Source organism: Streptomyces sp. NPDC002577, assembly GCF_053594815.1.
The window spans coordinates 1-57671 of record NZ_JBSFWK010000006.1 but is presented as its reverse complement, the minus strand read 5'-3'; the positions used below and the strand labels follow the sequence as shown (position 1 = coordinate 57671).

Sequence of the window (57671 nt, the reverse complement as noted above, 5' to 3'; positions counted from 1 at the left end):
CCTCCGCCCGGATCGGCGTTTCTCTCGACGTCCGCCGCACCGCGCAGGAGCTGGCCGACGTCCTCGTTCCCGCCTTCGGGGACCTGGCGGCAGTCGCGCTCGCCGACGCGGTGCTTGACGGCGACGAGCCCCCGAAGGTGCTGGGCGGCGGGGAACTGCACCAGCGTCGGGTCGCCGTGGCCTCGGCCACCGGGCCCTTTCCCGCCGCCCTCGTCCAGCCGGGCGAGCCGGTTCCGCGGTTCCCGGACGTCCCCGCCCTGCGCGGCATGCAGCACGGCGAGACCGTGGTGCTGTCCATCGAGCAGGGGATCGCCATGCTCGGCGACCCGCGACTGATTGAGCGGTACGCCCCGAGGGGTGCCCATTCGATCGCCGTGTCCCCCCTGTCCGCGCGCGGCCTCATGCTGGGCGGCGTCATGGTCTGGCGCACCGAACGGCCCGAGCCCTTCGACGAGGACGATGCGAATCTGCTGCAAGAGATCACGTCCCGGGCCGCTCTCGGCGTGGACAACGCACGTCGGTACACCAGGGAACACCGTGCGGCTGTCGCGCTGCAGCAACGCCTCCTGCCCCCGGCCCTCGCCGACACCCCGGCGGCTGAGACCGCGGGCGTGTACCTCCCAGCGGGCGGCGGCGCGGGGGTGGGCGGCGACTGGTTCGACGTCATCCCCCTGCCGTCCCTGCGGCTCGCCCTCGTTGCGGGTGACGTCGTCGGCCATGGCCTGCACGCCACCGCCACCATGGGCCGCCTGCGCACCGCCGTCCAGACCCTGGCCGACCTGGAGCTCGGACCCGACGAACTCCTCGCCCACCTGGACGACCTCGTCCAGCGCCTGGCGGCCGAGACGCCCGGCGACCACTGGGACACGGTCGGCGCCACCTGTCTGTACGCCGTCTACGACCCCCTCACCCGCAGCTGCACCCTGGCCTCCGCCGGACACCCGCCCCCCTTGCTGGTTCTGCCCGACGGCACCACCCAGGTCATCGAGATCTCCCCCGGTCCGCCCCTCGGGGTCGGCGGCATGCCGTTCGAGACGACCACCATCGACCTGGCCCCCGGCAGCCTCCTCACGCTCTACACCAAGGGCCTCATCCACCGGGACGACCACGACATCGAAGCCGGCCTGCGCCGGCTGACAGCCGACCTCCTCACCCGCTGCCGCCCTGGCGACGCCCTGGAGGACTCCGGCCGCGCTCTCCTCGCCGATGTCGCTGATCACCCGCCTCGCGACGACATCGCGCTGCTGCTGGCCCGCACCCGCGCCATACCGGCAGAGAACACCGCCAGTTGGGAGTTCGAGGCCGACCCTGCCGTCGTGGCCGACGCCCGGAAGGCGACCGCGCGTCAGCTCGCCGCCTGGGGGCTGGAGGACCTGGGCTTCACCACCGAACTCGTGGTCAGCGAGCTGGTGACCAACGCCGTTCGCTATGCCGGCGGACCGGTCGGGCTCCGACTCATCCGCGAGAACGTCATGGTCTGCGAGGTCACCGACCCGAGCAACACCCAGCCACGCCTGCGTCGGGCCCGCACCACCGACGAGGGAGGCCGCGGCCTGTTCCTCGTCGCCCAGCTCACCACCCGGTGGGGCTGCCGTTACGGTCAGCGCGGCAAGACCATCTGGGCCGAGCAGCCCCTTACCGCAGCGGCCAGTACACCCGTGTTGCCGCTATGAGTGACGCGCTTGGGCAAGATCCGTTTAAAGACGGCCCTGGGCCCGCCCTGTGCAGCTCCGCTGTCGTCCAATGGCCGTCGTCCTCCACCGGTTCGCCGTCGGTCGGCTTCAGCCCGTAACGGTCCGCCTCATGCTTTACCGCCCGGGCACAGCCGTGGCCCGCCCCGGCGGAAACGGGGACCGGGCTTGGGACGAACAGGTTGACGCCGAGCGAACCGCCTGCGGTCGGTTCAGCCGGCGTCGCCCCCGGGCGTGCGGTCGGCTGTCGCTCCTGGCACCGCTTCGGGTTCCGGCGCGGCAGGAAACAGGGTGGCGGCCCCAGCCCGCAGGAATGCCATGGCCCCGTCGATGTCGGCGTGCTCGGGGTGGTGGCACAGCTCGCTGATGATCGCCGCCGCGGTGGTGGCCACCATGCGCGGGCCGAAGGCGCCTGGCGCGCTGCCGCTCTCTACGGCGAACAGGCGTGCGCCTTCCTGGACGACTTCCGCCAGGCGTCCGTTACTGACGGCCCTGAGCTGCGGATTCAGGTCAAACATCCGCTCGGACAAGTCGTCGAGGTCGCTCCGGTTGGCGATCTCCTCGCGCAGCCAGTGCTCGAGCGCGTCCAGTGTCAGCCAGCCCTCCCGCCGCTCGCGCAGGGCAGTTCCGAGGCGCTCTGCGAGTGCCTCGGAACGGGCCAGCGCCAGTTCCAGCTTGGACGGGAAGTACAGCGTGACCGTGCGCGGCGAGACCTCCGCCGCCTCGGCGATGTCGGACGATGTCCGCGGACAAGCGGATCGGCTATGCCGACGTCCGCTTCCGGCAGGCCGCCGCCGACGTCACTCAGCAGGCCAAGGACTCCCTGAGCAGCGCCATGACCCAGGCGCGGAACGCGGGCCTGGAGGTCGAGTACGGCGGAACGGCCATGAAGCCCCAGACCAAGGTCGGCGGGCCGGCCGAACTCGTCGGCGTCGTCATCGCCTTCGCCATCCTGGCCCTCACCCTCGGCTCACTGGTGGCGGCCGGACTGCCCCTGGTGACCGCCGTGGTGGGCGTGGCCATCGGTGTACTGGGCGTGAAGTTCATCTCGACGTGGGTGGAGATCACCGGCACGTCCACCGTGCTCGCCCTCATGATCGGCCTCGCGGTGGGCATCGACTACGCCCTGTTCATCATCTCCCGCCACCGCGAACAGCTCGCCGACCCCGACATGGACGCCGAGGAGTCGATCGCGCGGGCCGTGGCGACCGCCGGCAGCGCGGTCGTCTTCGCCGGCGCGACCGTCATCATCGCCCTGGCCGCCCTGTCCGCCACCGGCATTCCCCCCCCTGGCCGTCATGGGCCTGTCCGCCGCCGCCACGGTGCTGATCGCCGTCCTCATCGCCGTCAGCCTCATGCCGGCCGTTCTCGGCCTGTTCGGCGAGCGGCTGCGGCCCCGCGCCAGGCGCCCCCGCACCGGCCGCCGCGAGCGCGTCCCCGGCGCCCGGGGTCTGGCCTGGGCCCGCACGGTCACCCGCAGGCCCCTGATCGTCCTGCTGGTGGGCGTGATCGCCCTGCTCACGCTCGCCCTGCCCGCCCGCGGCCTGCGCCTCGGACTGCCCAGTTACGCCTCGGAGCCCACCGCCAGCACCCAGCACAAGAGCTACGACCTGCTGTCGAAGGGCTTCGGACCGGGCTTCAACGCCACCCTCGTCGCCGTCGTCGAGACGAAGGACATACCTGCCGGGGACATCACGGCCACTGTCACGGACCTGCGCACGTCACTGGCCAAGGACTCCGACGTGGCGACCGTCTCCAAGCCGGTCCCCAACGCCGACAAAAGCCTCGTCGTCATGGCCGTAGTACCGAAGACCGGACCCGATGCCCAGGCCACCACCGACATGGTCAGCCGCCTGCGCGGCAACGCCCCGGCCATCGCCAAGGCAGGCGGCACCCTCTACATCGCCGGCCAGACCGCAGCGGCCATCGACGTCGCACACAAGCTCTCCGGCGCCCTGCCCGGCTTCGTCGCGATCATCGTGATCCTGGCCCTGATCCTGCTCACCCTCGCGTTCCGTTCGCTGCTGGTCCCGCTCAAGGCGGCCGTCGGATTCCTGCTCTCTGTGGCCGCGGCCCTCGGCACCACGGTCTGGGTGTTCCAGTACGGCCACCTCAACGGCCCGCTCGCCATCCCCTCGGCCGCTCCGATCACCAGCTTCCTGCCCGTCCTGCTGATCGGCGTCCTGTTCGGACTCGCCATGGACTACGAGGTCTTCCTCGTCAGCCGCATGCGCGAGCACCACGAGAACACCCTGGACCCACCGCAGGCCGTCGTCCACGGCGTCGCCCGCAGCGGGCGCGTCGTCAGCGCCGCCGCGCTCATCATGGCCGCGGTCTTCGCCGGGTTCATCTTCAACGAGGACCCCGTCATCAAGTCCATCGGCTTCGCGCTCGCCGTCGGCGTCCTCATCGACGCCTTCGTCGTCCGCATGACCCTCGTCCCCGCCGCCATGGCCCTCCTCGGCCGCCGCGCCTGGAGCCTGCCCCGCTGGCTCGACCGCGCCCTGCCCGACGTCGACATCGAGGGCGCCAACCTCCCCGATCACACTGCGGAGAAGCACACCGAGCGGAGTGAGGTGCCGGTGGGGTGAGGTGCCGGTGAGGTGAGGCCCCTGCCGCCGGCATCCCGGAAGAAGCCGCCGGCCCGTTCAACCCAGCCCGTACACCGTCGGGAGCCGAAGCCGTACGGCGCGACTCCCGACGGGTCGGGCAACGGGCCAGGCGCGCCGGGGAAGTCCGTGCCGCGGGTGAGGATGTCCATGGCGCCATGGCCCCGGCAGGGTGACCAAGGAGCAGAGGAGGGCGCACGTGTCACTTTCGATCGCGGCGACTATGGCCCGGCCGCTGGAGTGGCCCGGCTCTTGTTCATCCGCCCGAGTCCGGTCCCGGGCCCATCAGGGTCACGAACGCGCTTCGGCGCGGCGGCGGACCGCGTCGAGGAGAAGCTCCAGGCCGAACTCCATCTCCGCTTCGTGGTCGCAGACGGCCAGTTCGGTGGCCGCGGCGGCCACGGCGGGCAGCCCGCTGTCGACGAGTTCCTGCTCGCGCATGGCGATCAGGCCCGGGATGGCGCCGGCGTACGTCGGGGCGAACCCCACCTCTCGCGAGAGGGTCCCGATCAGGAAGGCGATGACGGCCCGCAGGACGTGCACCGCAGCGGCGCCTTCCAGGCCGGCGCGATTCAGGAAACGCAGCGCGGCCTCCACCACCGGCATGGCCGCGGGCGCGTTCAGGCGCCGGGTCAGCACCAGGGGCGCGGAACGGGGATACTCCAGGGCTGCGGAGCGGAACGCCCTGGCCAGACTGCGCAGTCCGTCCTCCCACGACATCTCGTCCACGTCGGGGATCACGATGCCCTGCAGAATCACGTCCGCCATGGCGTCGAGCACGTCGGCCTTGTCGTCAACGTGGTTGTACAGCGACATGGTCCGCACCCCCACCGCCGCCGCGATCTTGTGGAGCGACAGCTTCTCCATGCCCTCCGTCTCGGCCACCACCAAGGCCTGACGCACGATCTCCTCCCTGGTCAACGGCCCACGGCGGGTCATCCTCTGCGCCATCACCCATCCCTCCGGTCAGCGGTCCATCCTTGCGCCTCTATCAACTTATCTCATAAGTTTCAAGCGCTGTGAGCCGGCGGCTTCCATCCCGGCGGCCGCGATGAGCTCCTCCGGCGCATCCCGGATCTGCTCGGCACGGCGCAGACCACGCTGCCGCCGCCTTCTGCTCTCTGATGCCCGTGCGTCCCCGACGGGCGGGCTCACGAGCATGCTCCTCTCGGCCCTCCGTCGTACGGCACCCCCACCCGGACCGCCAGACCGGCAATCAGCAGTTCGATGCCGTGCTCGAACTCGGCCTGGTGGTCGCTCACCGCAAGATAGGGGGCAGCAGCGGACAGGAGAGGATCACCCACGGCGGCCATCTCGTCGACCCGTCGCGCGACCTGGTCCGGTTCGACCGTGCCGACGGTGATGGCCGAGCCCAGTTCCCTCATGATCATGCCGACGGTGAAACCGGCGAAACTCCGCACCACGTGAACGAGTTCCTGGGGCGAGAGGCCGAGTTCGGGAAAACCGGCCAGGGCGCACCGGACGTTCTCCAGGGCCGCCGGTGACTGCGTCGGCCGGGTGAGAACCAGAGTGAACGCCTTGGGGTGCCGCAGAGCCGCGGCCCGGAAGGCGGCAGCGTATGACCGTGCGCGCTTCTGCCAGGTTCCCGCATCAGCCCCCGACAGGTCGATCCCACCCAGCAGCGTCTCCGCAACACCGTCCAGCAGGGCGTCCTTGTTCGGTACGTGGTTGTAGAGCGACATCACTTCGACGCCCAGCTCACCCGCGAGTTTCCGCAAGGAGAAGGAGTCCGGGCCGTCCCGGTCGATCGCCGCAAGGGCGGCGTCGATGACCTTGTCCCGCGTCAGGCCGAGCCGCCTGCCCCGGCCGCTTCCTCGGACTTCCATCCAGCCGCCTCCCCTGCCCTTGACATGACTTATTCCGTAAGTCTAGCTTGAGGAAACGGCGTACATACACCGTAAGTATTGAGAGCTTGTTACCTGCGCATCACCAGGCGAGCACGCTCCTTTCCACGCCTCTTCCATGTCTCAACGGAGAACCACTGATGACCAGCACCATGCGGGCGCTCATGGGCGGCGCCGGACCCGAGTGGGACGTCCGGGACGTCGACGTACCGACACCGGGGCCGGGACAGATCCGCGTCCGCGTCCGGGCCGCCGCCGTCAACCGGGCTGACCTGTACATGCTGCAGGGCACCTACAACCCCCGGGCGAAGACAAGCGACCTGTTCACCGCCGGCCTCGAATTCGCCGGTGAGGTCGACGCGATCGGCGCCGACGTGCGGCCCTGGGCCGTCGGCGACCGGGTCATGGGGGTCACCCTGGGCGCCTTCGCCCCCTACGCCCTGGTCGACCACCGGCATGTGATCACGGTGCCGGAGTCCCTGTCATGGACCGACGCCGCGGCCCTGCCCGTGGCGCTGGCGACCGAGCACGACGCCCTCGCCCAGGGCGGATTCCGCCTGAAGCAGAGCGTCCTCGTCGTCGGCGCCACCTCGTCGGTCGGCCTGATCGGCGTGCAGCTGGCCAAGGCGCTCGGCGCGTCCCAGGTCATCGCGACCACCACCTCCGACAGCAAGGCCGACGCCCTGAAGTCCGTCGGCGCGGACGTCGTCGTCAACACGGCGTCCGAGAACCTCGCCGAGACCGTGGCCGGCGTCACCGGCGGCGCCGGGGCGGACCTCACCCTCGATCACGTGGGCGGGCAGCTCTTCGCCGACACCTTCCTGGCCACACGCATCGGCGGCACCGTCGTCAACGTCGGACGGCTGGCCGGCGCCGAGTCCACCATCGACCTCAACCAGCTGTCGTTCCGCCGACTTCGCGTCATCGGCACGACCTTCAGCGTGCGCACGCCCGACGAACTCGCCGACGCCTGCGCCGCCCTCACCGCCGATGTCGTACCCGCCATGCAGGAAGGGCGGCTACGAGCCGTCGTCGACCGCGTCTTCGCCTTCGACGACGCCAAGGCGGCGGCGGACCACATGCGTTCCAACACGGCCACGGGAAAGATCGTGCTGGAGATGCCGGCGTCATGACGGGCACCGCCACCCCCTCTGGGGAGCGCGGACACCGACGTGACCGTACTGGCTCCGCCGCCCGCCGCATCGCCGTCGGCGGAATGACACCACTCGCACACGCCAATGCCCCGCAGAGGGAAAAGAGAGTCGCATCATGAGTCGCATTTTCGGGCAGATCGCCCAGATCGGATACGTCGTCCGCGACCTGCACGCCGCCATGGACTTCTGGGTCGCCCAGGGCGTCGGCCCCTGGTTCTACCAGGAGCCGGTGTCGCTGGACTGGTTCCAGTACCGGGGCGCCGAATCCGGCATGCAAATGGCCGCCGCGGTCGCCAACTCCGGTGACGTACAGATCGAGTTGATCCAACCGCTCAACGACGAGCCATCGATCTACAAGGATTTCCTGGACGCGGGGCACGAGGGCGCGCAGCACGTCGCCTACTGGACGAAGGACTACCAGGAGCTCTACGACCGCGCGCTGTCCCTCGGCTACACCGTCGCCCAGGAGGGTGCGATCCAGGGCGGTCGGTTCGCCTACCTCGACACCGAGACGCACCCCGGCACGGTCATCGAGATCTCCGACATCGGGGGCGCCAAGGGCGAACTCTTCGCGGCGCTGCGGGAGATGGCGGCCCAGTGGGACGGCACCAACCCCATCAACAAGGTCGGCTGACACCGCCGCACGAAGGAGAAGACCATGGAATACCCCGACCTGACCGTACTCCCCGCCGACCTGCAGAAGGTCGCCGCCGAGCGGTCCGCCGTCAACATCTACCGCATGGTGTTCCACTCGCCCGCCCTGGCTCCCGCCTTCCTGCAGATGGCCGACGCAATCTTCCAGGGAGCTCTGCCCCACCCCTTGCGCGAACTCGCCATCCTCCGGGTCGGACACGCCTACCAGGCGCCGTACGAGATCCACCACCACGAGAACATCGGCCGGCTCCTCGGCCTCGACGAGGGCGGCATCGCCGCCGCTGCGACCGGTTCGGCCGAGGGGCTGTCGGCGGAACAGGCAGCGATCCTCGCCCTGACCGACCGGTTGCTGGAGCAGCACACCCTGACCGAGGCCGACCGCGCCGAGGCGCTCTCCTTCCTCACCGCCGGGCAGCTCTCCGACCTGGTCCTCACGGTCGGCTTCTACCAGCTGGTGTGCAACTTCCTCAACACCTTCGACGTGACGACCGAGGGCGAGAAGGCCCCCTACTGAACCCGGCTGACGCCTCTCAAAGCCCCTGCTCACATCGTCCAGGAGGATCGATGAAGCTCGCCTGGCAGGACTCCGACGTCCTCGACATGCCCACTCTGGGCACCCGCGTGACCGCGTTCGACGGCCTGACCGAGGTACCCGGCGGATACGGCGCCAAACTCGCCTGGGCCCGCGCTCAGGCCAAGGCCTTCCGCGCCGAGTTCGCCGCGACCGGCACCCCGGACAACGTCACGACCTGCGACCTGATCACGCTGCCGTACCCGACCAAGTTCGGCCTGTTCCGGGCCAGTCGGGCGATCGCCCCGTTCCTGTCGATCACCAACCGCATGCTGGTGGTGCGGTGGACGGAGAGCGACGGACGGAAACGGGTGCTGCTGTTCGAGCCCAGCGATCACGAACTGGGCCAGAACACGCCGTACTTCGCCGCCCTCGTCCGCCGCACCCCCGGCCCGTTGCGCAACCTGCTGACCACGGAACACGGAACGGTTCTGAGTCACTTGGCCCGGCTCGGCATCAAGCCGGAGGACGTCGACTACCTGCTCTTCGACCACCTGCACACCCAGGACCTGCGCCGCTGGGTCGGCACCACCAGCGCCCAGTCCGACCTCGGCGGCGTCGTGCAGCCCGCCTTCCCCAACGCCAAGGTCATCGTGCAGCGGCACGAGCTGCTGGCGATGTCCCAGTTGCACCCGCTGCAACAGCCCTGGTACCAGCCGCAGACCTACCAGGACGTGCGGCCGGACGCGTTCCTTGCCGTCGACGGTTCCCTGATCCTCGGCCCGGGCGTCGCCGTGATCGAGACCCCGGGGCACGTGCTCGGCAACCAGACCCTCGTCCTCAACACCTCCACCGGCATCTGGGCGAGCAGTGAGAACGTCATCGCCGCCGAGTGCCTGACCCCCGAGTACTCCCGTATGCCGGGCATCGCCCGCTGGGCCCGCACCTGGGGCCAGGAGGTGGTACTCAACGCCAACACCATCGAGACGACCGCCGACCAGTACAACTCGCTGATCGTCGAGAAGACGCTGGTCGACCGCTCCCAGGCCGACCCCCGCTTCCTGCAGTTCTTCCCCTCCAGCGAGCTGACCGCCTCCTGGGCCAACCCCGGAACGTCGCCCACCTTCACCCACAAGGCGATCGCACACTCGTGAGAGGGTGAGCCACCCGAAAGCAGTGCGGTCGCCAAGGACGTTCAGGACTCGGTCGTTCGTCGCCGGGTCCGCAAGCGAGACGCGGATGCCGTGGCGGGGACAGGGGAGTCGCCTGCGGTGAGGCGGGCATCGATGCGCCGGGCCGGCACGGAACGGGTGTGCGCGACACGAGCGGAGTCGGGATCCAGATCCTGGCCGATCCGGACGAGACCACGCTCGGGCCGCACCGCGTAAAGGAGCGAGCCGATACCGATACCGATACGGCCGCGACCCGCACCTGCAGGTCTTCTGCCACCAGCACTCCCTGTCCTACGTGTTCGCCGTCCCCGTCGACCTGCCCCTTCAGGGTGTGCCGGGCGCAGCCCGCCAGCCGGCCGTCGAGCGGGCCGGGGACCTGGAGCACTACGCCAAGAGCCGATACCAGTGGGAGCGCCGCTCGTTGGGCGGGGGCGCCAAGGGCGAACGCCTGCATGACAAGTACAACGTCCGCATGACCCGCCTTGGTCTGCGCGTGGTCTACGCGCAGACCGTACTGCACGAATGGGATGGCTGAGCCCTGACGTTCGACGCCGTCCGACGCGGCGAACCTAGGGCGGCCGCCACCACCAGTGCCCCCAGGCGCCCTCTGCTCCCGCGGACCCCGCCATAGACGTGGCTTGTCTGTACGCTGACAAAGAGAATGGTTTCCTCTAGCCTCAGGAGCTCCGCCTTGGTCACCCGGGCCATCGCGCGAGTTGATCGCCCCCCACATGATCCGCCGTCATGCTGCCCGAAATCACATGGATGAAATGGTTGAAGGGGAGGGGTTATGCGGAAGAGGCTCATCCGTTCTCGCTTAAGAGTGAAAGCGATACTTCTGTCGATCGCGGTTCCCGTGGCGCTGGTGAACCTGCCGGCCACTGAGGCGCAGGCCGCCGATCAGGTGCGGCTCCCGCCGGCTGCGTGCGCGGGAATGACCGCGCCAGGGGACGACGGGAACTCGATCGACGACGAGAACCATGCCGCCATCCGGCTCGACCTGCCGGCTCCCGATGAGGAGGTGGCGGTCGACGAAGAGGGCAAGATCGACCTCTCCGGCTTCCTGCACAAGCAGGCGAGCATGGTCGACGTCTCGATGGGCCGGGTGGTGACGACCGACTTCACCATCGGTCCGCCGCCGGAGGGCGAGTCGGGGTGGGCCTCGTCGTGGGAGACGCGCCTTCGTCCGCCGCAGCTCGGCGAGAACCTGGTGTGCACCCGCGCCGAACGTGAGCCGAAGCGGTTCGCGCGGATCCTGCGGTCCTTCACCATCGTTGACAGGATCGCGCCGAGCAACGTCACTGGCCTGACCGTCGGCGACATCACGCACAACGCGGCCACGGCCAGCTGGGCCGCGGCCACCGACAACTACGGCCTGGCCGGCTACGACGTCAGCGTCGACGGCGGGCCCGCGGTGCGGACCAACAGCGCGACCCGCTCGTACACCATGACCGGTCTGCCCCCTGAGACCGAACACACCGTGTCCGTCGTCGCCGTCGACCTGGCCGGCAACAGGTCGGCCGCACCCGCCACGGCGACGTTCCGGACCGCCGCAACGCCGCCCGACCCCGATCCCGAGCTGACGCTCGATGTGGAGGACGGCGGTGCCACGGCCACGTGGCAGCCCGATCCCAACGGGGACGTCACCTATCGCACCTTCCTGGACGGCGAGCTCCTGGCCGAGTTCCCGATGAAGCAGTACTGCCTGGACGACGAGGGCAATCCGGCGGACCCGTGCACGGCGGAGAGCGTCATCACCTACCCCATCGAGTCGCTGGAGTCGGCCACCGCGTACTCGTTCCGCGTCGAAGCGATACAGGAGGACGGCACGAAGTGGCGGGACTTCTCCGGCGACTTCACCACCAAGACGGTCGAACCCGCGGTTCCCGACGCGGTGACGCAACAGATCACCAGCGAAAGTTCGCAATGCGTCGCGCAGGGCGGTGACTTCTACATCGCGCAGAGCGTACGTGCCGACGTCACGGTGCCGGAAGGCAGCACCGAGGTGTTCCCCGGCTGCTACACCGCCGCGAACGCCAGTTGTGTCGACGAGCACATGCCGCCGGACGAGGACGAGAAGTTCGACTGCACGGACGACGTCACCAAACTGCTCCGCGATGTGTCGTCGCCCGGCGGTGGACCGGCGCTCTCTTCGCTCTCTTCGTCGAGCGGCTCCACCGACGAAGTGACCCCGATGTTCAATCCGGGCAACCCGGTCCAACCGGTCGTCTGGTGCCTGGAGAGCCGCGCCTGCACGCTGCTGCTTGCGCCGCCGGTGGAGGCGGCGGCGGGCGCTGCGGCGTCGACCGTTGTCGCCGCGGTCATCTACTGGGTTGTCGTGCTCGCCGCAGCGATCGTCGTGGGGGTGCTGCTGGGAGCGCTCTGGTCGATCATCGATGCCTCCCCGATAGCCATCGGCGGACTCCTCGAGTACCCGATCGACTACACCACCGACTTCGACACCTACGACGACTGGGGCCTCGAAGAGGGCCAGTGGTACCAGAGTTTGGCGGCCTACGCCCAATTGATCACGACGACGAAGGAGGCAACCGACGAGTACGACCTTCCCTTCGCCTGGACCACCGCGGAGGACTCGTACATCAGGCGCACCATCGACGAGGCTTGTGCTGCCCAGAAGAACGCGGAGAGCAGCATCGCCCCGTGCGACGATGACGTCGCCTTCTATGTCCCGGGCGGAAAGAACTACCGGTTCAGGGATATGCAGGAGACCGGGGATCACATCGTGGAGGCCATGGACTACCAGCAGCCGGAGGCCGGGCAGCGCGTCCAGTGGCTCGCTCCGGGACGCAGCCAGGGCGGCCAGGCGGCGCGGAACGCCGGCTATTCACGTGGCTGGTTCGACACGGCGCAGTTCCAGCCGAACGCCTGCACGGGGCGGGTGGCGAAGGTCTGTGACGAGTTCCCGTTCTGGACGACGGACCAGGCGGTCAACCTGTCGGGCCCGACCGCATCGATGAAGCCGGTGCCGCTGGCGGAGGCGGGGCCGCAAGGCTCCGACATCTCCGGGTTCTACCGGAAGTGCAAGGTGAAGGACACGGAGAAGTTCATCGTGCTGCCGCTCAAGTCGTGGGTCCAGGCGGGCGCGCCGAGCTTCGGCTTCCGGGTCAACGGAAGCGGTGCCAACCTGTGCATGAAGCCGGAGCGACCGTAGTACGTCGGTACGTAGGTACGTAGGCAGCCTGCCCGCCCGCTGAGCGCCGGCTCAGCGGGCGGGCGCTGCCCAAGAACAGGTGCGAGATCAGGAGGTTGACCGTGCTGGATGACATGTCCGTGCTGCGTGAAGCGGTGGCGGGTTACCGGGTGGCAGCGACAGCCGCAGGCCTCACCTGGCCCAAGGCCGTCGCCGCGTCCGAGGGGCAGCCACCCGAGCTGGTTCACCGGCTCTTCGACGTGGACCGCATCCCGGAGCAGGTGACGTGGCTCATGTCCCAAGGATGGGAGGGGCGACTCCTGCCTGGCGGCGGACTGGTCATGCCGTGGCCGACCGACGGCGGGGCGCTCGACGACCTGTCGCTGTCGATCGGCGTTCCGTTCCCCTGGCGGCACCAGCTGCCGCTGTTCCACTTCGAGCACGTCTACTTCACGATCGTGCTCACCGGTGACCACGAGGGCGAGATCTGGCGGTACACGATCCCGCCCGACACCTGGGACGCGGCCCGCGCAGCCACCAGCCTGGCCTCGCTGTTCACGACGTGGACGAGGGCGATAGAGGTCGGTTTTGTGCACCACGACAGCGAGCACAACCGCTGGCTCACGGTCGGAGACGGCTCCGGCAACGACGACGACACCATCCGCGAACTCCAGCAACTGGCCCCCGGCCTGGACCCGTTGGCTTTCCCGATCTACATGCCCGACCACCCGCTGACACGAGCCCGACAGGTCGAGTGCGGCGTCGACATGAGCAGCGTCGACGAGGACCGGGCCCCCGAGATCATGGAAGAGCTGCTGGACGAGATTGACGCCATCCGCGCCTCCATCGGCCTCTGACGACCCGGGCTCGGCCTCCGACGACCCGGGAAGCCATGGATCCACCCCGGGATCTCACGGTCGGTCTGCATAGTCGAACAGCGCCGCGCACCGCCCTACCCGCACCATCCGCCGCCCGCACGCACCCCTGCCGAACGCTACGCGCTCCAGCACGCAGCTGCGCCACCAAGAGAATGAACCGCTCCGGGTTCGCTGGAGATGATGTGCCCCGGCTTACGTGGAGTCGGGTTACTGGATCCTAGGCGATTGAGGGGGCTGCCCTCAGTTCGAACTCGATGGGTGTGAGCATGCCGAGCGCGGAGTGGCGACGTTGCCGATTGTGGAAGATCTCGAGATATTCGAAGATCGCGTTGGCCAGTTCCAGGCGGGTGCGCCATCTGCGCCGGTTGAGCAGCTCGGTCTGCATCCGGCCCCAGAATGATTCGATCATGGCGTTGTCGTAGCAGTCGCCGATCGTCCCCATCGAGGGGACCATGCCGGAGGCCCGGGCCCGTTCGCTGATGCCGAGGTCGTGGGCGATCTGCCGGATCGGCCTCCCGGCTTCGACGAGATCGAGGACCTTGCGCCGGAACTCGGCCGGATAACTACGGGGCAATGAAGCCTCCTTGAGGGTCTGGAGCATCATCTGTCCAGCAAGGTGACTCCACCAGACCCGGGGCACATCAGAGTCCCTACCGAACCCGGAACGGTTCAGTCATGCCGGGCCAGGAGGCCGGCGGCCCTCTTGCAGGACCGCGAAGAAGGTAACGGGGGTAGCCCCGTGGGGCCGGCGGCGGCCGTTCGGGGCCGCCCGGGTTGTCCGCGCCGCGCGGGTGGGGTTCCTGAGTCTGCATAGGTGACCCGCGACGGCCGGGAAGGGCTGCACGCCGACGACCGGAAGTTCTCCACGACGTGGATCACGTGAGCCCTGTCGCCTGCAAATGTGGCACGCATCACGCCGCACCCGTACAACCTTGTCGGCGTATTCAAACCGTGATCACGACCGAGAGCCATGCCGGGGTGGTGGATCGAGACATCTCCTGTGCGCCGGATCGGAGAACGCTGTGCGTCGCCGCGTGTATGGCACATTTACTTGTCGGCATATCCCACCCGACGTACGGTTCGGGCTCGCGGTCCGCGGCGGCTTTCGCGGTGGAGAGTCCCCTGCGAGGCATTGGTCCAACTCCCCTTCCGTGGCTGGAATTTGACGTTCCGGATCGCTGGTACCTTCACGGACTTGTCAGGTGGCCGTCAGGGCCGCAGGTTCGGACACCGTGGGGTGGCACCGGAACATGCACGTGAAACAATGGAGTAGACGAGGGTTCCTGAGAACGGTCGTCGGCGGCTCGACCGCCCTCGCGGCCGTGACCGCACTCGGCCTGGACGTCCTCGTCCCGGCCACCGCCGCGATGGCCGACGACGCCGACACGGCGGCGACACTGCCGGACACGGACCGGGCAAAGGCCGTTCTCGCCTACCGGCAGGGCGGCACCGCCACCCGTGCGGCCGCGGCCGCCGCACTGACCGGCACCGACGACGACATCACGGCGTTCCTGACCACCACGCTCGCGCAAGTCCGCGCCGAGGACAGCCGACTCGCCGTGCTCAACGTCCTCCACGAGGCGGGCGCGGGGGTGCGCACCGCCGCCAACACCGCCCTGTCCGGCACCGACGACGACATCGCCGCGTTCCTGGAGTCCGGATACGAGGCCCCGCTCCTGGAGGACCAGCGCGTCGCCGTCCTCACCGTCCTGAACACCGGCGGCAAGGCCGTCACCAAGGCCGCGCAGGCCGCCCTGGACACGGCGACCGCCGCCGCGTACAGCACGTTCCTCACCTCCGGCCAGTACACGGCCCGGCAGGAGGACGAGCGCACCGAAGTCCTGAAAATCCTCGCGGCGGGCGGCCCCGAGGTGCAGACGACCGCCGAGCGCGCCCTAAACGGCACCGCCGACGACATCCGCCAGTATCTGACGACCGGTCAGCACATCGCCCGTGCCCGCGACCAGGAGTCCCTCACCATCGGCCAGCTCGTCACGGTCGCCCAGGAGGCCGGGACCCGCGCCCAACTGGAGACCGACGCCGCCGTCGAGGCGTCCACCCGCGCCCAGGAGGCCGCGCAGGCCGCGAAGGAGGCCGCCGAACAGGCCGCCGACGAGGCCGAGGCCGCCGAGGACGACGCCGCGAAGGCCGGGGCCGCCGCGGGCCGCGCCGCCGAGGCCGCCCAGGGCGCCGCGAAGGCCGCCCGCACCGCGATCAGCGCCTCGAACACCGCCGTCACCGCGGCCGCCACCGCCGCGTCCGCCGCGCGGGCCGCGTCCGCCGCGGCCGCCACCGCGGGGCACGCCGCCGCCACCGCCTACTCGGCGGCGATCGCCGCGTCGAAGGACGCCGCGCAGGCCGCGGCCGCCAAGAACGCGGCCACCGCCGCCCGCGCCGCCGCCGAAGGGGCCCGCACCGCCGCCCTGGCCGCCGACGCAGCCGCCAACGCCGGGGACGCCGCCGCCGCGGCCGGCACCGCCGCCGCCAACGCCGCCCAGCACTCGGCCGCCGCGGCCGCCGCGTCCGCGACCGCGGCCGCCGCCGCCGGGGTCTCCGTCGCCCAGGCGCAGCGCGCTAAGGCCGCCGCCGCTGAGGCGGACGCCGCCGCCGACCAGGCCACCGAGGCCGCGGGCCGCGCCAAGTCCCTCGCGCAGACCGCCGCGTCCGCCGCCCGCAAGGCCCGCGACTGGGCCAACAGCGCCGCCGACCACGCGGACGCCGCCGCCGACGCCTGCGACGAGGCGTACGCGAATGCCGGCAAGGCCCTCGACTACGCCACGAAGTCCACCGCCCACGCCGCCGCCGCGATCGAGGCGGCGAACGTCGCCAGTGATGCCGTCGCCGACGCCACCGACGTGTTCGAGACGGCGCGGGCCGCCGAGGCCGCCCGGATCGCCGCCGACCTGAAGATCGGCCTCGTCGAGTCGGCGGCGATGGCCGACGACGAGCAGACCGCGTTCGACGCCATCGAGGACCTGGTCACCGAGCAGGGCCGCACCGACACGGACACCAAGGACCTGCTCGCCCGGGCCGCCGACGCGATCGCCGCCGGAAACGACACCGACGCTGCCACCCTCGGCCGCCAGGCTGCCGTCAACCTCCTGGAATCCAAGGGCAGTTGGACGTGCTCGGCTGCCGAGTACGCGCTGTCCGGCACCGACGGCGACATCCTCGCCTGGCTCGACGCCGACCGCTCCCTCGCAGTCGACCAGGACAACCGCGAAAGCATCCTGTTCGCCGCCCAGCTGGGCTCTGCCGACCTCGCCGACGCCGCACAGGCCGTCCTCGCGCAGGACGACGCGGACGCCGTCACCACGTTCCTCACCACGGGCATCCACGACGTACAGGCCGAGTCCTACCGCGTCGCGATCCTGAAGCTCATGGACGGGGCGGGCAGCGCCGTCACCGCCGCCGCCAACGACGCCCTCGACGACGGCGGTGTCGACGCGCTCAGTGCCTTCATCTTCTCCGGCTACCGCACCGCGCAGCTGGAGGACGACCGCGTCGCCACCCTCGCGATCATGAACGCGGGCGGCGCCAACGTGCAGGCCGCCGCGCAGACCGCGATGGCCGGCACGGCCTGGATGCGCCGCGACTTCGTCACGACCGTCCAGCACAAGGCGGCCCAGCTCGACGAGGACTCCGCCGCGCACATCGCCGCGATGCTCGCCGCGATCGCCAACGCCGCCCGCGTCGCCGCCTTCGCCCAGCAGGACGCCGCCGTCGCCTCCCAGGCGGCGGCCCTGGCCCGGAACGCCTCCGACGAGGCCGCCGACTGGGCGACGAAGGCCAAGGCCTCCTCCGACGCGGCCAAGGTCTCCGCTCAGGAGGCACTCGACCAGGCCGACGCCGCCGACGCCTCGGCCGCCTCGGCCGCCGCCTCCGCGAACAAGGCGTCCGCCGCGGCGGCCACCGCCCGCGGCGCCGCCCGCCGCGCCAACTACTCGGCCAATCAGGCCGTTTCGTCCGCCTCCGCAGCTCTGGCCTCCGCCGCGAGCGCCCGCACGTCGGCCGCCAGTGCCCGCGCGTCGGCCATCGAGGCGGGCAAGGACAAGGTGGCCGCGGCCGCCGAGGCGTCCGCCGCCAACGCGGCCGTCGCGGCCAAGCGCCGCGAGGAGCAGGCCGCCGCCGCGGCCGCCGCCGCCGCGCAGGCCCGCAAGAACGAGGCGGACGGCACCGACCCGGCCGACAGCTCCGGCAACGACGGCGTCGACGCGCCCGGCGACCCCGACGAGGTCGGCGAGGAGTACTCCGAGGAGGAGTACTACGAGGGCATGGCCAACGACTGGGACAAGGTGGCCGTCGCCACCGGCCTCATCGGCGCCGGCTCGCTGGCCATCCCGGTCGTCGGCGAGGTCGTCGCCCCGATCCTCGGCGGCGTCTCCCTGGTCGCCGCCGGCATCGCCGCCTACTACACGTACCGAGCGTACGGGGTGACCAGCCCCGAGTTCGGGGAGGCGCTGGGGCACGTGGCACTCGACCTGATCGGCGGCGGTGTCGCCGGGGCCGTCGAGGCATCGGGCGTGGAGTCGGCGGCCGCGACCGCGGTACGTGTCGGCAGCGAGGCAGCGTCCAAGGTCGTCGGCATCTTCACCACCGACTGGTCCGACGTCGACTGGACCCCCTGGTAGGCCGGCCGCCTTCCCCGCCCCCGCCCGTCCAGCTTCCTGAGGAACCCCGTGCACCACGACCCGTATCTGCCGACCGCGTTCTGGATCGCCGCCGCCGCGGTCTCCACCGTCGTCCACTGGACGGTGTTCACCCGCTGGATGCCGACCCGCACCACCCGCCTGCGGGCCGCGAGCGCACCCGTGCTGCTCGCGGTCCCGGGCTACGCGGTGGTGTCCGTCGGGGTGCTGCGGCCGGTGGAGCTGCTGTCGCTGTACACGTTCGGCCTGCTGGGGTTCGTGGTCGGACTGCTCGGCCGGCACAAGGAACTCGCCCGCCTCGCCCTCGACCAGGAGCGAAGCGGCCGCACCGGCGACAACGGGCCCCCACCCGCGATGGTGTGCCAACTGCTCGCCACGCTCCTGGTCCTGTGCGGCATCTCGCTCTTCGTCTACTGACCTTTTTCTTCACTGACCGGATCCAGATCCAGAACGACCCGCAACGACAAGGAATCCGACACCGATGCGATTCAGACGTCTCATAGCCACCGCCGCCGCGGCGCTCACCGCCGCCACCGGCATGTGGGCGGCCGGCACTTCCGCCACCCCGGCGACGCATGCCTCGTCCACCATCTCGGTGGCCGACGAGTCCCCCGGCTACGCCGTCGAGGACTTCAACTACCCCGGTGCCGACGCGATCCTCGCCGACCTGGGCATCACCCTCAAGCGCGGCGACGGCCACATCACCCTCGCCGACTGCGTCACCGACACCGGCCAGCTGGAGGTGTGGGCCCGCAGCCAGGACAAGATCTGCTTCAACGTCACCGGCAACTCCGGCTGGCTGACCCTGGAGATCCCCTCCGTCTACGGCATCAAGGGCAACGACTACACCACCGAGGCCACGATGACCGTCGACGACGAGACCACCACGTACGACATCACGCAGAACGCCTGGACCGCGGTGGGCGAGAGCGCCGACGCGGAAGGCCGCGAGTTCATGCTCGTCGAACTGCGCACCTCCAAGTAACGCTCATAACCGGTCAGTTCGCTCTCGCCGCCCTTCCGTCTCCGGATCACCAGGAAGCACCTTCATGCACACCATCAGCCCCAGCCCTTGTCCCAGACCCTCCCGCGCCCGCCTGCGCGCGGGCGCGCTCGCCGTGGCGCTCGTCGCGGCGCCGCTGACCGCGCTCGCCGTCCCGGCCGCCGCCGTCACCGGCAGCGCCGCCACCACCGGCAGCCTCGCCTACACCGCCCGCCTCGACATCGGCGACGGCACCCGCGCCTGCTCCGGCGCGCTCGTCGACCCCGAGTGGCTGCTCACCGCGGCCAGCTGCTTCGTCGACGACCCGGCCGCGGGCCTCGACGTCACCGAGGGCGCCCCGCCGCTGGCGACCACGGCCACCATCGGCCGCACCGACCTGACCACGTCCACCGGCGAGGTCCGCACGGTCACCAAGCTGGTCCCGCGCACCGACCGTGACCTGGTCCTCGCCAAGCTGTCCCGCCCGGTCACCTCGGTCACCCCCGTCGCGCTCTCCTCCACGGCGGCGACCGCGGGCGAGTCCCTCACCGTCGCGGGCTACGGCCGTACGACGGACGAGTGGTCGCCGCTCACCCTGCACACCGGCACCTTCACCGTCGACTCGACGGCCACCACCACGACGAGCGTCACAGGCCAGGACGGCGCCGCCGTCTGTGCCGGCGACACCGGCGGCCCCGAGGTGCGCGGCTCCGGCACCAGTGCCGCGCTCGTCGCCATCAGCAGCCAGTCCTGGCAGGGCGGCTGCTTCGGCCAGGTCTCCACCGAGACCCGTACGGGAGCTGTCTCCACCCGCGTCGACGACCTGGCGAGCTGGGTCACCGACACCGCGGCGAAGACGGACATCACCGACTTCAACGGCGACGGCGTCGAGGACATCGCGGTCTCCGACCCGGAGGCCACCGTCAACAGCAAGGCGAAGGCGGGCGTCGTCCGCGTCGTCTACGGCGGCGGCGCGGGCGTACTCGAACTCAACCAGGACCTCGACGAGGTCGCGGGCGGCGCCGAGGCCGGCGACCAGTTCGGCACCGCGCTCGCCACCGTCGACTACAACGAGGACGGCTACACCGACCTCGTCGTCGGCACCCCGAACGAGGCCATCGGCACCGACACCGCCGCCGGTTTCGTCGACGTCATCTACGGCAGCGCCGACGGCCTCGGCCAGGGCACGCACTACCTCCACCTGGAGGAAGGGGGCGCCTCCACCACCGGCTCGCTGCTCGCCTCCAGCCCCGAGGCAGGCGACGAGTTCGGCGCCGCCCTCGCGGCGGGCACCACGGCCGCGGGCGAGCCGTACATCGTCATCGGCACCCCCGGCGAGGGCCTGGACGGCGCGGCCGAGGCGGGCGAGGCGTTCTACCTGCGCGGCTCGACCAGCACGTCCATCTACCAGGGCAAGTCGACGGTCTCCGGCACGGCCGAGGCGGGCGACCACTTCGGCGCCTCGGTGGCCGCCGACAAGAACCACATCGCCATCGGCAACCCGGGCGAGGCCATCGGCACCGCGGCGGACTCCGGCGGCGTCCAGATCCTGTCGCACACCCTCAACGCGGACGGCATCCCGACGCCGATCGCGGGCGTGGCCCAGGACGACGGCATCGTCTCCGGCGCCGCCGAGGCGGGCGACGAGTTCGGCGCCTCCCTCTCGGTGACCGACTACCGCACCTCCTCCTCGACCTCCGATTCGCTGATCGCGATCGGCTCCCCCGGCGAGGACCTCGACAACGAGTCCGGCGTCTCACAGGCCGACGGCGGCCGCGTGGTGATCCTCCGGGTGACCGCAGCGGGCGCGGTCAGCTACACGGAGGACATCCACGCCGACGACACCGACGTACAGGGCGCGATCGAGGCGGGCGACCGGTTCGGCGCCCAGGTCACGGCGGTCAACACGGCGCCGCGCACGGTGAGTTCGGCCGCCACGATGCACCTCGCGGTCGGCATCCCCGGTGAGGCCATCGGTACGGTGGCGGGCGCGGGCGCCGTCCAGACGTTCTCGCTGCTCGGCGAGCCCGGCGACAGCGACTTCTGGATCCAGGCGGGCAATGCTTCCGGCCTGCCCGGCACCCCCGGCACGGACCAGCAGGTCGGCGCGAGCATCCACGCCACCGGCACGTCCCTGTACATCGGCATGCCGTACGGCCCGTCGACGTACGGCGCGCTGCACGTCCTGCCCTGGTCGAACGCGACCGGCGGCACGGTGGCCACGGTCACGACGTACGCGCCGGGCTCGAACGGCCTCCCGGCGACGGGCGTCCGCTTCGGCTACGCGGCCCGCTGACCCGCTACGGCCGATCGAGACAGAGCACGCCGAAGCCGAAGGGCCCCGCGGTCACGTACCGCGGGGCCCTTCGGGTGCGGGCCTGACGGAGTGGCTCGTCTCCGCCTGGGCCAGGCAGAGCGTCGAACGGCCGCTCGGATTCCTAGGTCGGCGACAACTCGACGGACTGACTCAGGAGGTGCCGACGCGTACATCGAAGCCGGGTACGCGCTCGCTCTCGGCGAGGCACTCCACGAAGGACGCCATGGTGTCGAACCGCGAGCCGTCCGGGTACTTCTCGCCGCGCCGGTAAGTACTTGCCGGTGAGCACCCCCGAGGCCGGCGGGAAGTACGGCACCAGACCCACCTTGTGCTCCCGGGCGGCAGGGACGAGGCCTGTCTCCGCCGCCCTGGAGAGCACGTTCCACTCGAACTACGTGCCGCAGAAGCGGGCCGCCGACGCCGGGGCCCGCCACACCCGCGGCCCCGGTGAGCTGCGCGGCGTCCACGTTCGACGAGGCGATGTGGAGGACCTTCCCCGCCCGCACCAGCTCGTCGAGTGCGAGGAGCGCCTCGTCGGCCGGCGCCTCGGGGTCCGGGTTGTGCTGGTGGTACAGGTCGATCCGGTCGGTGCGCAGCCGCCGCATACTGCCCTCGCACGCCTCGACGATCCGGCGGCGCAGCACCCCAGGGGTGCAGGGCTCGCCCTTGGGGCGCGACAGGAACATGGTGGCGATGACCACCTCGTCACGGCGCTGGCCGAGTGTGGCGCCGATGAACTCCTCCCGCCACCGCCGTGCCCGGCCTCCTCCAGACGGAGGCCCATGCACGCGTCGTGTTCCGCACGCGCCAGCCCCTCCTGGACGAGAAGACAGTCGCGCAGCGGGTGGAACCGGTGGCGCGAGGCTCGACCTCTCCGAGCAGTTCGCATTCCAGGGCATTAGCGACATCTACGACATCACCACCCTTGACCTGTTTGACGACGCGCCCGCTGCCCTGGGCGCCGCGGGGCAAGGCGCCACGGTGCGCGGAGTCATCGCGTTCGACACGACCGAGCACGGCAGTGGCTGCTGCACTCGGACACGTACTCCGACGACACCACTCTCGCCTCGTGGACCGATCCCAAGCCCTGGAAGTACGACGCTCCCTCGCCGAGCAGCTCCCCGACGACCAAGTCCAAGGCACCCTCGACGCCCTCGACGCCCTCGACCAGCAACGACTGCAGCTCTGGGGGGAGCGGGAGCGACGCTGGCACGAGCGTGGGCACGATCGCTCCGGGCGCTTGCTGCGGTACGCCGGGGAGCATCGGGGTCTCCGCGAAGGGCGTTAACTACACCTGCATCGACAAGCACTGGAGGCGCTGAGCCCCTCTGTTTTCCGGCGGAACGGCAGTAGCTCGACCCCTGCCCCTTCATGGCTCAGCGTCGGCGTCCTGCCGACGGGTCAGGCCGTCCAGGTTGAGCCAGGCCACCTCCGTCTTCGCCGACGTGCGCGCTGGCCCCGACCCGAGTTCGACAACGTAGATCCGCTCATGTCTTCGCAGAATGCGACACACCCAAGGACCGATGGGCGAGGGGTGTGCTTCGGGGAACGGCAAGCCGGCCGAGGCGAGGGGCGCGGTATCGTCAGTCGTCCCCGTGGTGCCCGCTGATGGTGGTAGGGCACGTGGTTGTGCTCGGAGGCGCTGCGGTCGAATCTCTGACGATGAGCTTTGTGGCGAGCTCGGTCCGTTTGGCATCGAAGGGTTCGCCTTCGATCTGCCGGAGCAGGGAGTCGAGCGCGGTTCGGGCTATCGCGTTCAGGGGCTGGTTGACGGTCGTCAGCCGGGGGACGGACTCCTCGGCCGGGTAGGACCCGTCGAACCCGACGACGCTGAGGTCCCGGGGGATGGTGAGGCCGCGGCGGCGTGCCTCGGCGAGGATGCCGGAGGCGATGAGGTCGTTGGCCGCGAAGACCGCTGTGGGGGGAGCACTGAGGGAGAGCAGGGCGGTGAGGCCACGGACTCCGTGTTCGGCCAGGAATTGGCCGTGGATGATGTATGGCTCGTCGACGGGGATGCCGGCGGCCATGAGGGCCGCCATATAGCCGTGCAGGCGGGCGAGGTTGCAGTCGAGGGTCACGGCGCCGCCGACGAACGCGATGCGGCGGTGGCCGAGTTCGATGAGGTGTTCGGTCGCCGACTTGCCGCCGGCCCAGTCGGTCGCCCCGACGCTCACAACGTTCGACGGTGTGTTGTGCGGGTCGATGACCACCACGGGGATCTTCCGACGGAGGAATGCGTTGAGTTGTGAGTCCCGTGCGGTGGCGGCGACCACGAGGAGACCCCGGCGTCCCTCCTCGACCATGCGCCGAGCCCTGCCTTCCGCTGTCGGATGCCGGGCGGACAGCCCACTCGTCTTGCTCACGACCGTCTCGATGCCGAGCTCGGCTGCGTAGTCGAGCAGTCCGCCAAGGACGTCGGTCATGTAGCCGGGGCCGAGCGAGCCGATCAAAATCTCGATCACCGGGGGGCCGATGCCGACGGCTCCCGCTGCTCGGCGTTGCCGGGGGGACTCGTATCCCGCCTCTTCGAGCGCCCTGACCACGCGGGCTCTGGTCTCCGCAGACACGTCGGTCCGGCCGTTGAGCACCTTCGACACCGTCGGCGCTGACACGCCTGCTCGCCTCGCCACGACCGCGAGGGTCGGCTTGGGTGCCTTCTGCACCGCATCACGCATGAGTTGCCGCCCCCGCGGAACGAAATAATTTCGGATCCGCTTAGCCTGGCGGCCATCGGGCGTCGAGTCAAGCAGCGTCTCTGACCAGGGAAAGGAATGACTCCACCGCCGGATATCGCCCTCATGCCCAGCAACTCGTCGGGTGATTACCAGGATCAGGCTTCCTTGACGCCGCCTGAGCTGCTTCTTATGGTCACTCCGGTTTCGGGTTCTTCCGAAATTATTTCGAAGCCCGGCGGGGGCAACCACGTCCGGGATCGCTCGCCCAACCATCGCCTGGAGCGGAGAAAGGCATGGAGACACTCGCTTCGCGCCGCTCCTCCTCGCAGGCAGAGGTTCCGCTTCCGCGCCCTCGCCGACTCTTGAGCGGCGCCGCACGATTCCACCGAAGGAGAACGTTCGCCAATGCACCGCAGACAAGCCCTTGTCGTGCGCGGCGGCTGGGACGGCCATCAACCGGTCGAGGCGACCGAGTTGTTCATACCCCATCTGCAGAACCACGGCTACGAGGTACGCGTCGAGGAGTCTCCTCGGGTCTACGCGGACGCCTCCTTCATGGCCCGCGTAGACCTGGTCGTGCAGTGCATGACCATGTCCACCATCGAGGAAGGGGAAGTGCAGGGCCTGCGCGCCGCGGTCGAGGCAGGCACCGGCCTTGCCGGATGGCACGGCGGCATAGCCGACTCCTACCGCAACAGCTCCGACTACCTCCACCTGATTGGCGGACAGTTCGCCTGCCATCCCGGGGTGCGTCCCGCGGAACGCACAGGCGAGCAGTCCGACAACTACGTCCCCTACACCGTCAACATGCTGCCGGCGGCCGCTGACCATCCCATCACCCGCGGCATCGGCGATTTCGAACTCGTCACCGAGCAGTACTGGGTGCTCTGTGACGACTACATCGATGTGCTGGCCACGACCACGCAGAAAGTACGGGACTGGGACCCGTGGAACCGGCCCGTCGTGTCCCCGGCCATCTGGACCAGGCAGTGGGGCCAGGGCCGGGTGTTCGTCACCACCCCCGGTCACCACATGCCGGTGCTGAAGGACCCCAATGTGAGAACCATCATCGAAAGAGGACTGCTGTGGGCAAGCCGCTGAACATCGGCGTGATCGGCTGCGGTGTCATCAGCGGCCAGTACCTTGCGAGTTTCGACAGGCTGGAGGCGGTCAATTTGGTCGCCGTCGCCGACCTCGACCCCGACCGCGCCGCGGCAGTCGCCGAGGTCCGCGCCGGCGTGAGAGCGTGCACGGTCACAGAGCTGCTGTCCGCCGCCGATGTGGAACTGGTGGTCAATCTGACCGTCCCCGACGCGCACGCGGAGATAGCCCTTCAGGCGATCGCGGCCGGGAAGAGCGTCTACGGGGAGAAGCCGCTCGCAGCGACCACCGCCCAGGCGCGAGCCGTTCTCCAAGCAGCGACGAAGGCGGGGGTCATCGTCGGCTGCGCTCCGGACACGGTCTTGGGGACCGGCGTCCAGACCGCTCGTGCAGCGATCGACGCAGGACTGATCGGCGCACCCATCGCAGCGACAGCCACCATGGTCGTCCCCGGCCACGAACTGTGGCACCCGAACCCGGACTTCTACTACAGGCCCGGTGGAGGCCCCCTGCTGGACATGGGCCCGTACTACGTGTCCGCCCTGGTCACGCTGCTCGGCCCGGTCACCTCGGTGCTCGGCACCGCCAGCCGCACCCGGCCCACCAGGGTCATCGCGTCCGGCCCGCGCAGCGGGGAAGCGATACCGGTCAGCACCGACACCCACGTCACCGGCATCCTCACGCATGCGTCCGGGGTGCTGTCCACCCTTGTCATGAGCTTCGACGCCGTCGCCACGAAGTCGGCGAACATCGAGATCCACGGCGAAGCCGGAAGCCTCGCGGTTCCGGACCCGAACCACTTCGACGGAGAGGTGCAGCTGCGCCGCCTCCACAGCGACGCATGGGAAACCCTTCCCGTGTCCGCGGGGTACCGCGACGCCGGCCGAGGGTACGGAGTCGCGGATCTGGCGTCGACACCGCCCGGTGAGGAACCGAGAGCCGGGGGCGCCCTCGCGTATCACGTGCTGGACATCCTGGAATCCGTCCTCACCTCCGCCGTCGACGACCGAAGAGTCCGCGTGACGAGCACAGCGGAGCGATCCATCCCCGTTCACCTCCAGTCGCTCGACCACGAGCCGCCTCCATGAGGCTCCTCGGAGTTGAGGTTCTCAGCCGAGAGTCCAGTCGACCGTGTCGGTGTACGTGGAGCCGTTGATGGTCGCGGTCACCGTGACGGCGTTCCGCCCCGGCTTCAGTGTGACGTTGGCCCACCTGAAGACATGGTCGCTGCTGTTCACGGCGCCCAGGGCGGTGCCGTTGAGGGTGGCGGTGACCTTGTCCGCGTTGGAGTAGACCTTCAGTTCGGTGGTGGCGTCGGTTCGCTGGGGCCAGCGGCGGCTGGTGATGGAAGCCGGTGTCGGCGTCGACGGCGACGGCGCGCAGGCCCAGGCGCGCAGCTGACCGCTGTCCTTGGGGCGTGGCATCGGCCCCCTCCCCCTCGCCTCACAGGCGTACGTGGTGTACGACCGCCCGCTCCGCCGTGAACTCGGCCCGGGCGAGGCCTCCTTCCAGTGTGGTCCACCGGGTCTCGACGCCCATGCCCTGGTCGTCGGTCACCACCGGGAGAGGACCGGACGCGGGCAGGCGAATCCGATACCGGCCGGGGCGCGGGAGGTGGAGGCGGGCGTGCGCCGGCCGGCCCCCCTGCCAGTCGATGTCGACGGTGACGCCACCGCGCGCCCGCAGGCCGCGGACGGTGCCGCTGGGCCACGCGCCCGGCAGCGCAGGGAGCAGCCGCAGTTCGCCGGTGTGGCTCTGCAGCAGCATCTCGGCGACGGCGGCCGTGGCGCCGAAGTTGCCGTCGATCTGGAAGAGCTCCGGTGGGTGCAGGTCGAAGAGGTTGTCGGAGGTGGAGTCGGACAGAAGCCTGTGCAGGCTGCGGTGTGCGAGGTCCCCGTCGCCCAAGCGGGCGGCGAGTGCGACCACCCAGGCCAGGCTCCATCCGGTGCCGCCTCCCCCGTGGGCCAGCCTGAGGTCGAGGGCGGCCTGGGCGGCGTCGAACAGCTCCGGGGTGCGCTCCGCGTCGATCCGGTCGCCGGGATACAGGCCGTAGAGGTGGGAGAGGTGCCGGTGGCCCGGGTCCTCGGGCTCGGCGTCGTGCCGCCACTCAGCGAGGGGTCGCCCGGGGGCGTACGGCAGTGGGCTGAGCCGCTGCCGGGCGCTGTGCAGGGCGTCGGCGAGCGGATCGGCCAGGCCCAGCTCCCTCATCGCGTCGAGGCAGTTGCCGAAGAGCTCGTCGACGAGCCAGAGATCCATCGTCACGGAGGCCGTGGTGGCGACGAGCGTCGTCTCCTCGGGGCCCGTTCCGGCGGACCCGGGGGACGCTGCCACATGGAAGCGGTGCTCGGGCGAGGTGGAGGGACAGGTGACCAGGTGACCGTCCGCGTCCTCGACGAGGAAGTCGAGCAGGAAGACGGCGGCCTCGCGCATCACCGGCCAGGCCCGGTCGGCAAGGAAGGAACGGTCGCCGGTGAAGCGGTAGTGCTCCCACAGGTGGGCGCACAGCCAGGCGCCCGCCATGGGCCAGTTGGCCCACTGGGGGCCGCCTTGGACGGGGTTGGTGCTGCGCCAGATGTCCACGTTGTGGTGCGCGGTCCAACCGCCGCAGCGGTAGTAGGCGTGGGCGGTGCGGCGCCCTGCCGAGGCGAGGTCGGTGATCAGGTCGAAGAGCGGCTCGTGGCATTCCGGCAGGCCGGTGGTCTCGGCGTGCCAGTAGTTCATCTGGACGTTGATGTTGGTGGTCCAGTCGGACTGCCAGGGCGGCTGGATCTCGGTGTTCCAGATGCCCTGGAGGTTCGCCGGCTGGGTGCCTGGGCGGGAGGAGGCGATGAGCAGGTAGCGGCCGTACGCGAAGAACAGGGCGGTCAGGCCTGGGTCGTGGGCGCCGGAGCGGACAGCGGCGAGGCGTTCGTCGGTGGGCAGGGCCTCGAGCGCCCGGTCGTGGCCGAGGCTGAGGACGACCCGGTCGTGGAGGGCGCGGTGGTCAGCGATGTGCTCGCTCCGCAGGCGGTGGTACGCAACCTCGGTGGCGGTGTCCAGCAGCTCGGCGACCTCGGCCTCGGGGCCGGATTCCGGTCCCTCGGGCAGGCGGTCCCACCCCCGGAAGCCGGTGGCGGCGGCAACCAGGACGGTGGCGCTGGTGGCACCGGTCAGTCGGAGGCCACCGGTGCGCGGGTCGGGGGTGACGGTGCCGTGGTCGGGGACGATCCGCAGGGCCGCCGCGAATCCGGTTCCGGTGTCGGGCGCGTAGCGAACCGCGTCCGGGCCGGTGGCCTGGAACTGGACGTGCGCGGGGGCCCGGCCCGAGACGGCCACACCTGGTGCCGAGCCGGGATGGGCCGATTCCAGACGGGCGGTGAAGGCCAGCGCGCCGGGTGTGTCGCAGCTGAGCCGGACGACGAGGACGCCGGCCGCGGCGGAGACGAACAGTTCGCGGGTGTGGCGTACCCCGTCGGCGGTGTAGGTCACCGTGCACAGGGCGTCGTCGAGGTCCAGCTCCCGTCGGTAGTCGGTGACTTCGCCGCCGTGCCCGAGGTCGAGGAGCAGGGCGCCCAGGGGCTGGTACGCCTGAGTGTCGGGGCCCTGCATGCGCTGGGCCAGTTCCTCGGCGCGCAGGTGGTCGTGGTCGTCGAGCACCGCCCGGCGCAGCGCATGCAGGTGCTGCGCCGCGTGGTAGTCGTTGTGGTCGCCCGGGCCACCCGACCACAGCGTGTCGACGTTGAGGTCGACGCGCTCATGGGCGGTGCCGCCGAGGACCATGGCGCCGAGGGAGCCGTTGCCGAGGGCCAGCGCCTGCGGGAAACCGTCGGCGGGGCGGCGGTACCAGAGTTTCAGCATGTGTGGAATCCGAGGGTGAGGCTGACGGGGCGGGCGTGGAGCTCGTAGCGGGACTGGACGCGGGGGCCGCAGGATCCGCTGCCGATGCCGTGCTGGGCGACGTCGAGGTTGACGTACACCCGGTCACGGGGGCTGAGGTCGCAGGAGTGCCGGGCGGCGTCGATGTCCTCGCTGGTCCAGCGGCGCACGGTCAGGTCGACATGCGGGTGGCCGGTGATGACCAGTCCGCTGCCCTGCCGGTCGGTGAGCCGGGCGTGTCGCACCTCGCGCCGGTTTCCGTTCTCCTGCGGCATGACATACGGGGTCTGCAGGTCGTCGACGCTCGCGGTGTACCGGCCGACGCGGACGGCGGCGGTGGTGTCGGCGTACGCTTCGCCGGGCCCGAGCCCGAACCACTCCACCGTCTCGATGGCCTCGGGCAGGGCGAGACGGATGCCGATGCGGGGCAGCGGGCAGGGCCAGGTGCCGACGGGTTCGGTGGCCAGGCGGAGCCAGAGCTGCCCGGACTCCTCGGCGTCGGCCTCCCAGCGGAAGGACGACTGCATGGCGAAGTCGAGGCCCGCGGGTGCGGTGCGGGTGATGACCTCGAGTCCCGTGTCGGTGGCCTCGACGGCGACCACCCGGTGCTGCAGGCGGTGCAGTCCTGCCTTGCGCCAGTCGTCGACGAGCGGGCCGCCGAAGGTGAGCAGGTCGTTGTCGGTGGGGGCACGCCACAGGTCGAGACGGGGGCCGTCGATGTCCATGCCGCCGAGCCTGAGCAGGCTGCCGGAGACCGCGTCGAAGACCGCGTCGCCGAGCTGGTGGGTCCGCGGCGCGGGGACGGCGGGGAGGGGCGTTGGGACGGGGGCCGGCTGGGGTTGCGGGGCGCCGGCGACCAGTGCCTGGGTCCACGCGACCTCGTGGCCTGCCGGCGCCCACAGCTCGTCGTCGGCGAGTTCCGCGGTGACGGTGAGCCAGCGCTCGCCCTCACGTCCGGGAGCGGCGCAGGCCTCGGCGAGGTCTGCGGGCCACGGCAGTTCGACGTGCTCGCCGGGCGCGACCGGGGGCACGGTGAGGGCGGCGGCAGAGCGGGGGTGTCCGTTGTCCTCGACCTGCCAGCGGAAGGCGAGGTGGGCGGTGTCCCGGGTGTGGAAGAGGTTGTTCACCCGCAGGGTGCGCGCGTTGGTGTCGATGCTGACGCGGACGGGTTCGATCGTCTTCTTGTACTCGAGCAGGCCGGGCGAGGGCGTGCGGTCGGCGAAGACGAGCCCGTCGATGACGAAGTTGCCGTCGTGGAGCGGCTCACCGAAGTCGCCGCCGTAGGCGAAGTGCTCACCTCCGTCCGGGGTCCGGCGCCGGATGCCGTGGTCGATCCACTGCCAGACGAACCCTCCGTGCATACGCGGGAAGCTCTCGTAGACCTCCTGGTACTCGCGCAGCCCGCCGGGGCCGTTGCCCATGGAGTGGGCGTACTCGCACTGGATGAACGGCATCTGCCGGCGTCGGGCGTCCAGGGCGGGGTCGCGGGTGACGGCGTCCTGGTGACGTGCGATCAGGGGCAGTTCGTCGTATTCGACGTACATGCGGCTGTAGAGGTCCGTGTAGCCGCAGTTGTCGTCGCCCTCGTAGTGGATGAGCCGCTCGGGGTCACGCCCGCGGGCCCAGTCGGCCATGGCCTCCAGGTTGGCGCCGTGGCCGCACTCGTTGCCGAGCGACCAGATGACGACGCTGGGGTGGTTCTTGTCCCGTTCGACCATGCGCTGCATCCGGTCGAGGCAGGCCTCGAGCCAGCGGGGGTCGTCGGTGGGGTTGTTGCGCCAGTCGACGTGGCAGAAGCCATGGGTCTCCAGGTCGCACTCGTCGATCACCCACAGGCCGTACTCGTCGCACAGGTCGAGGAAGGCGGGGTTCGGCGGGTAGTGGCTGGTGCGCACCGCGTTGATGTTGTGGCGCTTCATCAGCAGCACGTCGGTGAGCATGTCGTCGTGGCTGAGGGTGCGGCCGGTGTCCGGGGTCCACTCGTGGCGGTTGACGCCGCGGAAGAACAGCTTGCGCCCGTTCGCGAGGATCAGGCCGTCGCGGATCTCGATGCGGCGGAAGCCGATCCGCAGCGGGATGCGCTCGGAGTCGGTCACCAGCTCGCCGTGGTAGAGGCGGGGCCGCTCGGCTGACCACGGCTCGGCGCCGTCAAGGGTGTGCGGGCCGGCCGGGTCGGCGTCGGTGAGGCCGAGTTCGGGCACGTGCAGCCGGGCGGTGCCGCCACTGGTGTCCACCGACAGGGTGCCTGAGCCGGTGGCGTGGTCGAAGTCGGCGTGGACGTGGAAGTCGGTGAGTGAACCGTGCGGCCGGGACAGCAGGGTGACGGGCCGGAAGATGCCCGACAGCCACCACATGTCCTGGTCCTCCAGGTAGGTGCCGGCCGACCACTGGTGCACCCGCACCGCGAGGACGTTGCGTCCGGGCCGCAGGGCGTCGGTGACGTCGAACTCGGTGGGCAGGCGGCTGCCCTTGCCGTCTCCGAGGAGCGTTCCGTTGAGCCACACGGCGAAGCAGGAGTCGACGCCCTCGAACCGCAGCAGGGCGCGCCCGTCCGGCCACTCGTCCGGCAGGGTGAACTCGCGGCGGTACTCACCGGTCGGGTTCGCGTCCGGTACGTGCGGGGGGTCGATGGGGAAGTAGTACGGCTGGTTGGTGTACGCGGGCTTGCCGTACCGCGGCTCGTCGGGCAGGCCTTGCATCTGCCAGAGGGACGGCACGGGGAGGGTGTCCCAACCGCTGTCGTCGTAGTCCGGCTTCTCGAAGCCTTCCGTGGTGCGCGGCAGGTCCGGGGCCAGGTGGAAGCGCCATGGTCCGGTCAGGTCGACGGTGGCGGCGTCCGAGGAGAAGGCGGCACGGGGTGCGGTTCGGCCGTGGCCGGGCGAGAAGCTCTCCACGTAGCCGTGTGGGGTGGGCTCGCTCGTGAGCGGCATGGGTGATCCTTCGTTGTGCGAGGTGGCCGACGGGCCGGACAGGTGGGGACGGGAGGGGACGGGAGGGGGCTTCAGCCCTTGAGGCCGCTGGTGGCGACGCCCCGGGTGAAGGAGCGCTGGGCGAAGAAGAAGAGCACCAGCACCGGCAGGACGTAGAACACGGTCCCGGCGGCCAGGACGTTGTTGAGGCTGATTCCGTTGGGCACTGCTGGAGATCTACGCGGACGAGGTTCCGCTGGCAAAGATCGAGGTACCGGTGACCGGCGGCGCGTACAGCTGGGGCCACCGTCACCACCTCACTCCCCGGCCTGCCTGGGGACGGCCCCGCAGACGGCCGCGACCTGCGGCTGACCCTGCACGAGGACGTCCGGCTCGCCTCGTTCCGGGTCGAGGCCGCAAGCCCGGACGCCTGACCGCACGGCGGCCCGACCCTCCCCCGGGCCGGGCCTCCCCCGCGGCCGCGCCGCAGGCATCCCCCTCGTCGGCGGCGCGAAAGGGCTGACGGACCCTCCTCCCGGTCCGTCACGCCCCTCTTCCTGTCGAGGTGTCTTGTTCGCTCCTATCCGGGAGTCTTGTCCGGCTCTCCGGAGACCGCCGGGCCGAACTTCTCGAAGAAGAACTCGTGCTTGAGGAACGAGGTGTCGTACTCGTAGCCGGGGTAGGGCGGCAGGAGTTGGGAGGCCTGGAAGAGGCGCCAGCCGTCCAGCAGGGCGTCGAGGCCGCTCTTGTACGGGGGCTCGTCGCTGTCTCCGGAGGTGGGGCGGGTACGGCCGGTGCCGTCGTAGCGCGACCAGCCGACGACCGGGGAGTCGAGGGCCGAGGTGGAGAGGTAGAGGACGAGGACTTCCTGGCGCGGCTCGGTGCTGATCATTTCTGCCCCCTGATCGCGGGTCGGTTGGTGACGCGGGTGACCCAGTGGTCGATGTCGAAGCCGGCGTCGCCGGTCAGGGCACGCCACAGCAGGGCCCTGTTGTAAATCTCCAGGCGGCCGGTGGCCTGCTCGTACCAGGGGAACCCGATGGCGAGTTCGCGCAGGACGGCCGGGTCGTCGAGGTCGGCGGTGTCCCAGAGGCGGACCTGCGGGACGGTCGGGTTGAAGCGGATCTTGTACATGTAGCGGCGGCGGCCGGTGTCGTTGCGCCGTCCGCCGTGCCAGATGCCGTGGTGGACCAGGACGACGGTGCCTGCCGGGCAGGTCAGCCGGGTCTGGCCGCGCAGGTTCTGCACCCGGCCGATGTCGGTCTCGTTGATCCGGCGCAGGTGGCTGCCGGGCACGGACAGGGTGCCGCCCATGTCGGCGGTGACCTCGTGCGGGTAGTACATGAGCTGGATGTCGAAGGCGTCCGGGCGGACGTCGATGATCGCGTCCCCGTGCAGGTCCTGCGCCTCGCCCTCGTGCGGGCCGCGCACGTGCACGGCGTGGTGGTCGACGTCCGGTTCGGGCCCGACCAGGCTGCTCAGGGCGCCGGCGACGGCCGGAACGGCGAGCAGGCGCGGGATGAAGGTGGAGTCGTCGAACGCCTTGGACAGCGGGGTGCCGTAGGCGACGGGCGGGAGCTCGTGGTCGAGGGCGGCGATCGCCTCCTCGTTGATCTCCCGCGGCACGACTCCGTCCAGCCGCAGGTATCCCTGCGCGACGAAGCGGGCCATCTCGACGGAACTGAGGGGCTGTTGCTGGTCCGGCTGTTGAGTGGTCGGCATACGGCGAAGGTATGCGTGCGTGGAGATGTTGTCGTGGGATGAATTCGCCGCTCGCTGGTAGATTTTCGGCATCATGCTGAGCGTCGCCCCTTGCCTCGACGAGCCGCCCGAGGTTGTGAACGCCGGTGTCGGCGTCCATGGCGTCGTCTCCGACCACGACGTCTTCCGGCTGCCCGATCTCTGGCAGTTGCACCTGTACAGCTACGCGGCCCGGCTAGTGATCGGCAGCGGTGCAGAGCACGCCATCCTCCCCGGCCGGGTAAGCCTCGTCCCGCCCGACACCGAGGTGCACTATCACTACCGCGGTCGGTCCGAGCATCTGTACGTCCATCTGCGCCTGCCGGGCGCCGGGCCGGGAATGCCCTTCTCGCTGATGCAGGACACCGGGGATGAGGGCGCCCTGCTCGCCGGACTCCTGCGGCGGGCTGTCGCCGCCTTCCCGTACTCGCGTGCCCGGGCGGCGGCCGAGGTGTGGACGGTGCTGTGGCGCGTGGCGGAGCTGAGCGGCGGCGCGGAGCAGGACGGGCACGGTCATCCGGTGGTGGCCGCCGCGGCCGCCTACCTCGAGGCTCATCTCGCCGACCCACTGACCGTCCCCGCGGTGGCCCGCGCCGCCGGGGTCTCCCCCGGGCACCTCACACGCCTGTTCACCACCCACACCGGCCGCACCGTCGTCGCCTACATCCGCCACCGCCGCCTGGAACGCGCCCGCCACCTGCTGAGCGCCTCCACCCTCCCGATCCCGGCCGTCGCCGCCGCCGTCGGCATCCCGGACCTCCAGGCCTTCAACAAGGCCTGCCACCGCGAACTGGGCGCGGGACCACGGGCGATCCGGGGCCGATGACCTGCGCCGCACGCGACACGGAGCGCAGAGCACGTTCAAGAATTGGTGGGATGCTTTGACACTCCCGATGGGACGGCACCCACGCACATCTCGGCGATTTCCAGAGCTGGTTGACCTTTCTTGGCACAAGGTCTGGACGGCGACGACCCTTGGCGCCTATACATACATCCCATCAATGGGGTGCGGGGTCAGATGCACCGCGGAGGGGAAGGCAGACCGGAGTGTCGCTGACCGACAAGGCCGTCGTGCAGATCCGTGAACGGACCCGCACCGGTGCCCTGCCGCCGGGCTCGAAGCTGCCGCCGGAGCCGGAACTGGCGGCGCAGTTGGGCCTGTCCCGCAACCACGCGCGCGAGGCCGTCAAGGCGCTGTCCGTCGTCCGGGTCCTGGAGGTGCGCCGGGGTGACGGCACATACGTGACGAGTCTCGCGCCGAGACTGCTCTTCGAAGGGCTCGGCGGCGCGGTGGAGCTGCTGCAGAGCGACCCCGGCGCGCTGCTCGACCTGATGGAGGTGCGCCGGCTCCTCGAACCGGCCGCCACCTCACTCGCCGCGACCCGGATCTCCGAGGATCAACTGGCCGAGATCGAGCATCACTTGGATGCAATGCGTGAGGCGCGGGACGACGTCGAGCGGCTCAACGCGCACGACGCCGCCTTCCACTGGGCCGTCGTCCGGGCCACTGGCAACGAGTCGCTGCCACCCTGCTCGAAGGCGTCTCCGGCCGCACTCTGCGCGCCCGCATCTGGCGGGGCCTCGTCGGCGACCAGGCCGCGCAGCGCACGCTCAGCGAGCACGAGGCGATCTTCACGGCTCTCGCCAACCGGGACGCGGCCCTGGGCCAGGCCGCCGTACTCCTGCATGTCAGCAACCACCGAGCGGTGGATGAGGGAGCATCTGCGCACCGCCGAGGCCGCCACCCCGAGCATCGAAGGTCCCGGGCTGCTCACGCGGCCGGACCCCGCCTGACCGTCCGCCCCATCATGTCCCGGATGCCGGGACCCCCACTCCTCCGCTTCTTCTCGCCCACTTCTCCGCGAGGTCTCCCGCATGACATCTCTGCCCCCGCGCGTCCTGTTCGGCGCCGCCTACTACCACGAGTACCAGCCCTACGAGCGACTGAAGACCGACCTCGATCTGATGGCGGAGGCGAAGTTCACCGTCATCAGGGTCGGCGAGTCGGTCTGGTCCACCTGGGAGCCGGAGAACGGGCGCTTCGAGCTGGACTGGCTGCGGCCGGTTCTCGACGGCGCCCACGAACGCGGCATATCCGTCGTCCTGGGGACCCCGACCTACGCGGTGCCGCCGTGGCTGGCCCGGCAGTACCCGGAGATCGCCGCCGAGGACGCCGCCGGCCACCCCGCCGCGTGGGGCGCCCGCCAGGAGGTCGACATCACCCACCCGGCGTTCCTCTTCCACGCGGAGCGGGTGATCCGCGCGATCGTGGCCCGCTACGCCTCCCACCCCGCGGTCATCGGCTTCCAGGTCGACAACGAGCCCGGCCCGCGGCTGCCGCACAACCACGGCGTCTTCCAGCGGTTCGTGGACGACCTGCGGCAGCGCTACGGCGATGTGGAGACCCTCAACCGCGAGTGGGGGCTGGTGTACTGGTCGCACCGGCTGACCACATGGGCCGACCTGTGGAAGCCGGAGGGCAACGCCCAGCCCCAGTACGACCTGGCCTGGCAGGCGTTCCAGGCGCGCCGGACCACCGAGTTCATCGCCTGGCAGGCGGCCATCGTGCGCGAGTACGCACGCCCGGAGCAGTTCGTCACCACCTGCCTCGCCTACGGCTCCCCCGGCCTGGAGGACGACGAACTCACCGACGCACTGGACGTCACCGCGGGCAACCCGTACTACGACATGCAGGACAGTCTCACGATGCCCGAGCCGCCGCGCGAGAAGCTGCCGCAGCAGTGGATGGCGTACGGGGCATGGGCGCTGCACCGGAGCGCCGACCGGATCTACTCCTCGCGCCAGGAGCCGTTCCTCATCACGGAGACCAACGCCCAGGCCATCGGCGGCCCCTCCGACAACCGGCCCGCCTTCGACGGCCAGTGGCGGCAGGCCGCGTGGGCACTGGTCGCACGCGGCGCCCGCATGATCGAGTACTGGCACTGGCACACCCTGCACTTCGGCACCGAGACATACTGGGGCGGGATCCTTCCGCACAGCGGACGACCGGGCCGCGTCTACGCCGAACTCGCCCGGCTGGGCGGCGAGTTCGAGCGCGCGGGCGATCTCGTCGCCGGAATCACCCCGGATGCCGACATCGCCATGGTGTACTCCGCGCCCAGCAAGTGGCTGATGCGCAAGCACCCGCCGCTCTCGGCCCCGGACGGCGGCCCGGACGCGGGCGCGTACGAGGGGATCTTCGACCCGTTCTATCGAGGAGCGTTCGAGGCGGGACGCCAGGTACGGATCCTGCACGCCCGCCAGCTGCACGACCCCTGCGGCGAACTCCCGGGAATCGCCCCCGAGGCGGCGGCCGAGCGGCACCCCGTCCTCATCGCGCCGGGGCTGTACGTGGCGGACGACGGCATGCTCGACTGGCTCGCCGCCTACGCCGAGGCGGGCGGCCACCTCGTGCTCGGGCCGCGCACCGGTTACGGCGACCACGAGGCGCGGGCACGCCACGAGGTGACGCCGGCGCGCCTGGTGCAGGCCGCGGGCGTGCGCTACGACGAGTTCAGCAACCTCCACACAGACCTGCCGCTGCGCTCCACCCCGGGCAGCCCCCTCATGCTGGGCGCCGGCGCCGTGGCGACCCGGTGGGTCGAGGGGCTCGCCGTGGACGACGCCGACGTCCTCGCCACGTACGAGCACCCGCACTTCGGGCGGTGGCCCGCCGTCACCACCCGCCGTCACGGCGCGGGACGCGTCACCTGTGTCGGGACCGTGCCTGGGCGCGAGCTCGCCCGCGCGCTCGCCGCGTGGCTCGCACCCGCCCCGTGCGCCGGCTGGCGGGAGCTGCCGGACTCCGTCACCGTCGCGACCGGCACCGCCGAGGACGGGCGGCGCGTCCACGTGGTCCACAACTGGAGCTGGGAGCCCGCCGTCGCCCAGGCACCCGAGGACGTCGACCTGACCGACGCCCTGGACGGCGGCGCCGTCCCGGCCGGCACGCCCGTGCGGCTCGGCGCCTGGGACGTCCGCGTCCTCGCCACCGAGCCCGCGTCCCGCCCTTCCCCCGCCTCCTCTGGGGAGGTCCGGTGACATCCGCCAAGCGTGCCCTGGTCGTCCGCGGGGCTGGGACGGGCACGTCCCCGTGGCCGCCACCGACCGCTACGTCACCGCGCTCAAGGCGGACGGCTACACGGTGACGGTCTCCGACACCCTCGACAGCTACCTCGACGCGGAACTGCTCGCGGCCACGTACCTGGTGGTGCAGTGCTGGACGATGGGCGAGATCACCGGCCCGCAGGCGGAGGCCTGAGCCGGGCCGTCCGGGCGGGGACCGGCCTGGCCGGCCGGCACGGCGGCATCGTCGACGCGTACCGCGCCGAGACCCGCTATCAGCTGATGACCGGCGGGCAGTTCGTGCACCGCGCACGGGAGTCCACGACCTTAGAGGCGCGACCGGTGCCGGGCATGGCCGATCATCCGGTGCTGGCCGGAACCGGACCGTTCACCGTCACCATCGAGCAGTACTACCTGCAATCGCTTCGACGGCCCGGTGCGCCTCTTGCGGGCCGGGTCGGAGGCCAAGGACTGGGAGGACGTCCCCGTGCGAGTCGGCTACCCGGCCGCGACCGCGGCTACGGCATCGCCGACCTGGCCCGCGCGCACGCCTCCGGCACCCCGCACCGTGCGAGCGGCCGGCTCGCCTACCACGTCCTGGAGGTCATGGAGGTGCTGCTCGCCGCATCCGAAAGTGGACAGGCGCTCCCCGTGACCAGCACCTGCGTGCGGCCCGCGGCCGTACCCGTGCACGCGAGCCGGGCGTTCGCCGCGCGTACCGCCTGTTGACACCCCGGCCAAGAGCACCGAGGAAGAGAAGGGAAACCCGCTCGTGACCGACAACCGCGTTCTCCTCGACTGGGGGCACGATGCACTGCGCCTCGTCATCGATGCGGACCAGGACGGCCGTCCACGGCTCCGCCACGTCGGCGGCCCCGATGCCGCACCGGTGCCGAAGGGCTCGGGGGCGCCGCTGCCGCTGGTCGAGGCGGTCGTGGGCGGCCACGGCCGGCACTGGTCCAGCCAGCGTCTGATCGACAGCGTCATCGGCGCACGGCTGCGCTACCGCAGCCATGACACCCGGCGGGACGGGGACTGGCACCAGCTGACCGTCCGCCTGCACGACCCCGAGACGGGCCTCACCGCGGACGTGGTCTACCGCTCGCCCGACAGCATCCCGGTCCTGCGCGGCCACGTAGAACTGCACAACGGGGGACGGGAACGGATCGACCTGGAGTCGGTCGCCTCCCTGGTGCTGGGCGTGCTGACCACGGACGCCGCGCAGCTCGACACCGCGGACCTGCTCCGGGCGGAGAACGAGTGGCTCGCCGAATACCGCTGGCAGCGGCGCCCGTTGCGGCAGGCCGTCCCGGCGCTCAACGCCCGCGTCCACCGACCCAACGGCAAGGGCTGCTTCACCACCTCCGGGAAGGGCTCCTGGTCCAGCGCGGGTCACCTGCCGATGGGCGGACTGAGCGACCGCCGCACCGGACGGACCTGGCTGTGGCAGATCGAGCACAACGGCGGCGGCTGGCTGTGGGAGTGCGGGGAGCGCGCCGATGCCGCGTTCCTGGCCCTGTCCGGCCCCAGCGACATCGCCCACGGCTGGTCGCACCGGCTGGAACCGGGGGCGAGCTTCACGACCGTCCCCGTCGCTCTCGCCCTCGCCGAGACCGGCGGCGTCGACGAGGCGTTCGCCGCACTCACCCGCTACCGGCGTGCGATCCGCCGCCCGCACCCCGACCACCACCACCTGCCGGTGATCTTCAACGACTACATGAACTGCCTGATGGGTGACCCGACCACGGCCCGGCTGCTGCCGCACATCGACGCCGCCGCCGAGGCCGGCGCCGAGTACTTCGTCATCGACGCCGGCTGGTACGACGACGAGAACGGCGGCTGGTGGGACAGCGTCGGCGCGTGGGAGCCGGCCGCCTCCCGCTTCCCCGGTGAGCGCGGCATCCACGAGGTCCTGGACCGCATACGGGGGCACGGCATGGTCCCGGGGCTGTGGCTGGAGCCCGAAGTGGTGGGCGTGCGCAGCCCGGTGGCCGCGGCCCTGCCCGACGAGGCGTTCTTCCGCCGCCACGGCGCCCGCGTCCTGGAGACCGGCCGCTACCACCTCGACCTGCGCCACCCCGCCGCCCGCGGCCACCTGGACCGGGTGGTGGACCGCCTGGTCGGCGAACTGGGCATCGGATACCTCAAGCTCGACTACAACGTGGACCCCGGTTCGGGCACCAGCAGCCACCCCGGGGAGACGCCCGCGGACGGCCTGCTCGGCCACAACCGCGCCCAACTCGACTGGCTGGACGGCATCCTGGACCGCCATCCGCGCCTCGTCCTGGAGAACTGCGCCTCCGGCGGCATGCGCACCGACCACGCCCTCCTCTCCCGCGTCCAGCTGCACTCCACCAGCGATCAGCAGAACCTGCAGCTGTACGCCCCCATCGCGGCAGCCGCCCCCACCGCGGTCACCCCGGAGCAGGGAGCAGTCTGGGCCTATCCGCAGCCCGAGGACTCCCTGGACGAGGTCGCCTTCACCATGGCCAGCGCGCTGCTCGGCCGCATTCACCTGTCGGGCCGCCTCCCCGAACTCGCCCCCGACGCACGCTCCTTGACGCACGAGGCGGTCGCGGTCCACAAGGCGATCCGGAGCGACGTGGCGACCGCGGTGCCCTCCTGGCCGCTGGGCCTGCCCGGCTGGGACGACCCGTGGATCGCCCTGGCCCTGCACACCCCCGACACCGCCTATGTCACGGTATGGCGGCGCCCTGGCGACGGCTCCGAGGACTCGACGGTGCTCCCTCTGCCGAGCCTTCAGGGTGCGCCGGTCCGTGTCGACGTCCTGTACCCCTCCACCACCAAGGCGCGAGCCTCGTGGGACCCGAAGAGCGCGGCGCTCCGTGTGTTCCTCCCGTCGGCCCCTTCAGCGGTACTGCTGCGCCTCTCCGCCCGTCCGGAGTGAACCGTCCGGGCGGGTGGGGACGCGGGACACCGCCCGAGGTCAGGACTGCCGCGACTACGGTCGCGACTGCCGCAAGGGAATCCGCAGCTCCTGGCCCTGCTGCTCGGCGGTGACCCACGGCGCCGACGAGTCGGCCCAGCCTCGGCCGGGCTCGACCAGGCGGGCGCGCAGCGCGCGACGGGCCGGGCGCCCCGGGTAGTCGCCCGCCGGGCGGCCGACGGTCAGCGTGCCGGTCGCCTCGTCCCAGCGCAGCGCGGTGCGCGTGCTCGCACCCTGCTCGTAGCCCCACCCGTCACCCTCGTCCTCGTACAGCTCGAAGGAGCCGTCCGCCCCCGGGAAGACGAAGATGTCCAGATCCTCCGGGCCTGAGTCGGGACGGGCGAGGGGAAGAACCGATCCGGCGCGGGCGTAGGCGGGCAGCCGCTCCAGCGGTGCCGGGGCTTCGATACGGCGGCCGCCCGCGTGGCGGGCGCCGTCCCAGACGTCCACCCAGTCCGTGCCGTCGGTCGCCGAGGGCAGCAGCACACCGCGGCTGCGCGGGGCGTCGCGCACCGGGACCGCACCGGGTCCGTACCGCTGTGGCCTCGTCACCGGGCAGACCATCAACGCCGGGCCGAGCATGAACTGGTCGTCCACGGCGGTCACTTCCGGGGCGTCGCCGAAGTCGAAGGCGAGCGGCCGGAACATCGTGCCGTTCTCGGACGTCACCTGTGCGGCGAGGGAGTAGAGGTAGGGGACCAGCGCCTTGCGCAGGCGGATGAACCGGACCAGCGTCTCGTAGACCGGGTCGCCCGGTTCGCCGTAGTGCCAGATCTCGCGCGGTGTGCCGGTGCCGTGTGGGCGCAGCATCGGCAGGAAGGTGGCGTACTGGAACCAGCGCAGGAAGAGTTCGCGGTAGCCGGGGTCCTCCGCACCCGTGTCGAAGTCGCCGCGCAGGAACCACGCCGCGTCCATGCCGGGGATGACCCTGCCGGGGAAGAAGGCCCCGACGTCGGTGGTCCAGTACGGCAGGCCGGAGGCGGCGAAGCTCAGTCCCTCGGCGACCTGGCGGCGCAGCGTCTCCCAGGTAGCGCTGGTGTCGCCGGACCAGCTGAACGTGGCGTAGCGCTGCTGGCCGGCGTAGGCGGACCGGGTCAGGTTGAGCACCCGCTTGGGACTGCCGGTGGCCCGCTGCCCCTCCCAGATCCCGCGGCTGTGCAGGAGTGAGTAGGCGTTGCTGCGGGCCGCTCCCAGGTAGCGCTCGGCCTCCGTGGTGTTGATGCGCATCCGCTCCTCGGGGGACGGCTCCGTCGCACCGTTCCAGTCGGCCTCGAAGGGTTCCGAGCAGTCGGTCCACCAGGCATCGATGCCCTTGGCGAACAGGGCCGTCTCGGCCTGCTTCCAGTACAGGGCGCGGGCGTTCGTGTCGAAGGCGTCATAGGTGGTTCCGTTGGCCAGCAGTGCGTCAGCGGCGGCGAGTTCTCGCTGGTCGGGGCCGTCGCCATGGTGGTGCGGCCAGATGGAGACCATCAGTCGGGTGCCCATGGCGTGCAGGCGGCGGCACAGGTCGTCGGGGTCCGGGAAGCGCGCCGGGTCGAGGGATTTCTGCCCCCACAGACCGTCCGGCCAGGACATCCAGTCGAGCACGATGCCCTCCAGCGGCAGCCCCAGCTCGGCGTAGCGGCGGGCCACCGCCAGCAGTTCCTCCTGGTCGTGGTAGCGCTCCTTGGACTGGAGGTAGCCGAAGGCCCAGCGCGGCGGCATCGGCGCGGCCCCGGTCACCTGCCGGTAGCGGCGGACCACGTCGTGGAGGCCGGGTCCCGCCAGCACGAAGTAATCGAGTTCCGGCACGCAGGCGGCCTGGAGACGGCAGCCTGCCGCGTCGTCCTGGAAGGTCATCGCGCTGTAGCCGTGCCACAACAGGCCCCAGCCGCGGGGAGAGGCCAGGAAGGGAATGCTGACCTTGAGATTGTGCTGGTACAGGTACTGCGTCGTGCCCCGCCGGTCGAGTCGGCCCTCCTCGTGCTGGCCGAGGCCGTACAGGGCTTCGCCGTCGGTGAGCCGCAGTCCGAGGCCTGCCCGGTAGCCGGGAGCGGAACCGGGAGTGGAGCCGGGAGCGGCACCCGGAGTGGAACCGGGAGTGGAGCCGTTCGAGGTGCCCGGTGTGCGGAGCTCCATCCGGATCGCGTCTGCCTCCACCTCGCTGAAGAGCGGTTTCCCGGCGGGGTCGCGGTAGCTGAGCCGCCCCGTGGCGAGGTCGACGGCAAGGGCCAGCGCCCCGTCGGACATGACCAGCTCGTCGGGCTTCTCGTCGAGCGTGAAGGGTCCGGGTCGTCGCTCGCGGCGCGGATCGAGCATCGGGCCGTCGGCCAGGACGGGGGCGCCGTCAGACGCGGGGCGGGCTGCGACCCGCAGAATGCCGGGCCCCTCCCAGACCGCCCGCAGGGACAGTCCGCGGCAGGTCAGCCGTACTCCGTCCGCCGTCCGCTCCCACCGCACGGGTCGATCGCCGGTGCCCATGGCCTTCTTGCTTCCCTTGGTTTCCGCCATGACACGCACGCTAGGAGCGGCCGCGCGGCATGCGCGTGGGAAGAATTCGTCGTCTGCTGGTCGATTCTCGGCATGAGGTGGTCCGTCGGGTGCGGCGAGCCGGCCGGTCCACGCGGTCCTGACGGACCAGGAGGCAACGCCGGCGAGACATCCCATGGCATCGATACGCAGAGGATGTCCGCACCACCGACAACTACCCTAGATTAAGCGGATATTTCCTGCTCAGTCGATGTCAATGCAGCCTTCTCGTGTGCGAAGTATGGACACGACTCCCCGGCGGCCTTATAAATCCATCCCATGTCAAACGTCGGCCGTAGCCGTGCCGACACATCCCTGACACGTGTCGAGGGGCGGTTCCCCCGACCGCGAGACACCCTCCCGCTGAGCGAACCGAGGACGTATCACGCGATGACTGAACAGATCTGCGCTGTCGAAGCGGTTGATGTCCGCTTCCCCACGTCGCGCGAGCTCGACGGGTCCGACGCGATGAACCCGGAACCCGACTACTCGGCCGCCTACGTCACCCTCCGCACGAGCACCGGCGGCGCGGGCCACGGGCTGGCCTTCACCGTGGGCCGCGGCAACGATGTCCAGGTCGCCGCGATCAAGGCACTTGCCCCGCTGGTCGTCGGGCTGCCCGTGCGGGAAGTCCTCGCGGATCCGGGCGGGTTCTCGCGCCGGCTCACCGATGACAGCCAGTTACGCTGGCTCGGGCCGCACAAGGGCGTCGTCCACATGGCGGCCGCGGCCCTCGTCAACGCGGTCTGGGACCTGTACGCGAAGCGCGAGGGCAAGCCGGTCTGGCGCCTGCTGGCGGAGCTGTCCCCCGAGCGGCTCGTCGACCTCGTCGACTTCCGCTACCTCAAGGACGCACTCACCCGCGACGAAGCGCTCGGCATCCTGCGCCGCGCCGAGCCCGGACGCGCCGAGCGCACCCGCCTGCTGCTGGAGCGCGGCTATCCGGCCTACACGACGACGCCCGGCTGGCTCGGGTACGACGACGACAAGCTGGTGAGGCTGTCGAAGGAGGCGGTCGCCGACGGGTTCCGTCAGATCAAACTGAAGGTCGGCGCCGATCCCGACGAAGACCTGCGCCGGATGCGCCTGGCCCGGGAGGCCGTCGGCCCCGACGTCAGGATCGCCGTCGACGCCAACCAGGCCTGGGGCGTGGGGCAGGCGATCGACCGGATGCGGGCGCTCGCGCCGTTCGCCCCGTACTGGATCGAGGAGCCCACCTCCCCCGACGACGTCCTCGGGCACGCCGCCATCCGCCGGGCGATCCACCCGGTCAAGGTCGCCACCGGCGAACACGTCCACAACCAGGTCATGTTCAAACAGTTCCTCCAGGCCGGCGCCCTCGACGTCCTGCAGCTGGACGCGAGCCGGACCGCCGGCGTCACCGAGAACGTGGCCGTGCTGCTGCTTGCCGCGAAGTTCGGCGTCCCGGTCTGTCCGCACGCCGGGGGCGTCGGCCTGTGCGAGATGGTGCAGCACCTGGCGATGTTCGACTTCGTGGCCGTGAGCGGCTCCACGGAGGGCCGCGAGATCGAGTACATCGACCACCTCCACGAGCACTTCGCCGATCCCGTCCGCGTCCGTGACGGCCACTACCTGGCGCCCACCGCCCCCGGCCTCGGCGCCGAGCTCCTGCCGGACGTCGTGGCCGCCCACCGCTACCCGCAGGGCCGGGTCTGGAGCAGTCAGGAGCCGGTGGCATGACACCAATCAACTCGTTGCAAGAGGAGCGAAAGTTGACCCGGCCCCCCTCTCCCGGGAAGCAGGGCAAGGGACTGACGAAGACCAGCGCATGGCAGCGTGCACGGCGCAGTCTGCGCCGTCACTGGACGCTGTACGCGCTGATGCTGGTGCCGCTGACGCACCTGCTGGTGTTCAAGTACATCCCGATGGCCAACGGCGTGATCGCGTTCAAGGACTACAACGTGATCCAGGGCGTCTGGGGCAGCCCGTGGGTCGGCCTCCGGCACTTCCAGGCGTTCCTGGCGAACCCGATGTTCTGGGAGCTGGTGCAGAACACCTTCCTGCTGTCCTTCTACGCCGTCCTCGCAGCGTTTCCGATCCCGATCATCCTGGCGCTCGCCCTGAACGAGATCCGGCAGGGCCTGTTCAAGCGCACGGTCCAGATGGTGACGTACGCGCCGTACTTCATCTCCACGGTCGTCGTCGTCTCCATGATCATCATGATCCTTTCGCCCAAGGTCGGGCTCACCAGCCACGTCTTCGGATTCTTCGGCGTCGACGCCGTCGACCTGCTCGCCGACCCGTCCTACTTCCGGCACATCTACGTCTGGTCCGACATCTGGCAGACGGCCGGCTACTCCGCGGTGATCTATCTGGCCACCCTCGCCGGCGTCGACCAGTCCCTCTACGAGGCGGCCCGTGTGGACGGCGCCTCGCGGCTGCAGAAGATCTGGCACGTGGACCTGCCGAGCATCATGCCGACCGCGGTGATCGTCCTCATTCTGGCGGTCGGCAACATCATGGCGATCGGGTTCGAGAAGGCGTTCCTCCTCCAGAACCCGCTGAACCTCTCCGCCTCGGAGATCATCGCCACCTACGTCTACAAGACCGGACTGCTCAACGCGGACTTCAGCCAGGCGACCGCGGTCGGACTGCTCAACTCGGCCGTCAACCTCTGCCTGCTCGTCTTCGTGAACGTCATCGCCAAGCGCGTCACCGGAAGCGGGGTGTGGTCATGAGCCGGACCCATGACACGGCAGTGGCCGAAGTGGACTGGCCCGACGAGGAGTTGGTGCGCGGATCACGTCCGGGCCGGCCGCGCCGCCTCCCCGTCCTGCGGCGGGCGCCCCGCCGGATCCAGGAGACCCGCGTCGACCGGATATTCCTGTTCTGCACGTACCTCCTGCTGCTGACGTTCCTCGCGGTCGTACTGCTGCCGCTGCTGAACATCCTCGCCAGCTCCTTCAGCGACCCCACCGCCGTGTCCTCGGGCCAGGTCCTGTTCTGGCCGGTCGACTTCACGTGGCAGGGCTACAAGGTGGCGTTGAGCGACCCGCAGATCGTCACGGGTTTCCTCAACTCGCTCTTCTACACGGTCGTCGGGACGCTCATCAGCGTCGCGCTCACCATCGCACTGGCCTTCCCGCTGTCGCGCAAGAGCCTGTTCGGGCGTGGTCCCGTGATGGGCGCGGTGGTGTTCACCATGCTGTTCTCCGGGGGCCTCATCCCCACGTATCTGGTGGTCCAGGAACTGGGCATGCTCAACACCCGCTGGGCGCTGGTCGTCCCGCAGGCCATCGGCGTGTGGCAGGTGGTCATCGCCAGCACGTACTTCCGCACAATGATCCCCGACGAGCTGTACGAGGCGGCCCAGCTCGACGGCTGCGGTGATCTGCGCTTCCTGTGGAAGATCGCCCTGCCGCTGGCCAAGCCGATGATCGCGGTGATCGCGCTGATGTACGCCATCGTCCAGTGGAACGGCTACTTCGACGCCCTGCTCTATCTCAGGGACTCGGACCTGTATCCGATCCAGCTGGTGCTGCGCAACGTCCTCATTCTCAACAACGACGCCGGCAGCGCCTCGAACGCGGCGGAGATGCTGCAACGGCAACACATGGCCGACCTGCTCAAGTACTCCCTGATCGTGATCGCCAGCGTGCCGGTGCTGCTCATCTACCCGTTCGTCGCACGCTACTTCACCAAGGGAATCATGATCGGCGCGATCAAGGGCTGAGCCGGTTCGCTCCCACTTCTTCTCCCCGTACATCACTGAAGGGACCTCGTCATGCCTCGTTCACCCCGGCTCACCAAAGTGGCGTCCGCCGGCGCGCTGCTCGCCACCCTCGCCGCCTGTACCAGTGGCTCTCCCGCCCCGGGCGCCGACGCGTCCAAGCCGCTTCCCAAGATCACGGGCAATCCCCACGTCACCCTTGACGTCTTCGCCCCCCAGGGCAGCGACGGCGGCCTCAAGAACAACGCCTTCACCAAGGTGTTGGAGAAGAAGTTCAACATCACCCTGCGATGGCAGACCACGACCTACGACGCCACGTCCGCTAAGGAGAAGCGCCAGATATCCCTGGCGAGCGGCGATCTGCCCGATCTGTACCTGCTGGTCCCGTGGGTCGACCAGTTCTCGCAGACCGAACTCCTCAAGCTGTCCCGCCAGGGCGTCATCCAGCCCCTGGACCAGCTCATCAAGCAGTACGGGCCGAACATCCAAAAAGCCTTCGAGGCGGAGCCCGCCTACCGGCGGATGGCGACGGCCCCCGACAAGCACATCTACGGCATACCGCAGTGGGTGGACTGCTACCACTGCTCGTACTACGGCAAGCTGTGGCTCAACACCACCTGGCTGAAGAAGCTCGGCCTCAAGCAGCCCCAGACGCCCGAGGAGTTCCGCGACGTCCTGCGCGCCTTCAAGAACGACGACCCGAACGGCAACGGCAAGGCGGACGAGATCGCGCTGAGCGGCAACGTGACGGACTCGGTCATCAACTACCTGATGAACGCCTTCACCTACGCGCCCATGGCCACGACGGTGGACGCCAACCCCACGCTCGTCCTGCGCGACGGCAAGACCGACATCCAGGCGAACAAGGACGAATGGCGTGAAGGCCTGAAGTACATCAGGTCCCTCTACAAGGAAGGCCTGATCGACAGCGGATCCTTCACCCAGAACGGAGACGCCCTGCGACGGCTGGGCGACAACGCGGGGGCAGTACGCCTGGGCGCCGTCACGACCGGCAACCTCGCCCAGTACGTGACGATCGGCCAGAAGGACGGCCGGGACAAACAGTACGACCCGCTGCCGCCCCTGAAGGGCCCCGACGGAACCCAGTACACGGACTACTTCTCGCCGTCCATGCCGGGCGCCACCTTCGTCCTCACCAACAAGGCCACCCAGACCGAGCAGATCCAGGCCATGAAGATGCTCGACTACATCTACACGGACAAGGGCAGGCTCGACAGCACCTTCGGGCCGCAGGGATGGACCGACGCGGCGGCAGGAGAGACAGGCACCGACGGGAAGCCGGCCGAGTTCAAGGCCGTCGCGAACCCCCCGAAGAACGGCGGCTGGGGACCGCTGGCCCAATACAACAACACCGCCGATTTCCGCACCGCGCAGACGGCCGCCAAGGACATCAAGTCCCCCGAGGGCTACGAGCGCCGCCTCTACGAGGCGACCAAACTGTATGAGCCGTACGCCCCCAAGGACCTGATCTTCCCGTTCGAGTCGACCTGGATCGACCCCTCCAAGGCGCAGGAACTCGCCACCCTGCAGACCAACATCGGCACCTTCGTCCAGCAGAGCAACGTGCAGTTCATCACCGGCAAGAAGTCCCTCGACGCGGACTGGGACACCTACAAGGCCGACCTGGACAAGCTCGGCCTGAAGCAGTTCCTGAAGCTGTACCAAGAGGCGTACGACGCCTCGCACTGACCGCCCGCCGGCACCGCACCCACCTCTCATACGCCCGGCTGCCGCACGCGTACCGGGGCCGGAAGAACGACTGACGAGGACACATGCGACGACGCACCAACATCAACCGCGACTGGCGTTTCGCCCTCGGCGACCCGCCGGACGCTGCGCGCACGGACTTCGACGACAGTGACTGGCGGCCGACCGGACTGCCCCACTCCTTCAGCCTGCCTTACTTCCAGGAGTCGACGTTCTACGTCGGCGCCGGCTGGTACCGGCGCGAGCTCGACCTGGACGAGGTGGCTGTGTCGGGGGTGGTCCGGCTGGAGTTCGAGGGCGCGTTCCAGGTGGCCGACGTGTACGTCAACGGGGCACACACCGGTCACCACGAAGGCGGGTACACGGGCTTCCCGGTCGACATCACCGCCCATGTGCGGGCGGGCCGCAACGTCCTTGCGGTCCGCGTCGACAACACATGGAACCCCGAGATCGCACCGCTCGCGGGAGAGCACGTCTTCTCCGGCGGCCTGTACCGGGACGTATGGCTCGACACCCTGAACCCGTTGCACGTCGACTGGTGCGGCACGCGCGTCACCACGCCGGGCGTCGAGCACGGACGCCCCGTGGTGCACGTGGAGGCGGAGGTGCGCAACAGCTCGCCGCACGCGGTCCGGGCACGCCTGACCACCCACGTCCTGGACCCGGACGGCCACCTCGCCGCCACCGTGCACTCGTCGCCTGCGGAGTTCGCCGCCGGGGCAACGGCGACGGTCACGCACCGCACGCGGGCGCTGTCCGCCGTCCGGCTGTGGAGCCCCGAGACACCCCGCCTCTACCGGGCCGTCTCCACCCTCACGGCTCCGGACGGCACAACCCTCGACCGCTACGAAACCCCCTTCGGCTTCCGCCACTTCACCTGGAGCGCGGAGCACGGCTTCTCCCTCAACGGCACCCACCGCTACCTCCTCGGCACCAATGTCCATCAGGACCAAGCGGGTTGGGGCGACGCGGTCACCAACCGCTCCGTCCGACGCGACCTGGACACCGTCAAGGCGGCCGGCTTCGACTTCGTACGCGGCTCGCACTACCCCCATGACCCCGTGTTCACCACACACTCCGACGAGATCGGGCTGCTCGTCTGGTCCGAGTGCGTCTTCTGGGGCACGGGCCCCGGCGGCACCTCGCCGTGGAGCGGTGGCTCCTACCCGGTCGAGGAGAAGCACCGGCCGGGGTTCGAGGCGAGCGTGCGCTCCCAACTCGCCGAGATGATCCGCATCAACCGCAACAGCCCGTCCGTGATCGCCTGGAGCATGGGCAACGAGGCGTTCTTCTGCGACGACGCGGTCCTGCCCGAGGTCCGCCGCTTCCTCTCCGAACTCGTCGAGCTGTCCCACGAGTTGGACGCGACCCGTCCTGCGGCCGTCGGCGGTGTCCAGCGCGGCGGCACCGACCGCATCGGCGATCTCGCGGGCTACAACGGCGACGGCGCCTGGCTCTTCCCCGACCCGGGGGTGCCGAATCTCGTCTCCGAGTACGGCTCGGTGATCACTGACCGGCCCGGCCCGTACGCCCCCGGATGGGGCGACCTGGCCAAGGAGTACGAGCCCTCCGGCGACACCCCGTTCCCGTGGCGGCAGCCCTGGCGCAGCGGCGAGGCCGTGTGGTGCGGCTTCGACCACGGCAGCATCGCCGGCCGGCACTTCGGCTCCATGGGCCTGGTCGACTACGCGCGCCTGCCCAAACGCTCCTGGTACTGGTACCGCGCCCACTATCGCCACATCCCCCCGCCCGCCTGGCCGAACCCCGGCGAGCCCGCGCGGCTGCGGCTGTCCGCGGACCGCACCGTCCTGGAACACGCGGACGGGACCGACGACATCCATGTGACGGTCACCCTCACCGACACCGCGGGACATCCGGTCTCGGCCTGCGCGCCCGTGACCCTGACCATCGAGCACGGTCCGGGCGAGTTCGCCACCGGCCACCGCATCCGCTTCGTGCCGGATGATCCGGAAGCTCCGGGTGGTCCGGGCGGTCCGGAAGGGAACACCCTGTGCGCGCTGCGCGACGGAGCAGCCGCGGCGTTCTTCCGCTCGTACCACGCGGGCACGACCCTCATCCGAGCCACCTCCGAGAACCTCCCGGACGCGGTCCTGGAACTGCGGACGGGGGACGGACCGCCCCTGGACGGCCCGTCCCCCGTCCCCCTCGACCGCCACCCGACACCGCCCACCGCCGCAGCGCCACCGCCAGGTGGTCACACCGTCTTCGGCCGGGACAACCCGACAAGGTGCAGCAGCCACCTCCCCGGCCGCGCCTCGCTCCACGTCAACGACGGTGCGCCGGAGACGTCTTGGGCTCCCTCGGCCCTGGACCCTGCGCCGTGGGTGGCCGTCGACCTGGAGCGTCTGGTGACGGTCAGCGGCGTGCGGGTGGAGTTCACGGAACCCGGTCCGCACCGCTTCGTCGTCGAGGCGTCCCGCGACCGGGACACCTGGACCGAGATCGCCGCCCCCGTTCACGCTTCGCCAAGCGACGCCTCCACGCGGCACCATCTCGAAGCCACCGAGACGGTGGCCCTCCAGGTCCGGGTGCGCCTGCTGCACCCGCACGATGACGCCGACGAGGCGCCGGGCATCGTCGCCCTGTCCGTCCTCGGCCGCCTGTGAGCGGCCGCCGGGCGGTGTCCCGCGAGCGCCAGGGTCTCAGGTCAGGTCAGGTCACGCCATGGCTTCTCCGGTGCCGACGCGTAGAACCGGAGCAGGCCGAGGAGGCGGGAGGCAGGGGGTGCGGTCCAGTGCCGTGCACCGGGGTTGGCCGCCGGGTTCACCAACCGGCCCAGGGACCACACGAGATGGTGGCGCAGGATCCTCGCCTCCCACGCGGAGCCGGCGTTGTCCGCGGAACCTGCGGACGGTTCTTCTCCGTTCTCCTCCCGGTATCCCTTGAGCATGGTCACCACGTCCGCCAGCGGCGTCTTGGCGAACTCGACCGCGGGGTCGGCCCACACGGCATCGCCCCAGTCGACCAGTCCGCCGAGGTCCGCGGAGTCCGGGGACACCATGATGTTCTGCGGTGCGATGTCGCCGTGCAGCAGGACGTGCGGGGACGTGCCCTGTAGGTGCGAGGACAGCCGGTCGAGCCCTCCGACGAGCCACTCCTGCGCCCCGCATCGATCATTCCGCCCGCCCGAAGCCGGGCGACCAGCTCCCGAGGATCCTCCCCGTCGTCCTCCACCGGCACGACGCCAACGTTCCCCGGTTCCTGTCCCTGATCCTGATCCTGATCCGCAAGGGCGACGCGATGCAGCCTCGCCAGTTCCCGGCCCACCTGCCGGTAGACGCTCTCCCTCTCGGCCGGGGAAAGCCGCAGCACGCTCCAGACGAACATCGGCACCTTCGTACAGCAGAGCGCGGTGCAGTTCATCACCGGGAGGAAGTCCCTCGACTCCGACTGGGACTCGTACGTCAAGAACATCGACAAGCTCGGGTTGGAGCGCTTCCTGCAGATCTACCAGCAGTCCTACGACAAGTCGCACTGACCTGGTGAGGCCGGTGCCGTCTACCGCCACAGACGGCACCGGCCGCCTCGGCCGACGCCCCGCACGGACGCACGTGCATGGGCCATCGAGAAGAACAAAGGAAATCCCTTGGTCCTTCCCGCACTGCCCGAGCAGTGGGACAAGGGCACGATCACCGGCATCCGGGGCCGGGGCGGAATCCGTGTGCACGGCCTGGCCTGGGATCTGTCCGACGGCACCACGACGGTGACCGTCACCTCGGACCGGACCCAGGACGTCACGCTGATCAGCCGCCGCGGCATCACGGCCGTCACCACCTCCGCACAGGTCGGTCCCTCCATGCTGGGCCCGCGTGCCCGGAACATCTCCCTCGCCGCCGGGCAACGCACACGGATCACGATCTCCCTGCCGACGGACACGTCGGCCCAAGCGCACCGCAGGCCGGAGCAGAGCGGACACGGCCAGGGCGGCTGAAGCCGCTGCCGGCGAGGACACCGCCCAGGGCGCTTCGGCGCGTGCGCCGGTGTCCCTCGCGAGGCCCGCGGATCCCCGCTCTCTCTGGGCCTGCCCCCTCACCACACTCAGGAGTGTTTGTGTATCAGCCGAAACCGGTCTACGTCGGCTATCTGCTCGTCTATTTCGTCGGCAACCCGTCAGTCGACGACGAACGGATCCGGATGGCGCTCAGCCACGGCAACGACCCGTTGCACTACCGGGAACTGAACGACGGAGAACCCGTCCTGACGTCCAGCCTCGGCACCGGGGGGGTGCGCGACCCCTTCGTGATCCGCTCCCCCGACGGCGACAGGTTCCACCTGATCGCAACGGATCTGCGGACATCCGGCGACGCCGAGGACCGGGTGCAGCCCATCTGGGACAGAGCCGAGCGCGCCGGCAGCAAGTCGATCGTGGTGTGGGACTCCTCCGACCTGGTGAACTGGACCGGTCAGCGCCTCGTCACAGTGTCCCCCGACACCGCCGGCAACACTTGGGCGCCGAAGGCCTGCTACGCGGACGAACTCGGCACATACGTCGTCTTCTGGGCCTCGAAGCTCTACGCGGAGGACGACCCCGATCACACGGGCACGACGTACAACAGGATGCTGTACGCCACCACCACGGACTTCCGCACCTTCAGCGAGCCCACCATCTGGCACGATCCGGGGCACGCCGTGATCGACTCAGCCATGATCAAGCACAACGGGGTGTACTACCGCTACACGAAGGACGAGCGGGACCAGTCGCCTTCCGTGCCCGGCGCGAAGCTCATCATCGCCGAGAAGTCCCGCGAACTGACGTCCACCACGTATGACTTCGTGGTCGACCGCATCGGCGAGGGGGCTATCAGCCGTGGTGAGGGCCCGGCCGTGTTCAAGTCGAACACGGAGGAGAAGTGGTACATGTTCATCGACGAGTTCGGGGGGCGCAACTACGTCCCGTTCGAGACCACCGATCTCGACTCCGGGAAGTGGATCCCGTCGACGAGCTATCGACTGCCCCCTGAAGCCAAGCACGGCTCGGTGCTCCCCCTCACCCAGGCGGAGTACGACCGGCTGCTGAGTGCTTACGGTGGGCACGAGAGCGATTCCTGATCACGCACGATCAGTCGCGAAGCTCTCCGCTGCAGGCCCGCAAGGTTCGAACGAAGGAAACGAGCACCGATGCAGTCACTCCCCCGCAGCGCGGTACGCCTTCTTCCCGGCCCGTTCCTGGACGCCCAGGCCACCGCCCTCGACTACCTGCTGTCTCTCGACGCCGACCGGCTCCTCGCACCCTTGCGGCGCGAGGCCGGCCTGCCGCCGGTCGCCGAGTCCTACGGCAACTGGGAGAGCTCCGGTCTCGACGGCCACACCATCGGGCACGCACTGTCGGGCGCCGCTCTCATGAGCGCGGTGACGGACGATCCCCGGCCGAGGGCCATGGTCGATCGTCTGGTTCAGGGCGTCGTCGAGTGCCAGGACGCCCTGGGCACCGGCTACGTCGGAGGCATTCCCGACGGCGTGCGGCTGTGGCAGCGGGTGGCCGCGGGGCAGGTGGAGCGGGACTCGTTCGAGCTCGGTGGTGCCTGGGTGCCGTGGTACAACCTGCACAAGCTCTTCGCCGGCCTGCTGGACGCCCACCGGCACGCCGGCTCAGACCTGGCCCTGACCGCCCTGCGGCGGCTGGCCGACTGGTGGGACCAGGTGGCGGCGGGGATGGACGACGACACCCACGAAGCCATGCTCCGCACGGAGTTCGGTGGGATGTGCGAGGTTCTCGCGGACCTCGCCGACGTCACCGGCACGGACCGGTACGCCGCCCTGGCACGGCGCTTCCTCGACCAGTCACTGCTCCGCCCGTTGCGCGAGCACCGCGACGTCCTCGACGGGATGCACGCCAACACCCAGATCGCCAAGGCGGTCGGGTATCAGCGGCTCGGCGAGGTCGGCGGCGACCACGGCCTGCGGGACGCCGCCCGGTTCTTCTGGCAGACCATGACCAGGCACCGGACGTTCTCCTTCGGCGGCAACTCCGTGCGCGAGCACCTGCACCCCCGCGACGACTTCAGCTCTGCGCTGGAGTCGCCGGAGGGCCCCGAGACCTGCAACACCTACAACATGCTCAAACTGAGCCGCGCGCTGTTCCTCGAAGAGCCGGACGCCGAGGTACTCGACCACTACGAGCGCGCGACGGTCAACCACATCCTCTCGTCCCTGCATCCCAAGGGCGGGCTGGTGTATTTCACACCGGTGCGACCGGGCCACTACCGCGTGGTGTCGACGCCCCAGAACTGCTTCTGGTGCTGCGTCGGCACCGGGCTGGAGAACCACGCGAAGTACGGCGAGTTGGTGTACACCGCCGAGGACGGCGACCTGTTCGTCAACCTCTTCATCGCCTCCCGGCTCAGCCTGCCCGAACAGAACCTGGTGCTCGAGCAGACCGGGACGGCCCCCTACGACAACGCGGTCGGACTCGTGGTACGCGAGGCTCCCGCCGCCCCTGTGGCGATCCACATACGCGTCCCCAGCTGGCACGAAGGGACGCCGCAGGTCCGTATCAACGGCGCACCGCCCGCGGATGGACCCGCCCCGCTCACGACGAGCCGCGGGGCAGGCGGACAGCCCCTGACATACGTGCGTCTCGAGCGGCAGTGGCGCGAAGGGGACACGATCACCCTGCGCCTTCACCCGCGCGTCAGCGCCGAACTGCTCCCCGACGGCTCGCCGTGGGTGTCGTTCCGCTTCGGACCCAGCGTCCTCGCGGCCGAGGGCGACCGCAACGACCTGGTCGGGCTCTTCGCCGACGACTCCAGGATGGGTCACGTCGCCAGCGGCCCGTTGCGCGCCCTGGAGCACCTGCCCGTCGTGCTCGCCCGGACCTCCTCCGATCTGGCGGCCGGCGTGCGCCGACTCGCCCCGGACCGGTTGGCGTTCGCCCTGGATCACATGGACGCGCGACCGGGCGAGTCCGTCACCCTCGTCCCGTTCGCCGGCATCCACGACTCCCGCTACGTCCTCTACTTCCCCGTGGCGGACCCGGAGCGGCTCCAGGAGCGGCGGGCGGAGCTGCACGCGGCCGACGAGGCGGCCCTCACGCTGCACGACCGCACCGTTGACGCCGTTGCCGCCGGCGAGCAACAGCCCGAAAGCGACCACCGGTTCGAGGGACAGGGCACATGGTCGGGCCTCACCGACGGGCTGAGGTGGCGGGCCGCCACCGGCTGGTGGTCCTACCGTCTGACGGACCCGGACGGTGCCGCCACCGGCCTGCAGGTGATCCACCTCGCCGGCGGAAGTGCCGGACCGACCCGCGTACTGATGGACGGGCACATGCTGGGCACGCTCACACCCTCACCGGACCCCGAGGGCGAGGAAGTCTCCCAGGTGTTCCCGCTCGACGCGGACCGTCCTGCCGGGCCCGTCGAGGTCCGGTTCGAAGCGGTCGGCCCTGCAACCACCATCAGGCTGCTCGAAGTGCGCCTGGTGCGCTGACGTGACCCGCCACATGGGAAATCCGGGGGCTCCGCCGGGCAGCGGAGGCCCACCGGGTGCGGCAGGTGCAACCGGCTGCGGTGGCTGCCACGGCAAGCAGCGCCGTCACCCCGCCGGGCGAGTTGTCCGGCGGGGTGCATGGATGATCGAGGTTCGGGCGGTCAGCAGGTGGAGTTGGTCTGGGTGAGCAGGCCCATCCGCCAGGGCAGGCGGATGTAGTCGCCCCCGGCGCCCGGGTCCATGCCCTGGTAGACGTACTGCAGTCGGCACGGATTGATGGCCAGGGTCTGGTCGTTGCCGGCGCGGATCATCTCGCCGTGGCTGATGTCCTCGGTCCAGGCGCCGCCGGGGAAGGTGACGTTGTTGCGGCTGGCGAAGGGTTCGTTCTCCGTGGCGGCCAAGGGTGTCCAGTTCCCGGTGAGGCTGGTGGAGGTGAAGGAGCGGAAGTAGCGCCGGCCTGAGGTGTTGCTGATGGCCTCCTGGAGGAGCAGGTACTGGTTGCTGCCGGCGACCTTGTACACGTTGGTCGCCTCGAACAGGTTGTTCTTGGTGTCCGACATCACCATCTGCGTGTTTCCGAAACCGTTCGGGAAGTCCGACAGGCTGGTCTGGGCGCGGTAGATGTGGCCGTTGTCGTCACTGAAGAACAGGTGGCAGTTGGCCGTGTCGCAGATGACCCAGAAGTCGATCCAGGTGCCGTTGCCCTTGTTCTGGGTGACGATCGGCGGCTCCTGGGAGATGAAGGTGCGCGGCGCGGACCAGGAGCGCGGGTCGGCGGGGTTGGTGCTGGTGGAGTAGGTGGGCGGACCGGTCTGGTAGACCATGTACCACAGGTTCTGCGGCGCGAAGTAGAACGCCTGGGGCGCGGCCCGGTAGCCGGGGCCCATGGGCGAGGTGTCGAGGTAGGTCTGCGGTGCGGAGGCGGCCTGGGACCAGTCATCGAAGTTGAACTGCACCAGGCCCCAGCCGGAAGGGCTGGCGGTGGTCGCAAAGGTCAGCCACTGGTTGTTGTACCGCACGATCGAGAAGTCCTTGATCGCCGCCACGTCGGGGTGCTGGGCGTCCGGCTTCGGGCCGGCCAGAACGCCGCTGGAGGACCACCGGAACGTCGACGGCAGCGCGCTGCTGGCGCTGTCGACTCGGACCAGTTGCCACTGCTGGTTGGCTCCGCCCCAGTCGGTGTACTGCACGACCTTGGCGCCGTCCGCGGTGGAGGCGTTCTCGACCTCGACGGCCTTGCCGCTGTTGCGGCTGAGCAGACGGACGTAACCGTCCGAGGAATCGGCCAGCCGGAACTGCTGGTTGGTGCCGTTGAGGTCGCTCCACTGCACGATGTCCGCGTGGTCGGCGGTGGAGTAGTTGTAGACGTC

At 70.3% G+C, this 57671-nt stretch carries 45 protein-coding genes and 3 pseudogenes (1 of these 48 running past the window's edge); 33 read left to right on the top strand and 15 right to left on the bottom strand.

Annotation, left to right across the window (positions count from 1 at the left end):
* Positions 1-1673: the 3' portion of a SpoIIE family protein phosphatase gene (locus tag ACWD4J_RS10965; protein ID WP_451395028.1), read on the top strand. It extends 745 nt beyond the left edge of the window; 1673 of the gene's 2418 nt are visible here — the last part of the coding sequence; its start codon lies beyond the left edge, outside the window; it ends in the stop codon at positions 1671-1673.
* Between the two features lie 230 nt (positions 1674-1903).
* Here the strand turns inward: ACWD4J_RS10965 and ACWD4J_RS10960 are convergent, their stop codons facing one another.
* Complete coding sequence (locus ACWD4J_RS10960) at positions 1904-2221, bottom strand: hypothetical protein (RefSeq protein ID WP_451395027.1); 318 nt, start codon at positions 2219-2221, stop codon at positions 1904-1906.
* A gap of 209 nt (positions 2222-2430) precedes the next feature.
* On the opposite strand from ACWD4J_RS10960, the pseudogene ACWD4J_RS10955 reads away from it, so the two are divergent.
* Positions 2431-2916 (top strand): annotated as a pseudogene (locus tag ACWD4J_RS10955) (MMPL family transporter); the annotation flags it as partial.
* A gap of 73 nt (positions 2917-2989) precedes the next feature.
* Positions 2990-4282, top strand: coding sequence for an MMPL family transporter (locus tag ACWD4J_RS10950; protein ID WP_451395026.1), 1293 nt, complete (start codon positions 2990-2992; stop codon positions 4280-4282).
* A 309-nt stretch (positions 4283-4591) separates the two neighbouring features.
* Here the strand turns inward: ACWD4J_RS10950 and ACWD4J_RS10945 are convergent, their stop codons facing one another.
* On the bottom strand, positions 4592-5203 hold the full coding sequence (locus ACWD4J_RS10945; RefSeq protein WP_451395025.1) for a TetR/AcrR family transcriptional regulator C-terminal domain-containing protein: 612 nt from the start codon (positions 5201-5203) through the stop codon (positions 4592-4594).
* 248 nt (positions 5204-5451) lie between these two features.
* Complete coding sequence (locus ACWD4J_RS10940) at positions 5452-6147, bottom strand: TetR/AcrR family transcriptional regulator C-terminal domain-containing protein (RefSeq protein WP_451395024.1); 696 nt, start codon at positions 6145-6147, stop codon at positions 5452-5454.
* 158 nt (positions 6148-6305) lie between these two features.
* Between ACWD4J_RS10940 and ACWD4J_RS10935 the strand changes: the two genes are divergently transcribed.
* The 7 genes from ACWD4J_RS10935 to ACWD4J_RS10905 all read left to right on the top strand — a co-directional run bounded on the left by ACWD4J_RS10935 (position 6306) and on the right by ACWD4J_RS10905 (position 13664).
* Entirely contained in the window at positions 6306-7298 is a 993-nt protein-coding gene (locus ACWD4J_RS10935) for a zinc-binding dehydrogenase (RefSeq protein ID WP_451395023.1), read from the top strand.
* Between the two features lie 136 nt (positions 7299-7434).
* On the top strand, positions 7435-7953 hold the full coding sequence (locus ACWD4J_RS10930; RefSeq protein WP_451395022.1) for a VOC family protein: 519 nt from the start codon (positions 7435-7437) through the stop codon (positions 7951-7953).
* Positions 7954-7977: 24 nt separating this feature from the next.
* A complete protein-coding gene (locus ACWD4J_RS10925; protein WP_451395021.1) occupies positions 7978-8487 on the top strand; it encodes a carboxymuconolactone decarboxylase family protein in 510 nt (169 codons plus the stop codon).
* Between the two features lie 50 nt (positions 8488-8537).
* The gene (locus ACWD4J_RS10920) at positions 8538-9638 is read left to right on the top strand and encodes a hypothetical protein (RefSeq protein ID WP_451395020.1); all 1101 of its coding nucleotides are present in this window, start codon (positions 8538-8540) and stop codon (positions 9636-9638) included.
* 313 nt (positions 9639-9951) lie between these two features.
* Positions 9952-10191: a hypothetical protein gene (locus ACWD4J_RS10915; RefSeq protein ID WP_451395019.1), complete on the top strand. Its 240-nt coding sequence runs from the start codon at positions 9952-9954 to the stop codon at positions 10189-10191.
* Between the two features lie 255 nt (positions 10192-10446).
* A complete protein-coding gene (locus tag ACWD4J_RS10910) occupies positions 10447-12828 on the top strand; it encodes a fibronectin type III domain-containing protein (RefSeq protein ID WP_451395018.1) in 2382 nt (793 codons plus the stop codon).
* Positions 12829-12929: 101 nt separating this feature from the next.
* Entirely contained in the window at positions 12930-13664 is a 735-nt protein-coding gene (locus ACWD4J_RS10905; RefSeq protein WP_451395017.1) for a hypothetical protein, read from the top strand.
* A gap of 238 nt (positions 13665-13902) precedes the next feature.
* On the opposite strand, the gene ACWD4J_RS10900 is transcribed toward ACWD4J_RS10905, so the two are convergent.
* Positions 13903-14289: an integrase core domain-containing protein gene (locus ACWD4J_RS10900; RefSeq protein ID WP_451395016.1), complete on the bottom strand. Its 387-nt coding sequence runs from the start codon at positions 14287-14289 to the stop codon at positions 13903-13905.
* Between the two features lie 646 nt (positions 14290-14935).
* Here ACWD4J_RS10900 and ACWD4J_RS10895 point away from each other — a divergent pair.
* The 4 genes from ACWD4J_RS10895 (at position 14936) to ACWD4J_RS10880 (ending at position 21612) form a co-directional block, all read left to right on the top strand.
* The gene (locus ACWD4J_RS10895) at positions 14936-18316 is read left to right on the top strand and encodes an ALF repeat-containing protein (RefSeq protein ID WP_451395015.1); all 3381 of its coding nucleotides are present in this window, start codon (positions 14936-14938) and stop codon (positions 18314-18316) included.
* Between the two features lie 48 nt (positions 18317-18364).
* Positions 18365-18751 carry a hypothetical protein gene (locus ACWD4J_RS10890; protein WP_451395014.1) on the top strand — a complete coding sequence of 129 codons (387 nt, stop codon included), beginning with the start codon at positions 18365-18367 and terminating at the stop codon, positions 18749-18751.
* Between the two features lie 64 nt (positions 18752-18815).
* Positions 18816-19319 carry a hypothetical protein gene (locus tag ACWD4J_RS10885; protein ID WP_451395013.1) on the top strand — a complete coding sequence of 168 codons (504 nt, stop codon included), beginning with the start codon at positions 18816-18818 and terminating at the stop codon, positions 19317-19319.
* A gap of 64 nt (positions 19320-19383) precedes the next feature.
* Entirely contained in the window at positions 19384-21612 is a 2229-nt protein-coding gene (locus tag ACWD4J_RS10880) for a trypsin-like serine protease (protein WP_451395012.1), read from the top strand.
* Here the strand turns inward: ACWD4J_RS10880 and ACWD4J_RS10875 are convergent.
* Positions 21597-22421 (bottom strand): aldo/keto reductase, encoded by an 825-nt coding sequence (locus ACWD4J_RS10875; protein ID WP_451395011.1) that lies wholly within the window; start codon positions 22419-22421, stop codon positions 21597-21599. The two genes, ACWD4J_RS10880 and ACWD4J_RS10875, sit on opposite strands and share 16 nt — an antisense overlap.
* Here ACWD4J_RS10875 and ACWD4J_RS10870 point away from each other — a divergent pair.
* Positions 22388-22489, top strand: a pseudogene (locus tag ACWD4J_RS10870) (Scr1 family TA system antitoxin-like transcriptional regulator); the annotation flags it as partial. The gene ACWD4J_RS10875 and the pseudogene ACWD4J_RS10870 sit on opposite strands and share 34 nt — an antisense overlap.
* A gap of 213 nt (positions 22490-22702) precedes the next feature.
* A complete protein-coding gene (locus tag ACWD4J_RS10865; RefSeq protein ID WP_451395267.1) occupies positions 22703-22921 on the top strand; it encodes a hypothetical protein in 219 nt (72 codons plus the stop codon).
* Between the two features lie 295 nt (positions 22922-23216).
* On the opposite strand, the gene ACWD4J_RS10860 is transcribed toward ACWD4J_RS10865, so the two are convergent.
* A complete protein-coding gene (locus tag ACWD4J_RS10860) occupies positions 23217-24308 on the bottom strand; it encodes a LacI family DNA-binding transcriptional regulator (RefSeq protein WP_451395010.1) in 1092 nt (363 codons plus the stop codon).
* 405 nt (positions 24309-24713) lie between these two features.
* Between ACWD4J_RS10860 and ACWD4J_RS10855 the strand changes: the two genes are divergently transcribed.
* Together ACWD4J_RS10855 and ACWD4J_RS10850 are read left to right on the top strand one after the other, a co-directional pair.
* Positions 24714-25409 carry a ThuA domain-containing protein gene (locus tag ACWD4J_RS10855; protein ID WP_451395009.1) on the top strand — a complete coding sequence of 232 codons (696 nt, stop codon included), beginning with the start codon at positions 24714-24716 and terminating at the stop codon, positions 25407-25409.
* Positions 25394-26497 carry a Gfo/Idh/MocA family protein gene (locus ACWD4J_RS10850; protein ID WP_451395008.1) on the top strand — a complete coding sequence of 368 codons (1104 nt, stop codon included), beginning with the start codon at positions 25394-25396 and terminating at the stop codon, positions 26495-26497. Before ACWD4J_RS10855 ends, ACWD4J_RS10850 begins: the two co-directional genes overlap by 16 nt.
* Before the next feature lie 21 nt (positions 26498-26518).
* Here the strand turns inward: ACWD4J_RS10850 and ACWD4J_RS10845 are convergent, their stop codons facing one another.
* From ACWD4J_RS10845 to ACWD4J_RS10820, 6 genes are all read right to left on the bottom strand, one after another.
* Positions 26519-26833 carry a DUF4982 domain-containing protein gene (locus tag ACWD4J_RS10845; protein ID WP_451395007.1) on the bottom strand — a complete coding sequence of 105 codons (315 nt, stop codon included), beginning with the start codon at positions 26831-26833 and terminating at the stop codon, positions 26519-26521.
* Between the two features lie 19 nt (positions 26834-26852).
* A complete protein-coding gene (locus ACWD4J_RS10840; RefSeq protein ID WP_451395006.1) occupies positions 26853-29246 on the bottom strand; it encodes a glycoside hydrolase family 95 protein in 2394 nt (797 codons plus the stop codon).
* On the bottom strand, positions 29240-32194 hold the full coding sequence (locus tag ACWD4J_RS10835; protein WP_451395005.1) for a glycoside hydrolase family 2 TIM barrel-domain containing protein: 2955 nt from the start codon (positions 32192-32194) through the stop codon (positions 29240-29242). The genes ACWD4J_RS10840 and ACWD4J_RS10835 overlap by 7 nt, the downstream gene beginning before the upstream one ends.
* 71 nt (positions 32195-32265) lie before the next feature.
* A complete protein-coding gene (locus ACWD4J_RS10830) occupies positions 32266-32400 on the bottom strand; it encodes a hypothetical protein (protein WP_451395004.1) in 135 nt (44 codons plus the stop codon).
* A 353-nt stretch (positions 32401-32753) separates the two neighbouring features.
* Positions 32754-33065: a hypothetical protein gene (locus ACWD4J_RS10825; RefSeq protein WP_451395003.1), complete on the bottom strand. Its 312-nt coding sequence runs from the start codon at positions 33063-33065 to the stop codon at positions 32754-32756.
* On the bottom strand, positions 33062-33844 hold the full coding sequence (locus tag ACWD4J_RS10820; RefSeq protein WP_451395256.1) for a phytanoyl-CoA dioxygenase family protein: 783 nt from the start codon (positions 33842-33844) through the stop codon (positions 33062-33064). Before ACWD4J_RS10820 ends, ACWD4J_RS10825 begins: the two co-directional genes overlap by 4 nt.
* Before the next feature lie 124 nt (positions 33845-33968).
* Here ACWD4J_RS10820 and ACWD4J_RS10815 point away from each other — a divergent pair, with 124 nt between their 5' ends.
* The 6 genes and pseudogenes from ACWD4J_RS10815 (at position 33969) to ACWD4J_RS10790 (ending at position 40886) form a co-directional block, all read left to right on the top strand.
* Positions 33969-34739, top strand: a complete 771-nt coding sequence (locus ACWD4J_RS10815) for a helix-turn-helix transcriptional regulator (protein WP_451395002.1) — start codon at positions 33969-33971, stop codon at positions 34737-34739.
* Positions 34740-34960: 221 nt separating this feature from the next.
* Positions 34961-35707: pseudogene (locus tag ACWD4J_RS10810) on the top strand (FadR/GntR family transcriptional regulator).
* An 81-nt stretch (positions 35708-35788) separates the two neighbouring features.
* On the top strand, positions 35789-37954 hold the full coding sequence (locus ACWD4J_RS10805; protein WP_451395001.1) for a beta-galactosidase: 2166 nt from the start codon (positions 35789-35791) through the stop codon (positions 37952-37954).
* Between the two features lie 52 nt (positions 37955-38006).
* On the top strand, positions 38007-38174 hold the full coding sequence (locus tag ACWD4J_RS10800; protein WP_451395000.1) for a hypothetical protein: 168 nt from the start codon (positions 38007-38009) through the stop codon (positions 38172-38174).
* Positions 38129-38707, top strand: a complete 579-nt coding sequence (locus tag ACWD4J_RS10795) for a ThuA domain-containing protein (RefSeq protein WP_451394999.1) — start codon at positions 38129-38131, stop codon at positions 38705-38707. Before ACWD4J_RS10800 ends, ACWD4J_RS10795 begins: the two co-directional genes overlap by 46 nt.
* Positions 38708-38750: 43 nt before the next feature.
* Positions 38751-40886, top strand: coding sequence for a glycoside hydrolase family 36 protein (locus ACWD4J_RS10790; RefSeq protein WP_451394998.1), 2136 nt, complete (start codon positions 38751-38753; stop codon positions 40884-40886).
* A 54-nt stretch (positions 40887-40940) separates the two neighbouring features.
* Here ACWD4J_RS10790 and ACWD4J_RS10785 read toward each other — a convergent pair whose 3' ends face one another.
* Complete coding sequence (locus tag ACWD4J_RS10785) at positions 40941-43415, bottom strand: TIM-barrel domain-containing protein (protein ID WP_451394997.1); 2475 nt, start codon at positions 43413-43415, stop codon at positions 40941-40943.
* 408 nt (positions 43416-43823) lie between these two features.
* Between ACWD4J_RS10785 and ACWD4J_RS10780 the strand changes: the two genes are divergently transcribed.
* From ACWD4J_RS10780 to ACWD4J_RS10760, 5 genes are all read left to right on the top strand, one after another.
* Positions 43824-45134 carry an enolase C-terminal domain-like protein gene (locus ACWD4J_RS10780; RefSeq protein ID WP_451394996.1) on the top strand — a complete coding sequence of 437 codons (1311 nt, stop codon included), beginning with the start codon at positions 43824-43826 and terminating at the stop codon, positions 45132-45134.
* A gap of 32 nt (positions 45135-45166) precedes the next feature.
* A complete protein-coding gene (locus ACWD4J_RS10775; RefSeq protein ID WP_451394995.1) occupies positions 45167-46132 on the top strand; it encodes an ABC transporter permease in 966 nt (321 codons plus the stop codon).
* Positions 46129-47127, top strand: coding sequence for a carbohydrate ABC transporter permease (locus ACWD4J_RS10770; RefSeq protein ID WP_451394994.1), 999 nt, complete (start codon positions 46129-46131; stop codon positions 47125-47127). Before ACWD4J_RS10775 ends, ACWD4J_RS10770 begins: the two co-directional genes overlap by 4 nt.
* A 51-nt stretch (positions 47128-47178) precedes the next feature.
* On the top strand, positions 47179-48834 hold the full coding sequence (locus tag ACWD4J_RS10765) for an ABC transporter substrate-binding protein (RefSeq protein WP_451394993.1): 1656 nt from the start codon (positions 47179-47181) through the stop codon (positions 48832-48834).
* Positions 48835-48917: 83 nt separating this feature from the next.
* Entirely contained in the window at positions 48918-51479 is a 2562-nt protein-coding gene (locus ACWD4J_RS10760; protein WP_451394992.1) for a glycoside hydrolase family 2 TIM barrel-domain containing protein, read from the top strand.
* Positions 51480-51520: 41 nt separating this feature from the next.
* On the opposite strand, the gene ACWD4J_RS10755 is transcribed toward ACWD4J_RS10760, so the two are convergent.
* Positions 51521-52192 (bottom strand): phosphotransferase, encoded by a 672-nt coding sequence (locus ACWD4J_RS10755; RefSeq protein WP_451395255.1) that lies wholly within the window; start codon positions 52190-52192, stop codon positions 51521-51523.
* Between the two features lie 33 nt (positions 52193-52225).
* On the opposite strand from ACWD4J_RS10755, the gene ACWD4J_RS10750 reads away from it, so the two are divergent.
* From ACWD4J_RS10750 to ACWD4J_RS10735, 4 genes are all read left to right on the top strand, one after another.
* Positions 52226-52351 (top strand): hypothetical protein, encoded by a 126-nt coding sequence (locus ACWD4J_RS10750; RefSeq protein WP_451395266.1) that lies wholly within the window; start codon positions 52226-52228, stop codon positions 52349-52351.
* A 108-nt stretch (positions 52352-52459) separates the two neighbouring features.
* Entirely contained in the window at positions 52460-52804 is a 345-nt protein-coding gene (locus ACWD4J_RS10745; RefSeq protein ID WP_451394991.1) for a glycoside hydrolase family 95-like protein, read from the top strand.
* A 119-nt stretch (positions 52805-52923) separates the two neighbouring features.
* Positions 52924-53922 carry a glycoside hydrolase family 43 protein gene (locus ACWD4J_RS10740; RefSeq protein WP_451394990.1) on the top strand — a complete coding sequence of 333 codons (999 nt, stop codon included), beginning with the start codon at positions 52924-52926 and terminating at the stop codon, positions 53920-53922.
* Between the two features lie 69 nt (positions 53923-53991).
* Positions 53992-56301: a beta-L-arabinofuranosidase domain-containing protein gene (locus ACWD4J_RS10735; protein WP_451394989.1), complete on the top strand. Its 2310-nt coding sequence runs from the start codon at positions 53992-53994 to the stop codon at positions 56299-56301.
* Between the two features lie 161 nt (positions 56302-56462).
* Here the strand turns inward: ACWD4J_RS10735 and ACWD4J_RS10730 are convergent.
* Positions 56463-57671, bottom strand: a 1209-nt coding sequence (locus tag ACWD4J_RS10730) for a non-reducing end alpha-L-arabinofuranosidase family hydrolase (RefSeq protein ID WP_451394988.1), incomplete at its 5' end; no start/stop codon positions are given.

What these genes read in the sequence shown, in the direction of transcription:
- ACWD4J_RS10765 (WP_451394993.1), top strand. Translation starts at nt 47,179, where the DNA reads ATGCCTCGTTCACCCCGGCTCACCAAAGTGGCGTCCGCCGGCGCGCTG.
- ACWD4J_RS10805 (WP_451395001.1), top strand. Translation starts at nt 35,789, where the DNA reads ATGACATCTCTGCCCCCGCGCGTCCTGTTCGGCGCCGCCTACTACCAC.
- ACWD4J_RS10840 (WP_451395006.1), bottom strand. Translation starts at nt 29,246, where the DNA reads ATGCTGAAACTCTGGTACCGCCGCCCCGCCGACGGTTTCCCGCAGGCG.
- ACWD4J_RS10895 (WP_451395015.1), top strand. Translation starts at nt 14,936, where the DNA reads ATGCACGTGAAACAATGGAGTAGACGAGGGTTCCTGAGAACGGTCGTC.
- ACWD4J_RS10815 (WP_451395002.1), top strand. Translation starts at nt 33,969, where the DNA reads ATGCTGAGCGTCGCCCCTTGCCTCGACGAGCCGCCCGAGGTTGTGAAC.
- ACWD4J_RS10885 (WP_451395013.1), top strand. Translation starts at nt 18,816, where the DNA reads ATGCGATTCAGACGTCTCATAGCCACCGCCGCCGCGGCGCTCACCGCC.
- ACWD4J_RS10835 (WP_451395005.1), bottom strand. Translation starts at nt 32,194, where the DNA reads ATGCCGCTCACGAGCGAGCCCACCCCACACGGCTACGTGGAGAGCTTC.
- ACWD4J_RS10855 (WP_451395009.1), top strand. Translation starts at nt 24,714, where the DNA reads ATGCACCGCAGACAAGCCCTTGTCGTGCGCGGCGGCTGGGACGGCCAT.
- ACWD4J_RS10845 (WP_451395007.1), bottom strand. Translation starts at nt 26,833, where the DNA reads ATGCCACGCCCCAAGGACAGCGGTCAGCTGCGCGCCTGGGCCTGCGCG.
- ACWD4J_RS10770 (WP_451394994.1), top strand. Translation starts at nt 46,129, where the DNA reads ATGAGCCGGACCCATGACACGGCAGTGGCCGAAGTGGACTGGCCCGAC.
- ACWD4J_RS10910 (WP_451395018.1), top strand. Translation starts at nt 10,447, where the DNA reads ATGCGGAAGAGGCTCATCCGTTCTCGCTTAAGAGTGAAAGCGATACTT.
- ACWD4J_RS10785 (WP_451394997.1), bottom strand. Translation starts at nt 43,415, where the DNA reads ATGGCGGAAACCAAGGGAAGCAAGAAGGCCATGGGCACCGGCGATCGA.
- ACWD4J_RS10825 (WP_451395003.1), bottom strand. Translation starts at nt 33,065, where the DNA reads ATGATCAGCACCGAGCCGCGCCAGGAAGTCCTCGTCCTCTACCTCTCC.
- ACWD4J_RS10780 (WP_451394996.1), top strand. Translation starts at nt 43,824, where the DNA reads ATGACTGAACAGATCTGCGCTGTCGAAGCGGTTGATGTCCGCTTCCCC.
- ACWD4J_RS10735 (WP_451394989.1), top strand. Translation starts at nt 53,992, where the DNA reads ATGCAGTCACTCCCCCGCAGCGCGGTACGCCTTCTTCCCGGCCCGTTC.
- ACWD4J_RS10920 (WP_451395020.1), top strand. Translation starts at nt 8,538, where the DNA reads ATGAAGCTCGCCTGGCAGGACTCCGACGTCCTCGACATGCCCACTCTG.
- ACWD4J_RS10935 (WP_451395023.1), top strand. Translation starts at nt 6,306, where the DNA reads ATGACCAGCACCATGCGGGCGCTCATGGGCGGCGCCGGACCCGAGTGG.
- ACWD4J_RS10880 (WP_451395012.1), top strand. Translation starts at nt 19,384, where the DNA reads ATGCACACCATCAGCCCCAGCCCTTGTCCCAGACCCTCCCGCGCCCGC.
- ACWD4J_RS10900 (WP_451395016.1), bottom strand. Translation starts at nt 14,289, where the DNA reads ATGATGCTCCAGACCCTCAAGGAGGCTTCATTGCCCCGTAGTTATCCG.
- ACWD4J_RS10820 (WP_451395256.1), bottom strand. Translation starts at nt 33,844, where the DNA reads ATGGCCCGCTTCGTCGCGCAGGGATACCTGCGGCTGGACGGAGTCGTG.
- ACWD4J_RS10925 (WP_451395021.1), top strand. Translation starts at nt 7,978, where the DNA reads ATGGAATACCCCGACCTGACCGTACTCCCCGCCGACCTGCAGAAGGTC.
- ACWD4J_RS10950 (WP_451395026.1), top strand. Translation starts at nt 2,990, where the DNA reads ATGGGCCTGTCCGCCGCCGCCACGGTGCTGATCGCCGTCCTCATCGCC.
- ACWD4J_RS10860 (WP_451395010.1), bottom strand. Translation starts at nt 24,308, where the DNA reads ATGCGTGATGCGGTGCAGAAGGCACCCAAGCCGACCCTCGCGGTCGTG.
- ACWD4J_RS10760 (WP_451394992.1), top strand. Translation starts at nt 48,918, where the DNA reads ATGCGACGACGCACCAACATCAACCGCGACTGGCGTTTCGCCCTCGGC.
- ACWD4J_RS10930 (WP_451395022.1), top strand. Translation starts at nt 7,435, where the DNA reads ATGAGTCGCATTTTCGGGCAGATCGCCCAGATCGGATACGTCGTCCGC.
- ACWD4J_RS10940 (WP_451395024.1), bottom strand. Translation starts at nt 6,147, where the DNA reads ATGGAAGTCCGAGGAAGCGGCCGGGGCAGGCGGCTCGGCCTGACGCGG.